Here is a 41587-nt window from a genome sequence, read left to right on the forward strand (position 1 = left end):
GAGTACTGCGGGGTCAGCCCGTGGGAGGCCAGGGCGCCGCTGACCGGTGGACGGCACCGAGCCGTACGCTTGAACTGCGGAAGGGGGAGGCCTCGCGGCCCCCCCCCTTTTTTGCGTTTTATAGAGAGCTGTAATACAAGAACTCGCCTTCTTTTAGCTTGTCTTACTGTTTGGCTGTATTTTGAGTCCTTCTTTTGTATTTGCGCGATAATAACTCCCATTGGCGTTAGGGAGGACTTGATGTTTACCGTTTTTGTCTTGGGCAATATTGCTTCGGGTAAGTCGACTGCCTGCCGCTATCTCGAATCTCATGGCGCCATGCTTATCGATCTGGACGAGCTTGCCAAATCGCTGTATGTGCCAGGCTCCGATATCGTCAATGCCCTCGCTGAAGAATTTGGCTGGGATATTTTGGACGAGGAGGGTGGCGTTCGCCGTAACATCCTCGCTTCTCGAGCTTTTGTTTCTCCTGATGCGGTCGCGAGGCTCAATAGCATTGTGCACCCCGTTCTCATTGAGCAGCTGTCACTGAGGATTCTTGATCCGGTTTGCTGCACGGTTTCGTCCCCCCGTTATCCCTTTGCGGTTGTCGAGGTTTCTGCCCCGACTGGTTTTGAGGATGCATTTGGCTTGGCTGATGAAATTCTGGTCATCAGCGCCCCTTTAGCAGTTCGTCGCGAGCGTGCCATTCAGCGTGGCATGGAGCCATCTGATTTCGATGCCCGTTCTGCTTGCCAGCCCGATGAGTCTGCGCTGTGCAATCTCGCTACAACGGTGATTGATAATACCGCAGGCGATAATTCGCTCTTTGAGCAGCTTGACTCATGGCTTGCATGCCATGGGTTTATAGGCACTGCGAATAAGGAGGATGCCGATGCCTAAGACACGTTTCTTTGCGTGGTATCGCCTTATACCGCTGGCTGCCGTTTTTGCCTTCGGCCTTATCTCATTCGTTTACTCGTGTGCTCCTGCCGCTTTCTTTAAGCCGCTGTATCCGATTGACTACGAGGCATATGTAAAGCAATCCAGTATTTCGCATAATCTGGATCCGTATCTGGTGTGCGCTGTCATTAAGTCTGAATCGAATTGGGATCCCAAGGCCGAATCGAATCAGGGTGCTCAGGGATTGATGCAGCTGATGCCCGTGACTGCTCAGGATATGATCGCCAAGGGCCTTGTCGACGGTGACGAGTATTCGGCCGACAACCTTAACGATCCGGCTACGAATATCGAGTTTGGCTGTGCGTATCTTTCGTATCTTCTAGCGTATTTTAACGGGTCGACTGACAGTGCCATTGCCGCCTATAACGCCGGTATGGGCAATGTCGACGGATGGGCGCAGCAGAACACGTCACTCCATAATGCGATTACCTTCCCTGAAACTCAGGCTTATCTGATTCGTGTCAATAATGCCTGGGTTCGCTACAAGACCCTCTATCCCGATCAGTTCGTATAGGACTATGCCTGCCGCCTGCGTATACTGCAGATATATGAGTTAGGAGTATCCATGGCGGAATTTGAAGTTGAGCGTGTTGGAGGAGAGCTCAAACGTTTTGGCGTTGAGGGCTCTGAGGCGCCATTTAAGGTTGTATCTCCTTATGAGCCTGCAGGTTCTCAGCCTAAGGCCATTGAGTCGCTTGTGCAGGGTGTGAGGGACGGAGATCGCTATCAGGTTTTGCTGGGCGTGACTGGTTCGGGCAAGACCTTCACGATGGCTAAGACTATTGAGGCCCTGGGGAAGCCGACGCTGGTCATGGCTCCCAATAAAACGCTCGCCGCTCAGCTTGCGAGCGAGCTCAAAGAGTTCTTTCCCAACAACGCTGTGGTCTACTTTGTCTCGTACTACGACTACTATCAGCCCGAGGCGTATGTGCCGCAAAGCGATACATATATCGAGAAAGACTCCTCGATTAACGAAGAGGTCGAGATGCTGCGCCATCAGGCGACCGCGTCACTGCTCTCTCGACGCGATGTGATCGTTGTCGCATCGGTCTCGTGTATCTATGGCATTGGCTCTCCTGAGGACTATGCGGGTCTGGCTCCAAACGTCGACAAGAAGGTGCCGCTCGAGCGCGATGACTTTATCCATGCACTTATCGACATTCAATATGATCGCAATGACTATGACCTGGCACGCGGCACGTTCCGCGTGCGCGGCGATGTTGTCGACGTGTATCCGCCTTATGCCGAGCATCCGTTGCGGTTTGAGTTCTTTGGCGACGAGGTCGAGCTGATTGCCGAGATCGATGAGGTCACCGGAGAGATGCTTCGTGAGTACGAGGCCATCCCCGTATGGCCGGCATCGCACTACGTGACCGAGAAGCCGAAGGTCAAGGCGGCTCTGAAATCGATCAGCGAAGAGTGCGAGAAGCGCGTGGCGGAGCTCAAGGCGACCGACAAGTTGCTTGAGGCGCAGCGTCTGCAGCAGCGCACCGATTATGATCTTGAGATGCTCGAGACGATGGGCTTTTGCAACGGCATCGAGAACTACTCGCGTCATCTGGACGGTCGCAAGCCGGGTGAGCCGCCGTTTACCCTGATCGATTACTTTCCTAAGGACATGCTCTGTATCATCGACGAGAGCCATGTGACGGTGCCGCAGATCCGCGGCATGCATGAAGGCGACCGCTCGCGTAAGGTAACGCTGGTGGAACACGGTTTTCGCCTGCCCTCGGCACTCGATAATCGCCCGCTTCGTTTCGATGAGTTTGAGGCAAGGATACCCCAGTTTATCTATGTTTCGGCCACGCCGGGCGACTACGAGCTGCGGGTGAGCCAAAACGACGTGGAGCAGATTATTCGTCCGACCGGTCTGCTCGACCCCAAGATCGATGTGCGTCCGGTTCGTGGGCAGATTGACGATCTTGAGGACGAGATTCGCGAGCGCGTTGCCCGCAAGGAGCGCGTGCTGGTGACCACGCTCACCAAGCGCATGGCCGAGGACCTGACCGACCATCTGCTTGATGCCGGCATTAAGGTCAATTACATGCACTCCGATACAGCGACGATGGACCGTGTCGAGATCCTGCGAACGCTGCGCGAGGGCAAGATCGATGTTCTCGTTGGCATCAACCTGCTTCGCGAGGGCCTAGACCTTCCCGAGGTCTCACTGGTGGCAATTCTCGATGCCGATAAGGAAGGCTTCTTGCGCAACCGCCGTTCGCTGATTCAGACGATTGGCCGCGCGGCCCGTAACGCCGATGGCGAAGTCATCATGTATGCGGACGTTGTGACCGATTCGATGAAAGAGGCCATCGAGGAGACGCAGCGCCGTCGCGAGATTCAGATGGCATATAACGAAGAGCATGGCATTGTGCCCAAGACGGTGCGCAAGGCCATCAACGACATCTCAAGTTTTATTGCCGAGGCCGAAAAAACCGTGGGTTCCAAGGGGCGCTCGAAGGGCGACTCTCTTGGCCATGGCGCATTCTATACGCCCGATGAGTCGGGCGAGGGTGGCGTGCCGGAAACGGTGGCGTCCGAGCAGACACTTGCGGGGCAGTTGGAAGAACTGCCGCATGACGAGCTTGTGCGGATCGTCGAAACCATGGAAGAGGATATGCGTAACGCTTCTGCCGCCATGGACTTTGAGGAGGCGGCGCGCCTGCGCGATGCCGTCGTTCAGATTCGGGCGATGCTCGAGGGTGCGTCTGAGGACGAGACGATTGAGCGCTTACGTTCGCAGGCCCGCAAGGGTTCCATGTTCGCATCGGGCAGAAAACGCCAGGGTGCACGGTTTAAGAAATAGCGAACAGGCCCCGAGTTCCCTGTGGAGCTCGGGGCATGCGTCTTTTGCGCGCTGGAATTCGTGCGTTAGAGGTCTGCGATCAGGGCTTCGGCACAACGGATGCCGTCGGTGGCGGCGCTCATGATGCCGCCGGCATATCCAGCTCCCTCACCACAAGGGTAGAGGCCCGGGGTCGACACGGCATGGCACGTTCGGTCTCGGGTGACGGTGACCGGTGAGCTCGAACGAGTCTCCACGCCGGTAAGAACGGCGTCGGGGCGGTCGTAGCCGCGTAGCTTTTTTCCGAGTAGGGGAAGTCCCAGGCGGAGCGACTCGACGATATGCTGCGGCAGGGCTTCGTCAATTGCCGTCCAGGTCACACCGAGCGGATAGGTGGGCTTTACCTTTCCGGGCGCCTTGCTGGCACGTCTTGCGAGGAAATCTCCGACGAGCTGTGCCGGTGCGTTCCAGTTGGAACCGCCCAGGCGATAGGCGGCCGCCTCACAGGCACGCTGGAGCTCGATGCCGGCGAGCGGGTCATCGTTGGGAAGGTCCTCGGGTGTGACGTTAACGAGCAGGGCGGCATTTGCGTTGCGTCCGTCGCGGGCATTGAGGCTGGCCCCGTTGACGCACAGGTGGCCCTGCTCGGAAGAGGCGGCGACAACCTGCCCGCCGGGACACATACAAAACGAGAACACGCTGCGGCCGTTGGAAAGATGGGCAACAAGTTTGTAGGGGGCTGCTCCGAGGGCAGGATGTCCCGCCGAGGCTCCATATTGGGCTCGGTCGATGTCGCGCTGCGGATGCTCGATGCGAACGCCCATGGCAAAGGTCTTTTGTGCGAGGGCCACGTTGTGGTCCTTAAGGAGCTCAAAAATATCGCGAGCAGAATGCCCGCAGGCGAGGATGAGGTGCTTTGTCTCGATTGACTCGTAAGCGGCGTCTTGGGACGATTGGACATCAATACCAGTGATGGCGCCAGACACGTCGATGCGAATGTCGACGAGCTTCGTTCGATAACGGACGACACCTCCGAGCAGCTCGATGCGCTGGGATATAGCGGTGACAACCGTGGGAAGGATGTCGGAGCCAATGTGCGGCTTGGCATCCCACAGAATATCGCGGGGCGCACCCGCCTCGACGAAGGTTTCGAGGATAAGGCGATGGGCGGGATTTTTTGTTCCCGTATTGAGCTTGCCGTCCGAGAAGGTCCCCGCGCCGCCCAGACCAAACTGGATATTGCTCTCGGGGTCGAGGATGCGCTCCTTTAGAAAGAGGTCGATCGCCCGCGAGCAGCGAAATGCCGGGTCGCCGCGCTCGATGAGCAAGGGCTTAAGACCTGCTTCGGCGAGCGTAAGCGCAGCGAAAAGGCCGGCGCATCCGGCGCCGACAACGACAGGGCGTTCTTGAGGTGCGTCGGAGGCGGGGGAGGGGAATGAAGGCTCATCGTCTTCTATCGCGCGTACGCGCGAGCGGTCACGCTCGGCAACGCTGTCGACCGCTTCTCGCTCGAGGTGGGGACTAGTCAGCTCAACACGAAAGCTCAGGATAAAATGGACGTCTCGTTTTTTGCGAGCGTCGATTGACTTGCGGTGGAGCTCGATGGACTTGATCTCTGAGTCCTTGCAACGTAGGATGCGCTTGGCGACTCGCTTGCCAACAATGAGACAGGCATTTTCATCGCCGGCTTCATCGAGCGACGCGTTGACTTGGGTGATTTCAATCATCGAGGTCTCCTTAGAGGCAAGAAAGAGGCCGTCCGGTATCCCAGACGGCCCGAATGCGTTTTTGATTATAGACTGCGCGGCTACAGGCTGCTTGCAGCGCGAATGCCCGAGAGCCAGGCCCACGCAAGGTTAAAGCCTCCGCAATCGGCGTCGATGTCGAGCGCTTCGCCGCAGACGTAAAGCGGGGCGTCGACAACGCTGCGCGCGCGTAGACTGGGTGTTGAGATGCTCTCGACAGATACGCCACCACGCGTGACCTGCGCCGAGCGCTCATCGGTCGTCCCCTCGGCAAACAGCTTAAAGTGCTTGAGGATCGAGACCAGATGGATGACATCGTTGGAGCCTGGATGGCACTGCTCGAACGCTGTGCAGACGACGCGGGAGAGTTGCGGGGCGAGCATGCCGTCGAGCCAACGGGGATCGCGGGGTGAAAAGCGGCCGAGCAGTTCAACGCGTCGGTTGAGCGTATCGAGCAGCTCGTCTTTGGAGAGGTCGGGGAAAACGTCGAGCAGGATCGTATCGCCGTGCTGGATACGACGAGAGAGGTTGAAGACAGCGACGCCCGAGATACCGAAGGTTCGAAACAGCACTTCACCGTCTTCGTGCCAGAGCTCATTATGATTGCGGGCGAGCGTCAAGCAGGCGCGGACGCGCAGGCCATCCAACGTCTCGAGTGCCGCCCGATCGCCAACGACCGTTGCCGATACGGGGCAGAGGATGGGGCGCAGCGAAGTGAGGGGGAGGCGAAACGTATCGGCGATACCGGTGGGGTTGCCGCCCGTAGCGATAATTACGGCATGTGCCTGCAGGGCTTCGTTCTTGCGAGGGACATCGGCGAGCGCTTTCCGAAGCGAGCGGAGCTCCGATTTTCGGCCATCGTGCTTTTTTGCCTTGAGCGCCCGCGCTGGACGGTCTATTTGGAGTGCCCAGCCTTCAGAAGCTTTGTGCGCTGAGGCAACGTTGGCTCCACAGATTAAGGTGATACCTAGGCGGTCGCAAACGTTGAGAAGCGCGTCGCGCACCGATTCGGCGCGAAGGGAGCGCGGGTACAGCCGGCCTTCCTCGGAGGTTGTCATGATGCCCAGCGAGGAGAAGAAACCCATAAGCTCTTGTTCGGGCTGGGGGCCCATAACGGATTCGACGAATGCGGGGTGGTTATACCGCTGAGGATCAATCGATTCGTTGGAGAGGTTGCAACGGCCGTTACCGGTCGCAAGGAGCTTGAGGCCGCAGGCGACATCGCGCTCAACGATGCAGACGCTTTTGCCAGCGCGTGCGGCCGTAATGGCGGCGGCGAGGCCTGAAGCCCCGCCGCCGATTACCAAGACGTCATAGAGGGCGCTCGCGTTCACTTAGGCCTCGTCGGTCTCGTGCGGGGTAATAGCCTCGACGGCAGAGACTGCCTTGGGCAACATGCCATCGGGCAGCGCGGTCTCGACCTCGCCCTTATCGCAGGCCTCGGCGAGTGCCGGATTAATGGGAAGCTGGCCCAAGATGTCGAGGTTATAGCGCTCTGCGACCTCGGGGAGCTTGCTCTTGCCAAAGACCCCGATCTTCTTGCCGCAGTCGGGGCACTCAATATAGCTCATGTTCTCGACAATGCCCAGAATGGGGACGTTCATCTTCTCGGCCATGTTGACCGCCTTGGCGACGATCATCGAGACCAGATCCTGCGGGCTCGTGACGATGACGATGCCGTCGACCGGCAGCGACTGGAAGACGGTGAGCGCGACGTCGCCTGTTCCCGGAGGCATGTCGACCAGCAGGTAGTCGATGGGGCCCCACGAGGTCTCGCTCCAGAACTGCCTAATGGCGCCTGCGATGACCGGACCGCGCCAAAGGACGGGGTCGGTCTCGTTTTGGAGCAGCAGGTTGGAGCTCATGACCTTGACGCCGTGCTCGGAGATTTCGGGCAGCATAAGGTTGCCAAGGGCATGGACGTGGCGTCCACTCATACCGAACATCTTGGGGATAGAGGGACCGGTGATGTCGGCATCGAGGACGCCGACCTTGTGGCCGTGACGGGCAAGCTCGGTGGCGATGGCACCGGTGACAAATGACTTGCCGACACCGCCCTTGCCGGAAAGCACGGCGATGACGCGCTTGACCTCGGACAGCGTGTTCTCCTCAAATTGCGACGGCGACGTTTGTCCGCCGGCGGCCTGTGCGTGTTCGCAACCCATGTATGACTCCTTTGTATATGCTGGGGCCGGGGCCCCGCGATGTGACACGAGCGTCATTGTACCCTCGTTTGCGAGCGGGAGTCATTTGCGATGCGTTTGGGCCGAGCGTGCTTGCAATACGATGGGCCCAAGCGAATGGGCGGGCTTACTGAACTTTGCTGGCGAACTCGAGGTATTGCATGCGCTGCAGCTTGTCGATCGTCGAGGCGTAGGGGCTGTCTTCCGATTCCAAGTCGTAGCGCAGCCCGTCGGCACCGAGATAGCCGGCGACATTGATGGTGGGCACATCTGACCTTGTCGCAAGCAGGGCCTTTTGGTAATTGGTGAGCGGGGCGCCGATCTTATTAAGGGTAATGGCTGCAATCTCGTTTGCCCCGACGGTGTCGTAGACGTTGAGCTCGGTATTGCCGGCGATCTCATAGTTAGCCCAGACGAGATATGTCGACTGATAGATACGGAAAGCGTGGCTTGCCGTATCTTCCTGAGGGTACAGCTCGTCGTTGAGAGTCGTTGCGGCGCTCGGCTGATGGTCGCCAAAAAAGACAAGAACAACCGGTCTGCCGATGTTGCGGAGCTCGTTGATAAAGTACTCGAGGTCCCGGTCGGATGCGTTGATGCAGGTGAGATAGGTGTTGAGCGCGCTGTTGGCGCCTTCGCTGGCTCCCTCGACCCAATAGTTTGTCAGACCCTCGGCGGGAACGGTGCCATAGTCGTAGCCGCCGTGATTTTGCATCGTGACGTCAAAGATGAACTGCGGGGCTTCGTCGGTTCTAAGCAGGTCGAGTATCTTGTCGTAGGTGGCGTAGTCGCATACGCCGGCATGGTAACAGGGCGCACCTTCGAAATCGCCGATTGAAAGAAAGTCTCCAAAGCCCAGCTGCTGATAGATTTTATCTCGATGGTAGTTGACGGGGTTTTGCGGGTGCATAGCGGTAGCGGTATACCCAAGCTCCTTAAGGTCCTTTGCCAGGCTGTTGACGCCATTCATCTGATACAGCTGATAGGGGATTTTGCCTAATCCGACAAAGGCCGTTGTCGCTCCGGTCAAAAATTCGAATTCGGAGTTCGCCGTTCCGCCACCGGCGACCGAAGCGAGCATGGTGCCGCGAACAAGTGTGTCGGGAAGCGAGTTGTAGAATGCGGGGCCGGTGTACCCGGCCGCCTGGAGCTGCTCAAAGCACGAAAGGTCGCTAAAACTCTCGTTCATGACGGCAACAATCGTCGGCTTGATTTCATTGAACTGGGCAACGGCCGCCGCGCGCTGCTCGCTCGAGCCATACGTGCTGTCGTAGGTGGCGGCGAGCTCCTGCTCGATGCTCTGCGCCTCATCGGGCGTATAGTCTTCGGGCTTCTCAATGGGCAACTCGTTGACCATTTCGGTGAACGAAGTGATAAAACCCTGAGACGCATACGTGGTGATGGGCTGCCAACGGTCAAATCCAAAATTCAGCGCCTGCTCCAAGTCGATGCTGGAAAAGCCCGAGAGCCCCACAACGGTCACTAGCAGAAAAGCGCAGAGGTTAGCGGCGATTGCGGGGAACACATGGGTGGGCGTACGGAGCTTTCGCGGACGGATAAGCGAAAGAAGCCCCAGGGAAATCTCCAGCAGGGCTAGAGAGGTTACGATTCCGGCGGTAAAGGTAAACTCGTATCCCTCGCTCACTTCCATTGCGGTGCCAAGGGCCAAGATATCGCTTGGCAGGATGGCCTCACCTTTAAACGTTATGACGAAGTGCTCGGCAATGCCAAGGATGCAACAGGCGACGGGCACGAGGGCCATGACGCCTCCATGACGCTGTCCCAGCAAATAAAGGGAGAGCAGAACCGTCGCGAGCAGCCCGACGGAAAACCCGAATGAGTTGGCGGGAATGCGATAGAACGTTTCGTTACAGGCAATTTCGAGTGAAACGAACGAGAGCGCTGAAACAGCGGCGATGACAAGGATGTCACGGCAAATACAGGCAACCGTTCCCGTCGCAAGATCGGTTTGGTCGATAAGTCCCGAAACCAAGGGTTCGACAAGAAGTATGACGGCGGCAGCACCGAGCGCCGAATAAGAAAGGAGCCATAGGGAACTGTCCTCATTTACGAGCAATTGATTCGTAATCCATGCAGCTACCACGCCGAGCGGGATGAGGAGCGTCGCGCACCAAAAGACGCGGGCAATGGGCGGCTTTTCATTGTGTTTGATTGAAAAATACACGCGCACGACGACGGCGGCCACGATAAGGACGGCGATGAATATGGGCAGATTGGCCATGTCGCTCGAAGTGATTTCAAGGGGGATATCTTCGGTCATGGACGTTCCTCTGTTACGGCAAATTAAGTTCAGTATTAGATTACTGTAACCTCTCCACGGTATTTCGAGAAACAAAGCACCCGATACGCAAAGCTAAAGGTCTGCGAATCTTGTATTACGAACATCTGTGCGCGTCGAGTGCGCTAAACTCATCGGCAGTATGATTCGATGCAATAGGAGGCAAGGAGCTTCCATGTCTGATTCTTCTATCGTTATTCGCGGCGCTCGTGAGCACAACCTCCGCGATATCGATGTTTCCATTCCGCGTGACCAACTCGTGGTCATTACCGGTCTTTCTGGCTCGGGCAAGAGCTCGCTGGCATTTGACACTATCTATGCCGAGGGCCAGCGTCGATACGTCGAGAGCCTTTCGAGCTATGCGCGCCAGTTCTTGGGCCAGATGGACAAACCCGACCTGGATTCAATCGACGGCCTTTCGCCGGCGGTGTCGATCGACCAAAAGACGACGTCTAAAAACCCTCGCTCGACGGTTGGCACCGTAACCGAGATTTATGACTATCTGCGCCTGCTGTTCGCCCGTGTGGGCACCCCGCACTGTCCCGAATGCGGCCGCGTCATTGAGCGCCAGACGACCGACCAGGTTGCCGACAAAGTCTTGGCGGCGGGGGAGGGTCGCCGCGCGTTTGTGCTGGCACCGGTGGTGCGCGGGCGAAAAGGCGAGTACACCAAACTGTTTGAGGACCTTCGCGCCGAGGGCTTTAGCCGCGTGCGTGTCGACGGCGAAGTGCGCTCGCTCGACGATCCAATCGATCTGGACAAGAAGTTCAAGCACGATATCGAGGTCGTGGTCGATCGCATCGTGATCCGTGAGAACTCTCTGGGCCGTATCGCCGAGTCTGTTGAGCAGGCGACCGCGCTGGCTCACGGCAATGTAAACGTGTACATGCTGCCCGATCGTGATGCTCCCGAGGGGGCCGAGGGCGAGCTGCTGGAGTATTCGTTGGCCTTGGCGTGCCCGGAGCATGGTCACTCCATTGACGATCTTCAGCCGCGTGATTTTTCGTTCAACGCGCCCTATGGCGCGTGCCCAGAGTGCGATGGCCTGGGCTTTAAGAAGACGGTCGATGCCGAGGCCCTAATCGAAGACCCCTCGAAGTCGATCGCCGACGGGGTTTTTGGCAGCCTGTTTGGCAACTCTAACTACTATCCGCAGATTTTCGCTGCGGTCTGCAAACACTTTAAGGTGAGCGTCGATACGCCGTGGGAGGATCTGCCTCCGCGGGTGCGTCGCGCGTTTTTAGACGGCATGGGCGACCAGAAGATTTCGGTCGACTATCAAAAGCTCGATGGGCGCCGCAGCCAGTGGGACACCAAGTTCTCGGGTGTGCGCAATATCCTGTACGAGCGCTATACCGAGACGACGAATGAGAACACCAAGGCGCGCTTGGAGAAGTACATCCGCGAGGAGCCGTGCTCGAGTTGCCATGGTGCTCGTCTGCGCCCCGAGATGCTCGCCGTTACCGTAGGCGGTAAGTCCATTTACGAGGTCTGCTGCCTATCGTGCCGCGAGTCGCTCGAGTTTTTTGAGGGCCTGGAACTCACCGAGCGCCAACAGTTTATCGGCGGCCGTATCGTCAAGGAAATCCTGGAGCGCCTGCGTTTTCTGGTCGATGTCGGACTCGACTATCTGACGCTCGATCGTGCCTCGGCGACGCTTTCCGGAGGCGAGGCCCAGCGTATTCGACTGGCAACGCAGATCGGCGCGGGTCTCATGGGCGTGCTCTATATTCTGGACGAGCCCTCGATCGGTCTTCATCAGCGCGATAACGAGCGCCTGATCAAGACGCTTGAGCGCCTACGCGATATCGGCAATACCGTTATCGTCGTCGAACACGACGAGGATACGATTCGTGCTGCCGACTATGTGATCGACATGGGCCCCGGCGCGGGCGTGAACGGCGGACACGTGGTCGCCGCGGGAACGCCTGCCGATATCATGGCGTGCCCCGATTCGATGACGGGTGCCTACCTGACCGGCAAGCGAATGATTCGGGTTCCCGATGAACGCCGCAAGCCCGGTCGCGGCTGCCTTAAGATCACGGGCGCCCGCGCCAACAATCTCAAAAACGTTACCGCCAAGATCGAGTTTGGTACGCTTACGGTTGTTACTGGCGTGTCGGGATCGGGCAAGAGCTCCCTGGTTACCGACACCATTGCGCCTGCCCTTACGAATGCCATTCACCGTTCGACGCGCCCTGTGGGTCCGTATAAGAAAATCGAGGGCATCGAGTGTATCGATAAGGTTATCGATATCGACCAGTCGCCAATTGGGCGCACGCCGCGTTCCAACCCTGCTACGTACATTGGCCTGTGGGATGATCTTCGCGCGCTGTTTGCGAGTACGCCGGAGTCGAAGGCGCGCGGCTACTCGCCGGGACGTTTCTCCTTTAACGTGAGCGGCGGTCGCTGCGAAGCATGCAAGGGCGACGGACAAATTAAGATCGAGATGCACTTCCTTCCCGATATCTATGTCCCCTGTGAGGTCTGCGGCGGCAAACGCTATAACCGCGAGACGCTTGAGGTCACCTACCGTGGTAAGACTATCTCTGACGTGCTCGACATGAGCGTCACCGAGGCGCTGGCCTTCTTTGGGAATATCCCGCAGATTAAGCGCAAGCTCCAGACGCTGTACGATGTAGGTTTGGGCTACGTGAGCCTGGGCCAGCCCGCCACGACGCTCTCGGGCGGCGAGGCGCAGCGTGTGAAGCTCGCCAAGGAGCTTCATCGACGCCAGACGGGCAAGACGTTCTATATTTTGGACGAGCCGACGACCGGCCTTCATTTTGAGGACGTCCGCCAGCTGCTCGATGTGCTGCAGCGCTTGGTCGATGCGGGCAACACGGTGCTGGTGATTGAACACAACCTTGATGTCATCAAGGTTGCCGACCGCCTGATCGATATGGGCCCCGAGGGCGGTAACGGCGGCGGAACCGTCGTGGTTTCGGGCACACCGGAGCAGGTTGCGGACTGTCCGCAGAGTTATACGGGCAAGTTTTTGGCGCCGTTGCTCAGGCGTGACCGGGAGCGTCAGGCTCAACTTAATGCTCAATAAATAGGCGATTCAGTTTATGGGCGCCATCGACTCCTTGTGATTCGATGGCGCTTGCTGTGTCGAAGTGACGTATGCAGCCGAATTGGACATATACTTAATCCTTGCGTCCGAATGCGAGGGAAAGGATATGCCATGGCAAAGGCTGTAAAGACGCCAAAAACCAATGCGATGCGCGAGCTGGAAAGCGCCGGCATTTCCTATGTTCTACATACGTACGAAGACGATGGTGATGAGTCGGCGGGCCTGGGGGTCGCGATTTCGGAGCAGCTTGGCGAGGAGCCCGGTCAAGGATTTAAGACCTTGGTCTGTGTGACGCCGTCCAACGACCATGTTGTGTGCTGCATCCCTGTTGCCGACGAGCTCGATCTAAAGTCCGCCGCGCGTGCCGCGGGGGAGAAGTCCTTGGCCATGATGCATGTGAAGGATTTGCTTGCGGCGACTGGCTACGTTCGCGGCGGCTGCAGTCCGGTCGGTATGAAAAAACGCTACCGGACGCTCATTGATGAAACATGTGTCCTTTGGGATACCATTTTTATTTCGGGAGGCAAGCGTGGTTATCAGCTCGAGCTTGCACCTGATGATTTAATTGCATTTTGCGGGGCGACAGTTGCCGCGATTACGAGAGAGGACTGAGCGATGCCGCAGGAAGAATTGAAGCGCGGAGCTCATTTTGCAGAAGAATCTGCGCCTCAGACACCCTCATCCGAAGCTTCTTCGTCGCGAGATGACACTGACGACATGGGCTCGTCGGACTACTCCACGGTTGGTCGTTCCGCCGGGCTTATGACCATCCTGACCATCGTGTCTCGCGTCACCGGTTTTATCCGCACGTGGGCAATGGCGGCCGCTATCGGCATGTCGCTACTCTCGTCCTCCTATCAGGTCGCCAACAACCTGCCGAATATGCTCTACGAACTCGTGATGGGCGGCATGCTCGTGACGGCGTTTTTGCCCGTGTACATGGGCGTGAGGCGTGAGCAGGGTCGCGAGGCCTCGAACGAGTACGTGGGCAACCTGCTTGGCATTCTGCTTTTGGTGCTGGGTGGCATTTCGTTGTTGGGGACCGTGTTCGCCCCGGGCTTTATCTGGACGCAATCGTTCCTTTCGGGTGACGGCGGCAGCATGGATACCGCTGCGTTCATGTTCCGTTTCTTTGCCATCCAGATTCTGTTTTATGGTTTGGGCTCGGTGTTTTCGGGCGTTCTCAACGCGCACCGCGACTACTTCTGGTCGACGTTTGCCCCGGTCCTCAACAATGTGATCGTCATTGCGAGCTTTATGGGTTTTGCGCCCGTGTCCGCACAGTTTGGCGAACGTGCCGGCATCATCTTGATTGCGGCCGGTACGACCCTCGGTGTTTTTGTTCAGATGGCATGTCAGATCCCCGCGCTTGGCAAGCACGGCGTGCATCCCCATATCCATATCGACTTTAAGGACCCCGCACTGCGCCAGACGATTGCGCTCGGTATCCCGACGCTGCTCGCCACGGTGTGCATGTTTGTCTCGACTTCTATCACCAACGCTGCCGCGCTGGTGGTCCAGCCCGAGACTGGTCCTTCCGTCATCGCCTATGCGCGCCTGTGGTACACGCTGCCCTACGCGCTGATTGCCGCCTCGCTTTCGACGGCGCTCTATACCGAGCTCTCTCACGACGCACAGGAGAAGGATTACGACAGCGTTCGCACGGGCATTTCGCGTGGCGTCGCCCAGATGCTGTTCTTCCTGATTCCGTTCGCGCTGTACCTGATTGTCTTCGCGCGTCCGCTCAACATGATTTACTGTGCCGGCAAGTTTGATGAGTCCGGCGTGGCGCTGGTGTCCGAGTTCCTTGTCTACCTGGCGTTCTCGCTGCCGCTCTACGGCGTGGTCGTGCTGATGCAGAAGAGCTTCTCTGCCTTGCTCGACATGAAGCCCTATAGCCGCTATTGTCTGTATTCCGCCATCGGCCAGGCCGGTTCGGTTCTGCTGTTTGGCGTTGTGCTGGGCTTCGGTATGCCGGCAATCGCGCTTTCGTATGTCGTCGACTACGTGATCTTGGTCGGTTGCTCGCTGTGGTGGCTGCGTCGTCGTCTGCGTGGTCTTCAGGTTAAATCTATCCTGCATGGCGGTTTCTTTGGCCTTTTGCTCGGTGGCCTGGGTGCTGCCGCAGGCGCCGGCGTCATGCGGGCGCTTGAGCACTTTGTCGGGGCACTTGGCGGCTCGATTCTGATTACTCTTGGCTACGTTTGCGTTGCGGGTGTCGTCTCGCTTGCTGTTACCTTTGGCCTTGCCGTCGTCCTTAAGATGCCCGAGGTCTCGGCGCTGATTCGTCGCAAGTAGGTGCGCGTGGCCGGTCACGACAACATTCCAACGCTTGCCGAGCAGGTTTCGCGCGTTCCCACGCAGCCCGGCTGCTACCTTTGGAAAGACGCCAAGGGCGATGTCATCTACGTGGGCAAGGCGAAAAACCTGCGCGCCCGTATGCGTCAGTACGTGACGCTGCAGGACGAGCGCCAGAAGATCCCGCTGATGATGCAGCTGGTGGCGAGCTTTGACTATATCGTGGTGGAGACCGAGCACGAGGCGTTGGTGCTCGAGCGCAATTTGATTGGTCAGTACCATCCGTACTTTAATGTCGACCTCAAGGATGACAAGAGCTACCCCTTTATCGCCATTACAAAGGGCGACCTGTATCCCGCTATCAAATACACGCGTGAGCGTCATAAGCCGGGAACGCGCTATTTTGGACCTTATACCGATAGCCGCGCGGCACGTGAGACGATAGATACGCTGCGCAAGGTTATCCCCATCTGCTCCGCATCCTGTGCGGAGTGGCGTCGTTGTCGCCGTATCGTCGAGTCCCACAAGGGCGAGGAAGACATCGTCAATATGATTTGCGCGCAAAACGGGCGCCCCTGCTTCGACTATCATGTCGGGCGCGGCCCGGGTGCGTGTGTCGGCGCGATTTCCCCGGCAGACTATGCCAAGAACGTCAAACGTGTCGAACGTTTTTTGTCGGGCCATCGCAAGGACGTCGTCGACGAGCTGACATCCGAGATGACGGAGGCCGCCGAGGCGCTCGATTTTGAGCGTGCCGCCCGCGTCAAACGTCGTTTGGAGGTCATCAGGGGTCTGGACGACCGTCAGCAAGTCGTTTTTCCCTCCAGTGTCGATATCGATGTCATCGGTTTCTATCGCGAGGAGACCATCTCCGCCGCTTGCGTCTTCGTCGTTCGCGAGGGCCGAACAGTTCGCACCTGCGAGTTCATTCTCGACAAGGGTCTTGATGTTGACGAGGAAGAGCTCCAGTCGGGCTTTCTTAAGCGCTATTACGACGAGACGGCTGATATTCCAGCTGAGGTCAACCTTTCCGTCGAGCTTGAGGATGCGGAGGCGCTGGGGGAGTGGCTTGCGGGCAAGCGTGAGCGTTCCTGCCATCTCCATAGGCCGCAGCGTGGCGAAAAGCACCGTCTACTCGATATGGCATCCAAAAATGCGCGCCATGCCCTCATGCGCTACATGATGCGAACGGGGTACGCTGACGACCGCACCAATCAAGCGCTCATGGAGCTCGAAAGTGCGTTGGCGCTGCCATCGCCGCCGTTGCGTATCGAGTGCTTCGATATCTCTACACTGCATGGCACCTTTACGGTCGCTTCGATGGTGGTATTTACCAACGGACGCGCCGACAAGAGTCAGTACCGTCGTTTTAAAATTCAGGCCGAATTGGACGAGGCAAACGACTTCGTGTCGATGTCCGAGGTTTTGGGACGACGCTATGCTCCCGAGCGCATGGCTGACGAGCGCTTTGGCTCGCGCCCCGATTTGCTCGTTGTCGATGGCGGTAAGCCGCAATTGACCGCTGCGATCAAGCAACTTGAGGCTCTTGGGCTCGATATACCAGTTTGTGGCTTGGCAAAGGCCGATGAGGAGGTTTTCGTGCCTTGGGACGAGACTCCCGTCGTGCTGCCGACCGGGTCCGCGTCGCTCTATCTAATTAAACAGGTGCGCGATGAATCGCACCGTTTTGCCATCACGTTCCATCGCGAATTGCGCGACAAGGCCATGACGGTTTCGGTACTCGATGACGTTCCAGGCGTGGGACCCACCAGAAAACGTGCCCTTATGCGCCATTTTGGCTCGATGAAGCGTTTGCGCGCGGCGAGCGAGCAAGAGATCGCGGAAGTTCGCGGCATACCTGCCGATGTTGCCAAGGCGGTCCACGAGGCGCTCGTTGCATGGAATGCCGAGCGCGCCGAGGCGGCGGTTGGCCATTCCGATAGCTAAACACGAGCCTAAACAACTGATATACATGATTGCGCGATTTTCAACCATTTATTTCGCCATGATTGCCCGCTGGTTTCGGGTTTTATTAACGCTAAAACGTTTGACTAACCCAAGCGAAACCCCTGCTATCCTGCGGGTTGACGAAGACTGATATCTCACCTCGCCGATACATACTGTCTGGCGAATCGTTTGTCAACGAATTCGGTGAACGGTAGTAAATACCGTTCAAGCGTATGTATGTATCGGTCGCCGAGCGCGGCACCTCAGTTGGGCTCGTCGGTAGGTAAGGTATATATCGTCCGCAAGTTGCGCGGGGGCACGTCTAGGTGCTCCCGGGTAAGATTCTCTATTGATAGGAGAAGACATGGCCATCATCAACAAGGGTATGTCCAGGCGTTCGTTCCTCGGCCTCACCGGCAGCGTCGCTGCTGTCGCAGGGCTTGGTCTCACCGGCTGCGGTGGCAACTCCAGCGACGAGGGTTCCGCTTCCGGTTCCACCGATTCCGCCAACCGTGGCGGCGGCGTGATCACCGCTGGTTCCGCTTACGCTCCGTCCAGCTTCGATCCCGCCAGCACCGGCTCCGCTGTGGGCCTGGGTGCTAACTGGCACGTCGTCGAGGGCCTCTACGGCATCGATTACCACGACTACAGCACCTTCAACGAGCTCGCCACCGACGATCCCAAGTCTGTGGACGACACCACTTTCGAGGTCACCATCCGCAAGGGCGCCAAGTTCTCCGATGGCACCGAGGTCACCGCTGACGATGTCGTTGCCTCCTACACCGCTTGCGCCGCTTCCGCTACCTATGCTCCGTTCTTCCAGCCCTTCGAGTCCATCGAGGCCAAGGACGCCAGCACCGTGACGGTCAAGACCAAGGTCCCCAACTTCTCCCTGCTCAAGGATCGTCTGGCCATCGTCCGCGTTACCCCGGCCACCCAGACCGAGGAGGATCGCGCCAAGCAGCCGATCGGCTCCGGCCCCTGGATGTACGACTCTATCTCCGATACCGAGATCACCCTGGTTCCCAACCCCGAGTACAACGGTGAGTATGCTGCCGAGGATAAGAAGATCCAGTACAGCATCCTGACCGACCCCACCGCTCGCGTTACCGCTCAGCAGGAGGGCTCCACGCTCGTTATGGAGCTCGTTACCGCTGACGCCGTCGACCAGCTCGAGAGCGCCGGCTGCAAGATCGATAACGTTCAGGGTTTCGGCACCCGCTTCATCATGTTCAACGTCGCCAAGGAGCCTTGGAACAACGTCAAGGTCCGTCAGGCTGTCATGTATGCGCTCGACACCGAGAAGATGGTCAGCAACACCTTCGCCGGCCTTGCCACCGCTGCCAGCTGCTACCTGCCCAAGAGCTTCACCAACTATCATGAGGCTTCCACGGTGTACAAGACCGACGCCAAGAAGGCTAAGAAGCTCATCGAGGAGTCCGGCATCACCCCGGGTGCCATCACCCTGCGCACCACCGACAACGAGCAGATTAAGGGCATGGCCGCCCAGGTCAAGAACGACCTCGACGCTCTCGGCTTCGATGTGACCATCCAGACCGATACCTCGCCGGCCACCTACGCTGCCATCGACGGCGGCGAGGCCTACGATATCCTCCTTGCCCCTGGCGATCCGTCCTGCTTCGGCGCCGACCCCGACCTGCTGCTCAACTGGTGGTACGGCGACAACGTCTGGATGCAGACCCGTTGCCCGTGGAAGGAGTCCGCTGAGTGGCAGAAGCTCCACAGTCTCATGGACGAGGCTCTTGCCGCCGAGGGCGACGAGCAGCAGAAGAAGTGGAACGAGTGCTTCGACATCATTGCCGACAACGCCGTTCTGTACCCTGTTGTCCACGTCAAGACCGTCTCCGCTTCCTGGGACGATCCGTCCACTGCGCCCAACGGCGAGGCCCTCGATGGCTTCAAGGGCATCGGCACGACGAGCATGTCCTTCAGGGGCGTTGCGACCGTCAAGGCGTAAGACTCGCTTGAGTCTGTATGCAGGATGTCGGTCGTTGGGACCGTATCCTCATAGTTGAAACAAAGACCCGGGCGACAACGATGTCGCTCGGGTCTTGTAATGAGTATCCGTACTCATATACCAGTTGGTCCTACCGACAAAAGAAAGGGGAGAGAACGTGAACAACTTGCTACGTTTGATTGGAAGGCGTCTTGTGGCGCTGCCGATCATGGCATTGGGCGTCACCGTCCTGGTGTTCTTCCTTATGTCGTTCTCCAAGACCGACCCCGCCTACACGGCGTTGGGTGACGGTGCCTCGCCCGAGGCGGTTGCCGAGTACCATGAGAAGTATGGTCTGGACGACCCCTGGCCCGTGCGCTACGTGCGCTATATGGGCGATTTGATTCATGGCGACATGGGCACCTATGGTGCTGCTCGCAACTCCGTTGCCAAGCGCATCTCCACGGCCCTGCCCGTCACGATGCAGCTGACCTTCATCGGTCTTGCCATCGGTGCGGTCGTTTCGTTTTTGCTCGGCGTCATCGCGGCACTGTATCGCGACAAATGGCCGGACCAAGTGATCCGCGTCTTTTCCATCGCCGGCTTGGCAACCCCGTCGTTCTGGCTTGCCGTTCTGTTGATCCTGCTGTTCTCTTCCTACCTTAAGGTGCTCCCGGCATCGGGTGCTCTGCCTCACTTCACCACGAATCCGGTTGGCTATCTGGGACGTATGATCATGCCCGCTATCGCCTTGGCATTTCCGCTGACGGGCCAGATGACTCGTATCGTGCGTACCGCCATGGTCGAGGAGCTCGACAAGGACTATGTCCGTATGGCTCGCGGCGCCGGCGTTCCCGAGAAGGTTGTCGTCGGCATCAACGTTCTTCGCAATGCGCTGATCACCCCGGTCACCACCCTCGGTCTTAAGATCGGTTACCTCATGGGCGGCGCCGTCGTCATCGAGGTTATCTTCAACCTCCCCGGCATGGGCACCGCGATTCTGCAGGGCGTTCAGGGCAACGAGGCGAACCTGGTTCAGGGCGTCGTTATCGTCGTTGCTCTTGCCTTCATCATCATCAACATCGTGGTTGACATGCTCTACCTGCTCATCAACCCGCGCATCAGGACGGTGTAGATTATGGTAAAGATTCGAGAGAAGCAAACCGAGCAGCTCGAGAAGGCTGCCTCCAAGGGGCTCAAGCTCGGTGGCTGGAAGAAGATGACGCTGTCTTCTAAGATTGCCGCCGTCGTGCTGGTGCTGGTCGCCCTGACTGCGATTCTGGCGCCCCTTCTTGCCCCCTATAGCCCGGTCGAGATTTTTACGGCTCGCCAGGCTCCCGGCAACGGATTTATCTTCGGTACCGACGATAAGGGTCGCGACATTCTGTCGCGTATGCTCTACGGTGGTCGTTACTCGCTGATTATCGGCTTTGGCGCCACTGCCATGGCTCTGGTCTGCGGCTCGGTCGTGGGCGCCCTTGCGGCGGTTTCGCGTAAGGCCGTCTCCGAGACGATCATGCGTATCCTGGACATCATCATGTCCATCCCGGGCATCGCCCTCGCTGCCGTCTTCGTCTCCATCCTGGGCAACTCCGTGCCGTCGATCATCTTCGCCATCGGCTTTATGTACACTCCGCAGATTGCCCGTATCGTGCGCGCCAACATCGTGTCCGAGTACGGCGAGGACTATGTCCGCGCGGTCATCGTTTCCGGCGCCAAGGCTCCGTGGATTTTGATCAAGCATGTTCTGCGTAACTGCATCGCCCCGATCATGGTCTTCACCGTTACCCTGGTCGCCGACGCCATCATCTTCGAGGCCTCGCTGACCTTCATCGGCGCTGGTATCCAGGAGCCCACCGCTACCTGGGGCAACATCCTCGCCGACGCCCGCGGCGGTGTGCTCGCCGGCCGTTGGTGGCAGGCGCTGTTCCCGGGCCTGGCCATCATGATCACCTGCCTGGCGCTCAACATCCTCTCCGAGGGCATTACCGACGCCATGGCCGCTGCTCCCTCCGCCGCCCTGGATCCCACCGATTCCTCCAGGCGCCGCGAGGCCGACCTGCTGGTCTCCGACCCCGTTCGCGCCTACAAGGAGCAGGCCCAGTCCCTCTCCGCTCGCCTTGGCGCCCTGCGCGATGTCGAGCTCAAGCGTGAAGATCGCCATGTGCCCGACGAGTCTGTCGAACCGATTCTCTCGGTCCGTGACTTCTGCATTCAGTTTGAGCATCACGGTGATATCAACGTCGTCGACCATGTCAACTTTGACGTCCGCCCTGGTCAGACTATGGGCCTGGTGGGCGAGTCCGGTTGCGGTAAGTCCATCACCACGCTGGCCATCATGGGCCTGACCGACGATGACGAGCACCTTTCCGGCGAGGTCCTCTGGGAGGGCCGTGACCTGCTCAAGATGAGCAAGAAGGAGTGGTTCGGCCTCCGCGGTACCGATATCGCTATGGTCTATCAGGATGCCCTGTCCTCGCTCAACCCCTCCATGCTCATCTCTGCCCAGATGAAGCAGCTCACCAAGCGCGGCGGAACCCGCAGCGCCGAGGAGCTCCTGGAGCTCGTCGGCCTCGACCCCAAGCGTACGCTCGAGAGCTACCCGCACGAGCTTTCCGGTGGCCAGCGTCAGCGTGTTCTGATTGCTATGGCCCTTACCCGCGACCCCAAGCTGGTCATCTGCGACGAGCCCACGACCGCTCTGGACGTTACCGTCCAGAAGCAGGTCATCAAGCTGCTCAACGACCTTCAGGCCAAGCTCGGCTTTGCCATGATCTTCGTCTCGCATGACCTGGCGCTGGTCGCCGAGGTCGCCCATAACATCACGGTGATGTACGCCGGTCAGGTTATCGAGCAGGCGCCCACCAAGGAGCTGCTCACCAACCCGATCCACGAGTACACCCGCGGTCTTCTGGGTTCCGTTCTGTCCATCGAGAGCGGTTCGGGCCGCCTGCACCAGGTGCCCGGCGCCGTTCCGAGCCCGCGCGATTTCCCCAAGGGCGATCGCTTCGCGCCCCGCTCGAGCCATCCGCGTATTGGCCTGGACACCCGTCCGGTCTTCAAGCGCGTGCCCGGCACCGAGCACTTCTATTCCGAGCTCCCCGACGAGGTGCTCAAGGCAAATGGTTTGACCCCTCACGCGGAGGTGATGTAGATGAGCGAGACCGCAGTCAACGGCGTCGAGCCGATCATCTTCCTTGATGACGTCCACGTCACCTTTAGGACCCGTACCGGCTCGATTCTGCACCCTAACCTGGTTCACGCCGTCCAGGGTGTAACGATTAGGCTCATGCCCGGTCAGACGATCGGCATCGTCGGCGAGTCCGGTTGCGGTAAGTCCACCACCGCCAACGTCATGTGCGGCCTGCAGGCCCCCACGAGCGGCAAGGTCTACTTTAAGGGCAAGGACGTTACCAAACGTACCGCCGAGGACCGTCGCCACATGGGTCGCGTCATCTCGGTCGTGTTCCAGAACCCGGCCACGGCACTCAACCCCCGCATGGTCGTTCGCGAGCAACTGCTCGACCCCATGCGCGTCCACAACCTGGGTACCGAGGCCGAGCAGGAGAAGCGCGTCAAGGAGCTCTTGGAGCTCACCGGTCTGCCCAGCTCCGCCGCCGAGGTTCTTCCCGGCCAGCTTTCGGGCGGCCAGCGCCAGCGCGTCGCAATTGCCCGTGCCCTGTCGCTGAACCCCGATGCCATCATCGCCGACGAGCCCACCTCGGCTCTGGACGTTTCGGTCCGCGCGCAAATTCTGAACCTGCTGACCGACCTTAAGAAGGAGCTCGGCCTGGCCATGGTGTTCATCAGCCATGACATCCAGACGGTCCGCTATATCTCTGACGACATCATCGTTATGAATGGCGGCAAGATCGTCGAGCAGGGCGAGGCCAAGCAGGTCTTCCAGCACCCCCAGGACCCCTACACCAAGATGCTGCTCGGCGCTGCGCCGTCGCTGCTGCATCCCAAGCTCGGCGAGTAGTCTCGCTTTCCCTCCCGTGCGCCCGGTTCCCTTGCCGGGCGCACCTCCGTTGCGATTTCGAAAGGTTGGGTTCACGAGCCATGCCAAGTGCTCAGGAGCTGCAACAGCAATTTGGTGGGTATCGGGGTGCCATGCCCCGTCCATCAGATTTCGATCTCTTTTGGAAGGACCGCATGGCCGAGGCCGACGCCGTCGGGCTTGACTATGCGATCGAGACGGCATCGGTCACCGATGCCGTGACCTGCCAGCTTTTCGACCTCTGGTATACCGGCATGTGTGGCGCTCGCCTGCATGCCAAGTACCTTAAACCCGTCTCGGACGAGCCCGTGCCATTGGTACTTCAGTTCCATGGGTATCCGGGTGCAAGCCGCAGCTGGTTTGAGCAGGCGTCGTTTGCGGGCATGGGCATGGCGCTCATCGCGCTTGACTGTCCTGGTCAGGGCGGTCCCTCCGAGGATATTGGCGGATTTGAGGGTACGACGGTCGCGGGCCATATCGTCGCCGGTATCGACGGCGATCCGGCCAACCTCTACTATGTCCGTCTGCACCAGGACATTCGCATCCTGTGCCGTATCGTCCGCGAGCTCGAGGGCATCGATCTTGCCCGTGTGTTTGTGAACGGCGCGTCGCAGGGCGGCGGTTTGGGCATTGCGACCTGTGCACTTAACAGCGAGCTTATCAATCGCGCCGCCATCCTCTATCCCTTCCTGTCGGATTTTCGCCTGGTCTGGGATTTGGATGCCGACGACATTGCCTACGAGGGCCTGCGCTATTGGTCTCGCTGGTTTGACGAGGACTCGACTCGTATCGACGAAGCCTATGCCAAACTGGCGTACTTCGATTCCAAGAACTTTGCCCCTATGGTCAAATGCCCCGTGCTGTTTGGCACCGGCACAGCCGATACCGTCTGTCCGCCAGCGACGCAGTTTGCGGTCTATAACAACCTGACCTGTGAAAAGCGTCATGAGTTCTTTGAAGGCTTTGGCCACGAGGAGATTCAGGATTTTGACGATCTGATCATTCCGTTTTTCTGCAAGGGAGGGGAGGCTCATGTCTAAGTGCGAGAGCAATGTCAATGAGCTGATTGTCTCCGACCTTGTGGGGATTCCCGGAACGGTCTCGTTAAGGCTCGCTGATTTCCGGGATTGGCGCGGTGATGCTTCTGCGGATGTTTCCGAATTAGAGATAGCCGCTTCGGACCTTGAGGTTTGCGGGCCGAGTATTACGGCGATCGATTTCGCCAATCCGTATGCCCGCTACTCCGAGGTTTCCTTTGAGCTTGGTGGCGATGTGGTCCACGCACGTTTGATCGAGCCTGCCGGTCGCGCCCGAGCATCCGAGCTCGTGCCGCTATGTCTGATGTTTCACGACATCGACCGACCCGTGCGGGGATGGCATCACATGACGAGGTTTGCGGCCATGGGATATGCCGTGCTTGCGCTGGACGATGAGGCGATTGGACCCAGCGATCTGCGGCAGGGGATTACCTCGCCTGCTTTTGTCAGGCGCGTCCGTTGGGGCTGCGCGTTGGCGGAGGTCGCGCGCAATCTTGATGGCATGGACCCCGACCGCATCTTCGCATGGGGCGAGGGCCTTGGCGGCGGTGTCGTTTTGGCGGTCTCCGCCTTGGATAAGTGCGGCCTTGCCTGCACGGCGGTTGCCAATCCGCTTCCTGGCGGCCTCGAGGCGCTGTCGTCTCGGGTGCGCGGATCGGTGCTCATGGGCACATCGCTCATGGATACCGTGAGCGATCCCAAGGATCAGTTTGCCGTATTCAACGGTCTTGAGTGTGACCGGAGACATATCATCTATGCCAAATACGCTCACGAGCGCATCAATGCGTTCGAAAACGAAGTCGTCGACTTTTTTAACCAAACGTTCTACTCGTGTTCTTTGGCCTAGACGGCCTGGACACTGCCAACAAGAGTGGGCGGCATAGGGCTGCCCACCAGACAACTAAGGAGATTCTTGTGGCAACTCAGAAATTCACCGGCGTTATCCCTCCCGTCGTTGTTCCCGATACCGAAGATCACCAGCTCGACGTTGCCTCCTTTGAGCGCAGCATCAACCGCATGATCGATGCCGGCGTCGATGGCCTGTTCTTCTTGGGATCCTCGGGCGAGGTCGTCTTCTCCACCGACGAGCGCCGTCGCCAGATTATCGCCGAGGCCGTTCGTATCGTCGACCACCGTGTGCCTGTTCTGGTCGGCATCATCGATACCGAGACCGAGCGCATGATTGAGCACGGCAAGGTCGCCCAGGAGCTGGGCGCCGATGCCCTCGTCGCCACCTGCCCGTTCTATGCCCTGCAGGGCATGACCGAGGTCGAGGAGCACTTCCGTATCCTGCACGAGGAGCTTGACCTGCCCATCTTCGCCTATGACATTCCCGTCTGCGTTCACACCAAGCTCCCCTGGAAGCTCCTTGCCAAGCTCGGCGCCGAGGGCGTCCTTGCTGGCGTCAAGGATTCCTCGGGTGATGACATCTCGTTCCGCTACCTCGTTCAGGAGAACGAGAAGAACGGCCATCCGATGAGCATTCTCACCGGTCACGAGGTTGTTGTCGACGGCGCCTACCTCGGTGGCGCCGACGGTTCCGTCCCGGGTCTCGCCAACGTTGAGCCCGAGGGCTACGTGCGTCAGTGGAAGGCCGCTCAGGCTGGTGACTGGGCTACCGTCAAGGCCGAGCAGGATCGCCTCAATGAGATTTCGCACATCTGGGATGTCACCTCGGGCGTCCAGGGCTATGCCGGTGGCGTCGGCGCCTTCAAGACCGCTATGAACCTCATGGGCATCTTCGACAGCCCGACCATGCCGCGCCCGGTGAAGGCCATGACCGGCGAGAACGTCGAGGCGATTAAGAAGGTCCTCCAGGACAACGGTCTCCTGTAAAGCTTCCCCGGGCACCCGATCTTGGGGCTCAAGCGGTCGAGCGTGACCCATTAGGTCAACGCCCGACCGCTTTCACCCCAACCTCGGGCACCCGGGAAACCTTTACCAAGCTGCGGCGATAACGCAGCCTTCATTTCCTGTAGTTGTTTTTTATCTCCTAAGGAGAGCGACATGGAGAACAAGTACGTCTGCTCTGTCGATATCGGCGGAACTAAGATCGCGACTGCCATCATGGAGTACCCGGCTGACGGCAGCGTGCCTCATCCCGTTTTTGAGGCCGAGGTTCCCACTGAGGCCCAAGAGGGCGGCGAGGCCGTCTTCCAGCGTATCGAGGCGTCCATCAAGGCTGCTCTCGAGGCGAATCCCGATGTCGAGGTCCTTGGCGTCGGCATCGGTGCCGCCGGCGTCGTCGATCCCAAGACGGGCGCCATCGCGTATGCCAACGAGATCATGCCCGGCTGGTCCGGCGTTCAGTTGGGGCCGCGCCTGCGCGAGGACCTCGGTCTTCCCGTTGCCGTCGTAGGCGACGTGCAGGCTCATGCTCTGGGTGAGGCCCACTGGGGCGTCGGCAAGGGCAAGTTCTCCGTCTTGTGTCTTGGCATCGGTACGGGCATCGGCGGCGCATATGTCGAGAACGGCCGCGTGATGCAGGGCTTCCATGGTGCTGCCGGTCATATGGGCCACATCGAGTGCTCGGCTGCCGCCGGCATTCCCTGCGCCTGCGGGCGTTCCGGCCATCTGGAGTCGGTTGCTTCGGGCACTTCCATTGGTCGTATGTACGATGAGCGCTTTGGCCGCGTCGACCCCAGCCGTCCTTCGGTCGGTCGCGATGTAAACGACCTGTGCCGCGCGGGCGACGCAAAGGCGACTGAGGTCATCCATGATGCCGGCTTTGCACTGGGCGCCAGCTTAGGCTCGCTCGCCAACATCTTGGACCCCGAGGTCATCGTGCTTTCGGGCGGCGTGATTCACCAGGGTCCCGATTGGCGTTCGCAGACGTGGAAGGATTCGGTGCACGAGGGCTATGCCAGCCAGGCGCTCGACCCGCTTCAGGACACACCGATCCTCATCGGGTCTCTGGAGGGCGACGCGCCGCTTATCGGTGCCGCTGAGCATCTTCTTGCCTCGTTGAAGTAAACGTATCTGCTGTAGGAGCCTCCCGAGACAACACGCCTCGGGAGGCTGTTCTGAGAAAGGTTACAGCCTTATGACCGTCGATCCTTTGATTCAATCCCTGAAGGGTAAGCTCGTCGTGAGCGTTCAGGCGTATATGGGCGAGCCACTTCGTACGCCCGAGACCATGGCTCAAATGTCTCGCGCTTGCGAGCTTGGCGGCGCCGCCGCCATTCGCTGTCAGGGCCTTGCCGACATTGCCGCCATTAAGGGTCGCTGTGAGATCCCCGTCATCGGCCTGTGGAAGGATGGACACGAGGGCGTTTACATCACGCCGACGCTGCGTCACGCTCGCGCCTGCGTTGCCGCGGGTGCCGATATCGTGGCGATCGATGCCACCGATCGTCCGCGTCCCGATGGCAAGACCGTCGAGGACACCTTCCGTCCGCTGCACGAGGAGGGTGTGCTCCTGATGGCGGATTGTGCCACCATCGAGGACATTCGCCGTGCTGTCGACATGGGCTTCGACCTGGTGTCCACCACGCTTTCTCATGGTGTCGCCGCCATCGACTGCACCATGGCCGACGGTCCCGATCTGCCGCTCCTGCGTCAGGCGACCGAGGAATTCCCCGGTCTTCCCATCATCTGCGAGGGCCGCGTGCACACGCCCGAGGAGGCTCGCGCCGCGATCGATGCTGGAGCTTGGGCCGTTGTCGTCGGCACCGCCATCACGCACCCCACGAGTATTACGAGTTGGTTCAAGGCTGCGCTTGAGGCGTAAGACAGGCCTCGTATCCGCTTGGGGCGGTATACTCAATATAGGCAATTGACCGCGCGGGATCCGGGTTGCTGGGTCCCGCGCTTGTTTTTGGGAGGCAGCACATGCAAAAGGGAGATGCCATGGATGCGGCGGAGCGCTCGGAGCGCATCCCTGATATCGTCATCATCACCGGAATGTCCGGATCGGGCCGCACACAGGCCATGCACGTGTTCGAGGACATGGGCTATTTTTGCATTGATAACCTGCCTCCGCGTCTCATCGCCCAGCTTGCCGAGCTCGTCGGCATCAATACGGGCGTGGGCAGGCATCTCGCCGTCACCTGCGATTTGCGTAGCCAGGGACTGTTTGACGAGTTGCTCGATGCGGTCGCCGCGCTCGAAGAACGCGAGATGAGCTGCGACATCGTGTTCCTGGAGGCTTCTGACGAGGTGCTGATTCGTCGCTACAGCGAAAATCGCCGCCGTCATCCCATTGCCAAGCCGGGGGAGACTACGGCCGATGCCATTCAGCGCGAGCGCCTTCAGCTGCAGGGCGTGCGCGATCGAGCCGATATGATTATCGACACGAGCCGTCTGCGCACCTCTGCGCTGCGCAACAAGCTACGTATGGCATTTTCCGAACTGTCCGACCAACAGCTCATGGACGTCCATGTGTTCTCGTTTGGCTTTAAGCACGGCATGCCCGTCGAGGCGGACATTATGATCGACGTTCGCTTCCTGCCCAATCCGTTCTACGATCCCGAGATGCGCACCATGACCGGCCTCGATAAGAAGGTCTCCGATTTTGTCTTAGACCATCCCAAGACCCAGGAGTTTTGGAAGGCTTGGACGCAGCTGCTCGATACGGTCATGCCGGGATATATCGCAGAGGGTAAGCCGCAGCTTTCCATTGCCATCGGCTGCACGGGTGGACAGCACCGAAGCGTTGCCATTGCCGAGGCTACGGCCCGCTACCTGGAGGGTGCTCAGTACCACGTGAGCATTTCCCATCGCGACCTGTCGCGCGCGAACACGAAAGCATAGGCCTGCATGTCGTTTACCGCCGAGGTGCGTGACGAGCTCGCGCGCTGCGAACCCGAATGTGAATACTGCGATTTGTCGACGCTTGCCGCCCTGACGCGTGTGAGCGGTACACTTTCGCTGGCCGGCTCCGGGCGGTATCGTTTGACGGTCGCGACCGAGACGGGAGCCGTCGCGCGCACGATGATCACGCTGACGCATCGCATTCTTAAGCTCAAAACGGAATTCACCGTTCGTAAATCGGTCTTGCATAAGGTCCGTAACTATCTCATTACCCTGCCCGATCAACCCGACCTGGACAAGGCTCTGGTGCTGCTGGGCATTCTAGACCGCAGGGGAGGGCTCGTTGCTGGTGTTCCCCGACACATCGTTGCCCGTCCCTGCTGCAGGCTTGCCTACATCCGCGGCGCGCTCATCGCGGGCGGCTTCGTGGCCGATCCACGCGGCGATTTTCATTTGGAGATCGCGGTGCAGGGCGAGCAATATGCTAAGGGGCTTTGCGACCTGTTGGGGCAGATTGGGGTCCATGCTCGTGTTAATGCACGGCGGGGGTCATATGCCGTGTACATTAAGAGCGCCGAGGAAATCGAGCATCTATTAAAGCTGATTGGTGCCAAGCGCAGCGTTGCCGAGATTGAGGAGGCGCGCGCGGTCAAGTTGGTTAAGAACGATGTGAACCGTCGCGTGAACGCCGAGCTCGCCAACCAGACCAGAAGCGCCGGTGCTGCCCAACATCAGCTTGCGCTTATCGATGAGCTCGAGCAGCGCGGCCTTCGCGATGCGCTTCCGGATGCCTTGGCGGTCTTTTGCGACCTGCGCGAGCGCTATCCCGATCTGTCGCTGCGTGATTTAGGGGAGATGGCTGACCCTCCCTTGTCGAAGTCGGCCCTCTACCATCGTGTTTTACGGCTTGAAAAGCTCATTGAAGCAAACGGGTAGTTTAAAGTATCGACTTATATACGGATTTAGCTGCTATTTTACTCTTTAAAACGTTTTAACGTAAATTTGATTTTCAATTTCGACTATTCTCGTGAAATTCAAGTCCAAAAAAAGGTATATTAGGCGAGTGGTTAGTTTGTGGGCCTCAACGGCGGGCGCTGTAGCTTGCGGGGGCCTTACGAAAGGAGACACAATGGCAGTAAAGGTTGCTATTAACGGCTTCGGTCGCATCGGTCGTCTGGCTTTCCGTCAGATGTTCGGTCATGAGGGCTCCGAGATTGTCGCTATCAACGACCTCACCTCTCCCGATATGCTCGCTTACCTGCTGAAGTACGACTCCACGCAGGGCAACTACGCTCGCGATCACGAGGTCGTTGCTGGCGAGGATTCCATCACCGTTGACGGCAAGGAGATCAAGATCTACAAGGAGGCCGACGCCAACAACCTGCCTTGGGGCGACCTCGACGTCGACGTCGTTCTCGAGTGCACCGGCTTCTACACCAGCAAGGCTAAGGCTCAGGCCCACATCAACGCTGGCGCCAAGAAGGTCGTCATCTCCGCTCCGGCCGGCAGCGATCTGCCCACCATCGTGTACAACGTCAACCACGAGACGCTGACCGCTGAGGACAACATCATCTCCGCTGCTTCCTGCACCACCAACTGCCTCGCCCCGATGGCCAAGGGTCTGAACGACTTCGCTCCCATCGTGTCCGGCATCATGACCACCATTCACGCCTGGACTGGCGACCAGATGCCGCTCGACGGCCCGCAGCGCAAGGGCAACAAGCGTCGTAGCCGCGCCTGCGCCGTCAACATCGTCCCCAACACCACCGGTGCTGCCAAGGCTATCGGCCTGGTTCTCCCCGAGCTCAACGGTAAGCTCATCGGTGCCGCCCAGCGCGTCCCGACGCCGACCGGCTCCATCACCAACCTCTACGCTGTCGTTGACAAGAAGGTCACCGTCGACGAGGTCAACGCCGCTATGAAGGCCTACGCTTCCACCATCTCCGAGACCTTCGGTTACAACGAGGACGACATCGTCTCCACCGACATCATCGGCGAGACCCACGGCTCCATCTTCGACGCCACTCAGACCATGTGCTCTGACCTCGGCAACGGCCAGACCCTCGTTCAGGTCACCTCTTGGTACGACAACGAGAACTCCTACACCTCTCAGATGGTCCGCACCATCAAGTACTTCGAGAAGTTCGTTGCTTAATTTAGCTTTTAGCGAATAGCTCGTTGAGCGTCTAAAGAAGGGCGCGGCCTCATAGGGCTTACACCCTAGGGTCGCGCCCTTTTTATAGGAAATCGTCTGCCGTAATGGGAGGCAGACACGTACGAAAGGTAGAAGCAAACATGGCCTTTACCAAGAAGACCGTCCGCGACATCGATGTCGACGGCAAGCGCGTTCTCGTCCGCGTTGACTTCAACGTGCCTATCAAGGATGGCGTCGTTGGCGACACCACCCGCATCAAGGCTGCCCTGCCCACCATCAACTACCTCGTTGAGCACAACGCTCGCGTCATCCTCATGAGCCACCTCGGCCGTCCCGAGGGCACCGGCTTCCAGCCTGAGCTCTCCCTTGAGCCTGTCGCCAAGAAGCTCGCTGAGCTCTCTGGTCTCGATGTTGCCTTTGTCGCCGACACCTACGGCGAGAAGGCTGCTGAGGCTGTTGCCGCCGTCGAGCCGGGCAAGGTCCTGGTTCTCGAGAACGTCCGTTTCGACAAGCGTGAGAAGAAGAACGATCCCGAGATCGCCAAGACCCTCGCTTCCTATGGTGACGTCTTCGTTCTCGATGCCTTCGGCACCGCTCACCGCGCCCAGGGTTCCGTCGTGGGCCCCGCCGCTTACCTGCCTGCCGTCGCCGGCTTCCTGCTCGAGAAGGAGGTCGACACGCTGACCGGCATCTTCGCCGAGCCCGAGCGCCCCTTCGTCGCTATCGTCGGCGGTTCCAAGGTTTCCTCCAAGATCGGCGTTCTCGATCACCTCATCGACTCCGCTGACACCCTGATCATCGGTGGCGGCATGGCCTACACCTTCTTCCTGGCTCAGGGCCTGACCGTCGGTCAGTCCCTCAAGGAAGAGGACTGGGTCGAGCGCGCCGGCGAGATGCTCAAGAAGGCCGAGGAGAAGGGCGTCAAGATCCTGCTCCCCATCGACAACCGCGTTGCCGATCACTTTGGCGAGGACGCTGTCCCCGAGGTTGTCGCTTCCGACGCTATCCCCGACGATCGTGAGGGCATGGACATCGGTCCCAAGACCGAGGAGCTCTACGCCGAGGCCGTCAAGGGCGCCAAGACCGTGTTCTGGAACGGCCCCATGGGCGTCTTCGAGTTCGACAACTTCGCTCACGGCACCCAGGCTATCGCCGAGGCCGTCGCCGAGGCCGACTGCACCTCGATCATCGGCGGTGGTGACTCTGTCGCGGCTGTCAACAAGTTCAACCTGGCCGACAAGATGAGCTGGATCTCCACCGGTGGTGGCGCTTCCATGGAGCTCGTCGAGGGTAAGGCCCTGCCCGGAGTGGAGGCGCTTCTCGATGCCTAATCGCACCCTTCTTATCGCTGGTAACTGGAAGATGAACAACGACGTCGCCGAGGCCGCCAAGCTCGCCGACGAGCTGGCTCAGGCTCTGCCCGAGGTTCCGGCTGGCGTCGAGGTGCTCGTCTGCCCTCCGACCATCGACATCACCACGGTTCATGACCGCATTCAGGCTGCCCCCATCGCCCTCGGTGCACAGAACGTGTACTGGGAGGCCAAGGGTGCCTTCACCGGTGAGTCCTCTTGCGACATGCTCAAGTCCGCTGGCTGCACCTACTGCATCATCGGTCACTCCGAGCGTCGCGACTACTTCCACGAGACCGACGAGGATCAGAACAAGAAGGCCAAGGCCCTCGTTGCCGCCGGTCTTGTTCCCGTCTTCTGCTGCGGCGAGTCCCTTGAGGTCCGCGAGGCCGACACCTATGTCGAGCACGTCGTGAACCAGGTCAAGGCTGGCCTTGCTGGTCTTGAGATCACCTGCCCCAAGCAGGTCGTCGTCGCCTACGAGCCCATCTGGGCCATTGGCACCGGCAAGACCGCTACCGCCGAGGATGCTCAGGAGGTCTGCGGCGCTATCCGTGAGACCCTCAAGGAGATGTTCGGCGAGGAGCTCGCCGACGGCATCCGCGTTCTCTATGGTGGCTCTGCCAAGCCCGGCAACATCGCTGAGCTCGTCGCCAAGCCCGACGTTGACGGCGCCCTCGTGGGCGGCGCTTCGCTCAAGGCTGCCGACTTCGCCTCTATGGTCGTCAAGGCAGGCGAGTAGGACATATGGCACAGCGTCATCTTCCTGCACTCCTGATCATCATGGACGGCTGCGGCCTGGCTCCGGCCGATGGCGAGAACGCCGTCGCCGCTGCCAAGACGCCCTTCCTTGATAGCCTGTACGAGAAGTACCCCCACACCACGCTCGGCGCTTCGGGCGAGGACGTGGGTCTTCCCGATGGCCAGATGGGTAACTCCGAGGTGGGTCACCTCAACATCGGTGCCGGCCGCATCGTGTTCCAGGAGCTTTCGCGCATCAACAACGCCATCAAGGATGGCTCCATCGCTAAGAACGAAGTCTTCGTCAAGGCTATGGACGACGTCAAGGCTGACGGCAAGACCCTCCACCTTATGGGCCTTATGAGCCCTGGCGGTGTTCATTCCCATATGAACCACGTCGAGGCTCTGGTCAAGATGGCTGCCCGGCATGGCGTCAAGACCGTTCGTGTCCACGCCTTTATGGACGGCCGCGACGTCGACCCGCAGTCCGGTGCTGGCTACATGAGCGAGTTCTGCGCCTTCCTGGCTAAGATCTCCGAGGAGACCGGTTGCGACGCTCGCGTCGCCACCGTCTCGGGCCGCTATTGGGCCATGGACCGCGACAACCGTTGGGAGCGCATCCAGCGTGCCTACGACGTCATGGTCAATGCGTCCGATGCCGATACCGACCCCGTTGCCGGCATCAAGGCCTACTACGAGAAGGATCCGCGCGGCGACGAGTTCGTCGAGCCCTTCGCTGCCCACAATGAGGGCATCCACGAGGGCGACGCGGCCATCTTCTTCAACTTCCGTCCCGACCGCGCCCGTCAGATGACCCGCGTGTTCACGGACAAGGAGTTCGACGGCTTTGAGCGCGAGCAGATCAAGCTCTCGCACTTTGTGACGATGACCGAGTACGATCCGACGTTTGACGTCGAGGTCGCCTTCCCCAAGACGTTCCCCGAGAACGTCCTGGCCGACGTTATCGCCGCCAATGGCCTGAAGCAGCTGCACACTGCCGAGACCGAGAAGTACGCCCACGTGACGTTCTTCCTCAACGGCGGCATCGAGGAGCCCAAGGAGGGCGAGGAGCGCGTGCTCGTCGCTTCCCCCAAGGTCGCTACCTACGATCTGCAGCCCGAGATGAGCGCTCCCGAGGTTACCGAGAAGCTTGTCGCCGCCATCAACGAGGATCGCGCTGATTTCTACATCGTGAACTTCGCGAACTGCGACATGGTTGGTCACACCGGTGTCTTCGACGCTGCCGTTAAGGCCGTCGAGGCTGTTGACGATGCCCTGTCCAAGGTTGTCCCGGCGATTCTCGCTAAGGGCGGCTTTGCGCTGATTACCGCCGATCACGGCAACGCCGATCACATGTTTGACGTTGTTTCCGACGGTTCCAAGCATCCGTTTACGGCTCACACCACCAACCGTGTGCCGTTCATCATCGTTGATGAGAAGGCGCAGCTCACCGGTATTGAGGACGGCCGTCTTTCCGATATCGCTCCGACCATGCTCACCATGGCTGGCATTGAGCCTTCCGCCGAGATGACGGGTCGCGTACTCGCCACCGAGGCCTAATAGAAAACAAATACCGTTTTCTAGTAAGGGGGTTGTCCACAACCGGACAACCCCCTTTTGGTGTTTCTGCCATTTCTGCCCCGTCCCCAAATGGCGGGTGGGGGAGCGTTGGGGGTTGTGGTACAGTACTGGAGTTTGAATTGTTCTATTAAGGAGCTTATCTATGGGTCCGTTCCAGATTCTTCTGTTTGTCGTTTGGGCTGTCTCTGCCGTGGCGCTGACGATTCTCGTCCTGATGCACTCCGGTAAGGGTACCGGCGTTTCGGATATGATCGCTAGCTCGCTGTATAACTCCAGCTCTGCCACGGGCGTCATGGAGCAGAACCTCGATCGCCTGACCGTCATCATGGCTGTCGTATTTGCCGTGTGTGTCGTTCTGTGCATGTTCTTCTTCCCGCAGGGCATCGTCGGCTACTAAGCATCGGCGTATATACGTTTGTAAAGGGTCCTGCATGTGCGGGGCCCTTTTTGTTTACAGACTTGTAACAGAGTCAAAATATCCCCACATACTTCGCCCAACTAAAGAAATTCTCGACCGTTAACCGGAATTAGCCCCAAATCGTGCATAAAATGCGCTACTGTATTGCAAAACGTTGGCCTGTTGTGCATAACCAGCCATAGCAGCGGGCGGCGTTTTGATGGTTCGGATCGGATTGTCTCGACATATGTCCGACTGAACATTTCTTTGTCCTATCTCATAAGGAGGATGGCATGGCTGATTCTATGTTCCACCAGCCCGTTATGGGTCGTCGCGCCTTTGTCGGCGGTACCCTTGCTGCGAGCTCCATGGCTTTTCTTGCCGCATGCGGCAAGAAGGGCGGCGACGCTTCCGGTTCTGAGTCCGGTTCGACGCTGAACTTCTACATCAACAACCCGGTCTGCATCGACCCCTACAACGTCCAGGAGGATCAGGGCACTCAGGTCGAGTACCAGCTGTTCGATGCTCTGACCTCTTACGACGCCGAGAAGGGCAAGATCGTCCCGCTGGCTTGCGAGTCCTTCGAGGCCAACGACGACGCCACCGAGTTCACCTTCAAGATCAAGAAGGCCAAGTTCCACAACGGTGACGACGTTACCTCCAAGTCCTTCAAGCTCGCTTGGGAGCGTCTGGTCAACACCAAGTCGGCCATCGCTACCGAGTACGGTCCTTCCGAGGTCTCCTATCACCTTTCCATGGTCGAGGGCTATGATGACCTGCTTGCCGGTAACGCTACCGAGCTCAGCGGTGTTACTTGCCCCGACGATGAGACCCTCGTCGTTAAGCTGTCTTCCGCTTACGCCGACTTCCCCTTCGTCGCCTCTCACCCGGCTCTGTCCCCGGTTCCCGAGTGCGCCGAGTCCGATGTTAAGAGCTTCTACCTTGCCCCGATCGGTAACGGCCCGTTCATGATGGACGGCAAGTGGGAGGATGGTCAGGAGATCAACCTCAAGAAGTTCGACGATTACTATGGCGACAAGGCCAAGATCGATGGCATCCACTTCCAGGTCATCAAGGACATGGAGACCGCCTACAAGGAGTTCCAGGCCGGTAACCTCGATATCTGCGACGTTCCCGTTGCTCAGATCGACGCTGCCAAGAAGGATCGCGGCGTGTCCAAGGACGGCTACACCATGGGCGACGGCGAGCGCATGCTGCTCGGCGCCGAGCCTTCCACCTACTACCTGACCTGCAACACCACGGCTGAGCCGTTCAACAACGCCGACCTGCGCAGGGGTATCTCCCTGGCCATTAACCGTGAGGCCATCTGCAAGACCATCTTCAAGGGTACCCGTACCCCCGCCGACGGCATTGTTCCTCCGGGCATCGATGGCTACAAGGAGGGCGCATGGGAGTTCTGCGCCTACGACGTCGACAAGGCTAACGAGTACCTCGACAAGGTTGCTCCTGCCGGTGCCAACGGCGACCGTGGCATTAGCGTGACCCTTTCCTACAACCAGGACGGTGGCCACAAGGAGATCATGGAGTCCATCATCGGCGACCTCGCCAAGGTCGGCGTTACCGCCGTCTCCGATACCCCTGAGTGGTCTGCGCTGCTCGAGCAGTACCAGAACTTCAACTATCAGTTCGGTCGTCTGGGCTGGATTGCCGACTACCCGATCATGGACAACTTCCTGTATCCGCTGTTCCACTCCGACTCCCTCGGTGGCGACAACCGCTCTGGTTACAACAACCCCGAGTTCGACGCCAAGGTCGACGAGGCTCGCACCACGGTTGACGACGAAGAGCGCGTCGCTAAGATGCAGGAGGCCGACGCAATGGTCGCTGCCGACTGCCCGGTCATCCCGGTGATGTTCTACACGCACACCATCGCCGGCTCCGATCGCATCAAGCACCTCTATGTCGATCCGCAGAAACACGCCGAGCTGGGTACCGCTGAGCTCGCCTAAGAGTTTGCAGCTTCCGTGAGGGTCAAGTATTTACGTAGACCTCATGGGAAACATACAGTTCTCCCTAACCTGGGGTAAACTGGCTGATGGTAATTTTGGGATGCCGGTCTGGCGATCGGCATCCCATTTAGGTTAATCCCTAGATAGGGGAGTGGTATGGGTAAGTACATCGTTAAACGTGTGCTTCAGTTCATCCCGGTGTTTTTGGGCGTTACGCTGATTCTGTTCGCCCTCCAGAATATCGTGCCGGGAGATCCGATCAAGCTGATCGGTGGAGACAAGGCTCTGTCCCCCGAGGTGGAGCTTCAGCTTCGCGTTCGCTATCACCTGGTCCAGACGGACGAGGACGGCAATGCGATCCTTGACGAGAACGGCGACCCCGTTCAAACGTCGCTCGTGGACCGTTACTTGTATTACATGAACGGCCTGCTTCATGGCGATCTGGGCAATTCGTACCAGCGCAAGCTGCCGGTTACGGAGATCTTTGCCCAGAAGTATCCGTATACGGTCAAACTTGCCGCGTGCGCCATCGTGCTCGAGGCAATCATGGGCATCGGTGCGGGTATCATTTCGGCGGTTAAGCGTTATTCCTTCTGGGATATTTTGGTAACGCTCACCACGTCGATTCTCGTTGCCGTCCCGGCCTTCTGGCTCGGTATGTTGCTGCAGCTGTTCTTTGGCGTCATTCTCAAGGACGCCACCGGCGGTGCATTCTCCATGCCGATCTCGGGTGCCGGCGGTTCCAGCTCTCAGTATCAGGATTGGATGCACTATGTGCTTCCGACCATTACGCTGGCTTCGGTATCGACCGCTTATGCCGCCCGCATTATGCGCTCGCAGCTGCTTGACGTCATGAACCAGGATTACATCCGTACGGCAAAGGCCAAGGGTCTCTCCAATCGCGCGATCATCATCAAGCATGCGCTTAAGAATGCACTCATCCCCGTCGTTACCTATATTGGTGTCGACTTTGGTGGCATGCTTTCGGGCGCCATCCTGACCGAGACGGTCTTTAACTGGCCCGGTATCGGCTATGAGGTCTATCGCGCCATTAGCATGCGTGACTGGCCCATCGTTATGGGCGGCGTTACGCTCATTGTCGTCGTCGTTATGGTGATCAACCTGCTCGTCGACATTAGCTATGCATTCCTCGACCCGCGCATCCGCCTTGGCGGTCCGTCGGATAAGGCCTAAGGGAGGTACGTCTCATGCAGGAAACTGATTCTCAGTCTCAGGAGCAGGCTACCGCCACCAAGGCCGCATCTGCTCCCGCCAAGTCCCGCACGCTGTGGGGCGACGCTTTTAAGCGTCTTCGTAAGAACAAGCTCGCCGTTATCGGTGTCTGCTGGATCATCATCGTCGTTGTGGTTGCCCTGACTGCAGATCTGTGGGCTAAGCCCTGGCTCGGTTCCCCGACGGCTTCCGACTCGACCACTATGGCCGAGACGTCGCTGTTGGCTCCGTGTGCAGAGCACCCGTTTGGCACCGACGCCCTTGGTCGCGACATTCTCGTCCGCGTTATCTACGGTGCGCGCGTTTCGCTGTCCGTCGGAATTATGGCCACCGCGATCTCCACGCTAATTGGTCTGGTCATGGGTGCTCTGGCCGGTTTCTACGGCGGCATCTGGGATACGATCATCATGCGCTGTGCGGACATCTTCCTGGCGTTCCCGTACGTGCTGTTCGTTGTCGCCATGATCGCCGTTATCGGCCGTGGCCTTCAGAACGTCTTTATCGCCATCGGTATTCTCGGCTGGCCTTCGATTGCGCGCGTCTTCCGATCCGCGATCCTGACGGTCAAGGAAAACGACTATGTTGACGCTGCGCGTGCGATGGGTGCATCTGATGCTCGTATCGTCGTGCGTCACATCTTCCCGAACTCCGTCGCCTCCATCGTGGTCTACGCGACCATGAACATTGGTGGTGCCATTTTGACCGAGTCCGCTCTGTCCTTCCTCGGCATGGGCGTTATTCCGCCTACGCCTTCGTGGGGCTCCATGATTCAGGACGGTCAGCAGTATCTTCTGACTGCTCCCTGGATGATGATCATGCCCGGTCTGGCAATTCTCTCGACGGTGCTCGCCTTCACCCTGCTGGGTGACGGTCTGCGCGACGCCCTCGACGTCAAGATGAAGGACGCATAAGGATGAAGAAGAACAAGAACTATGTGGACCTGAAGGACCAGCCGGTTCCCGAGGGCCAGCATCTGCTCGAGGTCGATGACCTTAAGATGTATTTCCACACCGAGGACGGCGTTGTTCGCGCTGTCGACGGTGTCTCCTACACGCTCGATCGCGGCGAGACCCTGGGTGTCGTCGGTGAGTCCGGCTCCGGCAAGTCCGTGACCGCCATGACCATCATGGGCCTTATCTCGATGCCTCCGGGAAAGATTGAGGGCGGCGACGTTCGCTACCGCGGCCGTTCTATCCTCGAGATGACCGAGGAAGAGATGCAGCACATTCGCGGTAACGATATCGCGATGATCTTCCAGGATCCTATGACCTCCCTGAACCCGGTCTACAAGATCGGCAAGCAGGTGGGCGAGGGCCTTCGTCTGCACCGTGGTTACTCCAAGCAGGAGGCGCTCAAGCGCGCCACCGAGCTTTTGGATCTCGTCGGTATTCCCGAGCCCGAGAAGCGCGTTAACGAGTATCCGCACCAGTTCTCCGGCGGTATGCGTCAGCGCGTCATGATCGCCATGGCTCTTGCCTGCGACCCCGATATTCTGATTGCCGACGAGCCCACGACTGCTCTGGACGTTACCATCCAGGCTCAGATTATTGAGCTTATGCAGGAGATGCAGGAGAAGAACGGCAACGCCATCATCATGATCACCCACGACCTGGGTGTTGTCGCCGATATGGCCGATAAGATCATGGTTATGTACGCCGGCCGTCCCGTCGAGTTCGGTACTGCTGAGGAAATCTTCTACGAGAGCCGCCATCCTTACACTTGGGGTCTTATTCGTTCCATTCCGGAGCAGGCTATCGAGGAGAAGAAGCCGCTGACGCCGATTCACGGCAACCCGCCTTCGCTCATGAACCTGCCTGAGGGCTGCGTCTTCTCTCCTCGCTGCCCCTATGCGACGGACAAGTGCCGCAAGCAGCGCCCCGAGCGCGTTGTCACCGAGTCTGGTCACTACTCTGCGTGCCACTACTCCGGTGACCCCGAGTTCCTCAAGAACGCTCCTGAGACGTCCCGTACGCGCAAGGATTCCAAGAAGGGAGGCGAGGCGTAAATGGCAGACAATAACGAGCGTACTCCGCTGCTGAAGGTCGAGCACCTCTCTAAGGAGTTCCCCGCAGAGTCCGGCATGTTCGCCAAGCGTTTTTCCAAGCGCGTCGTCTCTGCTGTAAACGACATCTCTTTTGAGATTTATCCGGGCGAGACCTTTGGTCTGGTCGGCGAGTCTGGTTGCGGTAAGTCCACCACGGGCCGCACCATCATGCGTCTGACCAAGCCGACTGCCGGTAAGGTATTCTTCCAGGGCAAAGATGTTGCCGAGATGAGCAAGCATGAGATCAAGGACATGCGTCGCGAGATGCAGTTTATCTTCCAGGATCCTTACGCTTCGCTCAATCCTCGTATGACCATCGGCGAGATCGTCTCCGAGCCCATGACCATTCACGGCGTGGGCACCAAGGAGGAGCGCATTGAGCGTGTCCGCGAGCTTCTCGACGTTGTCGGTCTGAACCCTGAGCACATTAACCGTTATCCGCACGAGTTCTCTGGCGGTCAGCGCCAGCGTGTCGGCATTGCCCGCGCATTTGCGTTGAAGCCCAAGCTGATTATCTGCGACGAGCCGGTTTCCGCTCTGGATGTGTCCATTCAGGCCCAGGTTCTGAACCTGCTCAAGGAACTTCAGGACAAGTTCGGTACGGCGTATCTGTTTATCGCCCACGACCTGTCCGTCGTGCAGCACATCTCCGATCGCGTCGCCGTTATGTATCTGGGTAAGATGGTCGAGGTTTCGGACTGGAAGACGCTTTACAGTGAGCCGCACCACCCGTACACGCAGTCGCTGCTGTCTGCTGTGCCGGTGCCCGATCCTGATATCCAGAAGACCCGTAAGCGCATCATCCTTGCCGGCGACCCGCCGTCACCGCTGGATCCGCCGACCGGTTGCCGTTTCCACACCCGCTGCCCGATCGCGCAGGGCATCTGCTCCGAGAAGCTTCCTGAGTTTAAGGAAGTCGCTCCGGGCCACTGCTGCGCGTGCCACTTCGCGGAGCCGTTCCCGATCAAGGAATCGCACATCGACCTGTAGTCGGTTGTTTGTCCGGGCCCGTGCTGGACTTAGTTTTCAGAACGTCCTCGACCATGGAAACCCCCTTATCCTGCTCCTTCGGAGCTGCGGATAAGGGGGTTTCCTG

32 protein-coding genes are annotated in these 41587 nt (G+C 59.0%); 28 read left to right on the plus strand and 4 right to left on the minus strand.

Going from position 1 to position 41587, the window contains the following annotated elements; genetic code table 11:
- The first annotated feature begins 240 nt into the window (after positions 1-240).
- Genes coaE through uvrB form a run of 3 tightly spaced genes read left to right on the plus strand, consistent with a single transcriptional unit; the run spans position 241 to position 3748 of the window.
- Positions 241-882: a dephospho-CoA kinase gene (coaE, locus tag I2D57_RS05305; RefSeq protein WP_195361742.1), complete on the plus strand. Its 642-nt coding sequence runs from the start codon at positions 241-243 to the stop codon at positions 880-882.
- Positions 875-1456 (plus strand): lytic transglycosylase domain-containing protein, encoded by a 582-nt coding sequence (locus I2D57_RS05310; protein WP_195361743.1) that lies wholly within the window; start codon positions 875-877, stop codon positions 1454-1456. The genes coaE and I2D57_RS05310 overlap by 8 nt, the downstream gene beginning before the upstream one ends.
- 51 nt (positions 1457-1507) lie before the next feature.
- A complete protein-coding gene (gene uvrB, locus I2D57_RS05315; RefSeq protein WP_195361744.1) occupies positions 1508-3748 on the plus strand; it encodes an excinuclease ABC subunit UvrB in 2241 nt (746 codons plus the stop codon).
- Positions 3749-3813: 65 nt separating this feature from the next.
- Here the strand turns inward: uvrB and I2D57_RS05320 are convergent, their stop codons facing one another.
- The 4 genes from I2D57_RS05320 to I2D57_RS05335 form a co-directional block, all read right to left on the minus strand.
- A complete protein-coding gene (locus I2D57_RS05320) occupies positions 3814-5454 on the minus strand; it encodes an NAD(P)/FAD-dependent oxidoreductase (protein WP_195361745.1) in 1641 nt (546 codons plus the stop codon).
- An 80-nt stretch (positions 5455-5534) separates the two neighbouring features.
- Positions 5535-6806, minus strand: coding sequence for an NAD(P)/FAD-dependent oxidoreductase (locus I2D57_RS05325; protein ID WP_195361746.1), 1272 nt, complete (start codon positions 6804-6806; stop codon positions 5535-5537).
- Entirely contained in the window at positions 6807-7637 is an 831-nt protein-coding gene (locus I2D57_RS05330; RefSeq protein ID WP_195361747.1) for an Mrp/NBP35 family ATP-binding protein, read from the minus strand. It abuts the gene before it with no gap.
- 145 nt (positions 7638-7782) lie between these two features.
- Positions 7783-9936 carry an LTA synthase family protein gene (locus tag I2D57_RS05335; protein WP_195361748.1) on the minus strand — a complete coding sequence of 718 codons (2154 nt, stop codon included), beginning with the start codon at positions 9934-9936 and terminating at the stop codon, positions 7783-7785.
- Between the two features lie 193 nt (positions 9937-10129).
- On the opposite strand from I2D57_RS05335, the gene uvrA reads away from it, so the two are divergent.
- The 25 genes from uvrA to I2D57_RS05460 all read left to right on the plus strand — a co-directional run bounded on the left by uvrA (position 10130) and on the right by I2D57_RS05460 (position 41481).
- Positions 10130-13009, plus strand: coding sequence for an excinuclease ABC subunit UvrA (gene uvrA / locus I2D57_RS05340; protein WP_195361749.1), 2880 nt, complete (start codon positions 10130-10132; stop codon positions 13007-13009).
- Positions 13010-13141: 132 nt separating this feature from the next.
- Positions 13142-13642, plus strand: coding sequence for a Cys-tRNA(Pro) deacylase (gene ybaK / locus I2D57_RS05345; RefSeq protein ID WP_117746693.1), 501 nt, complete (start codon positions 13142-13144; stop codon positions 13640-13642).
- Between the two features lie 105 nt (positions 13643-13747).
- Positions 13748-15328, plus strand: coding sequence for a murein biosynthesis integral membrane protein MurJ (gene murJ, locus I2D57_RS05350; protein ID WP_195361750.1), 1581 nt, complete (start codon positions 13748-13750; stop codon positions 15326-15328).
- Between the two features lie 6 nt (positions 15329-15334).
- A complete protein-coding gene (uvrC, locus tag I2D57_RS05355; protein ID WP_324249206.1) occupies positions 15335-17275 on the plus strand; it encodes an excinuclease ABC subunit UvrC in 1941 nt (646 codons plus the stop codon).
- A 364-nt stretch (positions 17276-17639) separates the two neighbouring features.
- A complete protein-coding gene (locus tag I2D57_RS05360; protein ID WP_099431431.1) occupies positions 17640-19253 on the plus strand; it encodes an ABC transporter substrate-binding protein in 1614 nt (537 codons plus the stop codon).
- A gap of 157 nt (positions 19254-19410) precedes the next feature.
- Positions 19411-20367, plus strand: a complete 957-nt coding sequence (locus tag I2D57_RS05365; protein WP_035138896.1) for an ABC transporter permease — start codon at positions 19411-19413, stop codon at positions 20365-20367.
- Positions 20368-20370: 3 nt separating this feature from the next.
- Positions 20371-22386, plus strand: a complete 2016-nt coding sequence (locus tag I2D57_RS05370; protein WP_195361752.1) for a dipeptide/oligopeptide/nickel ABC transporter permease/ATP-binding protein — start codon at positions 20371-20373, stop codon at positions 22384-22386.
- A complete protein-coding gene (locus I2D57_RS05375; RefSeq protein ID WP_089573612.1) occupies positions 22387-23214 on the plus strand; it encodes an ABC transporter ATP-binding protein in 828 nt (275 codons plus the stop codon). It abuts the gene before it with no gap.
- An 80-nt stretch (positions 23215-23294) separates the two neighbouring features.
- Complete coding sequence (locus I2D57_RS05380; RefSeq protein WP_117647499.1) at positions 23295-24272, plus strand: acetylxylan esterase; 978 nt, start codon at positions 23295-23297, stop codon at positions 24270-24272.
- Entirely contained in the window at positions 24265-25116 is an 852-nt protein-coding gene (locus I2D57_RS05385) for an acetylxylan esterase (RefSeq protein ID WP_195361753.1), read from the plus strand. Before I2D57_RS05380 ends, I2D57_RS05385 begins: the two co-directional genes overlap by 8 nt.
- 68 nt (positions 25117-25184) lie before the next feature.
- Positions 25185-26105: a dihydrodipicolinate synthase family protein gene (locus I2D57_RS05390; RefSeq protein ID WP_035138887.1), complete on the plus strand. Its 921-nt coding sequence runs from the start codon at positions 25185-25187 to the stop codon at positions 26103-26105.
- Positions 26106-26276: 171 nt separating this feature from the next.
- On the plus strand, positions 26277-27242 hold the full coding sequence (locus I2D57_RS05395; RefSeq protein ID WP_022094876.1) for an ROK family protein: 966 nt from the start codon (positions 26277-26279) through the stop codon (positions 27240-27242).
- 70 nt (positions 27243-27312) lie between these two features.
- The gene (locus I2D57_RS05400) at positions 27313-27999 is read left to right on the plus strand and encodes an N-acetylmannosamine-6-phosphate 2-epimerase (RefSeq protein ID WP_195361754.1); all 687 of its coding nucleotides are present in this window, start codon (positions 27313-27315) and stop codon (positions 27997-27999) included.
- 101 nt (positions 28000-28100) lie between these two features.
- The gene (rapZ, locus tag I2D57_RS05405; RefSeq protein ID WP_022094878.1) at positions 28101-29021 is read left to right on the plus strand and encodes an RNase adapter RapZ; all 921 of its coding nucleotides are present in this window, start codon (positions 28101-28103) and stop codon (positions 29019-29021) included.
- A 6-nt stretch (positions 29022-29027) separates the two neighbouring features.
- On the plus strand, positions 29028-29957 hold the full coding sequence (whiA, locus tag I2D57_RS05410) for a DNA-binding protein WhiA (RefSeq protein WP_117759549.1): 930 nt from the start codon (positions 29028-29030) through the stop codon (positions 29955-29957).
- 193 nt (positions 29958-30150) lie between these two features.
- Positions 30151-31176, plus strand: coding sequence for a type I glyceraldehyde-3-phosphate dehydrogenase (gap, locus tag I2D57_RS05415; RefSeq protein ID WP_099431436.1), 1026 nt, complete (start codon positions 30151-30153; stop codon positions 31174-31176).
- 140 nt (positions 31177-31316) lie between these two features.
- Positions 31317-32507 carry a phosphoglycerate kinase gene (locus I2D57_RS05420; RefSeq protein WP_195361755.1) on the plus strand — a complete coding sequence of 397 codons (1191 nt, stop codon included), beginning with the start codon at positions 31317-31319 and terminating at the stop codon, positions 32505-32507.
- Positions 32500-33267, plus strand: coding sequence for a triose-phosphate isomerase (gene tpiA, locus I2D57_RS05425; protein ID WP_195361756.1), 768 nt, complete (start codon positions 32500-32502; stop codon positions 33265-33267). Before I2D57_RS05420 ends, tpiA begins: the two co-directional genes overlap by 8 nt.
- Positions 33268-33272: 5 nt before the next feature.
- On the plus strand, positions 33273-34826 hold the full coding sequence (gene gpmI / locus I2D57_RS05430; protein WP_195361757.1) for a 2,3-bisphosphoglycerate-independent phosphoglycerate mutase: 1554 nt from the start codon (positions 33273-33275) through the stop codon (positions 34824-34826).
- Between the two features lie 163 nt (positions 34827-34989).
- Positions 34990-35244, plus strand: coding sequence for a preprotein translocase subunit SecG (gene secG, locus I2D57_RS05435; RefSeq protein ID WP_006236144.1), 255 nt, complete (start codon positions 34990-34992; stop codon positions 35242-35244).
- A gap of 293 nt (positions 35245-35537) precedes the next feature.
- A complete protein-coding gene (locus I2D57_RS05440; protein ID WP_192934623.1) occupies positions 35538-37214 on the plus strand; it encodes a peptide ABC transporter substrate-binding protein in 1677 nt (558 codons plus the stop codon).
- 156 nt (positions 37215-37370) lie between these two features.
- Positions 37371-38408: an ABC transporter permease gene (locus tag I2D57_RS05445; protein WP_117637996.1), complete on the plus strand. Its 1038-nt coding sequence runs from the start codon at positions 37371-37373 to the stop codon at positions 38406-38408.
- 14 nt (positions 38409-38422) lie between these two features.
- The gene (locus tag I2D57_RS05450) at positions 38423-39358 is read left to right on the plus strand and encodes an ABC transporter permease (RefSeq protein ID WP_035138881.1); all 936 of its coding nucleotides are present in this window, start codon (positions 38423-38425) and stop codon (positions 39356-39358) included.
- A 2-nt stretch (positions 39359-39360) separates the two neighbouring features.
- Complete coding sequence (locus I2D57_RS05455; RefSeq protein WP_022094887.1) at positions 39361-40452, plus strand: ABC transporter ATP-binding protein; 1092 nt, start codon at positions 39361-39363, stop codon at positions 40450-40452.
- Entirely contained in the window at positions 40453-41481 is a 1029-nt protein-coding gene (locus I2D57_RS05460; RefSeq protein WP_006236139.1) for an ABC transporter ATP-binding protein, read from the plus strand.
- Positions 41482-41587 lie beyond the last annotated feature (106 nt).

Source organism: Collinsella aerofaciens, assembly GCF_015553355.1.
GTDB classification, from domain to species: Bacteria; Actinomycetota; Coriobacteriia; order Coriobacteriales; family Coriobacteriaceae; genus Collinsella; species Collinsella aerofaciens_V.

Bases quoted from the DNA above. Each gene is read 5' to 3' on its own strand.
- I2D57_RS05380 (WP_117647499.1), top strand. From the start codon at position 23,295: ATGCCAAGTGCTCAGGAGCTGCAACAGCAATTTGGTGGGTATCGGGGT.
- I2D57_RS05455 (WP_022094887.1), top strand. From the start codon at position 39,361: ATGAAGAAGAACAAGAACTATGTGGACCTGAAGGACCAGCCGGTTCCC.
- I2D57_RS05330 (WP_195361747.1), bottom strand. From the start codon at position 7,637: ATGGGTTGCGAACACGCACAGGCCGCCGGCGGACAAACGTCGCCGTCG.
- I2D57_RS05450 (WP_035138881.1), top strand. From the start codon at position 38,423: ATGCAGGAAACTGATTCTCAGTCTCAGGAGCAGGCTACCGCCACCAAG.
- I2D57_RS05385 (WP_195361753.1), top strand. From the start codon at position 24,265: ATGTCTAAGTGCGAGAGCAATGTCAATGAGCTGATTGTCTCCGACCTT.
- I2D57_RS05395 (WP_022094876.1), top strand. From the start codon at position 26,277: ATGGAGAACAAGTACGTCTGCTCTGTCGATATCGGCGGAACTAAGATC.
- gpmI (WP_195361757.1), top strand. From the start codon at position 33,273: ATGGCACAGCGTCATCTTCCTGCACTCCTGATCATCATGGACGGCTGC.
- uvrB (WP_195361744.1), top strand. From the start codon at position 1,508: ATGGCGGAATTTGAAGTTGAGCGTGTTGGAGGAGAGCTCAAACGTTTT.
- tpiA (WP_195361756.1), top strand. From the start codon at position 32,500: ATGCCTAATCGCACCCTTCTTATCGCTGGTAACTGGAAGATGAACAAC.
- I2D57_RS05400 (WP_195361754.1), top strand. From the start codon at position 27,313: ATGACCGTCGATCCTTTGATTCAATCCCTGAAGGGTAAGCTCGTCGTG.
- I2D57_RS05370 (WP_195361752.1), top strand. From the start codon at position 20,371: ATGGTAAAGATTCGAGAGAAGCAAACCGAGCAGCTCGAGAAGGCTGCC.
- whiA (WP_117759549.1), top strand. From the start codon at position 29,028: ATGTCGTTTACCGCCGAGGTGCGTGACGAGCTCGCGCGCTGCGAACCC.
- I2D57_RS05445 (WP_117637996.1), top strand. From the start codon at position 37,371: ATGGGTAAGTACATCGTTAAACGTGTGCTTCAGTTCATCCCGGTGTTT.
- I2D57_RS05420 (WP_195361755.1), top strand. From the start codon at position 31,317: ATGGCCTTTACCAAGAAGACCGTCCGCGACATCGATGTCGACGGCAAG.
- I2D57_RS05360 (WP_099431431.1), top strand. From the start codon at position 17,640: ATGGCCATCATCAACAAGGGTATGTCCAGGCGTTCGTTCCTCGGCCTC.
- ybaK (WP_117746693.1), top strand. From the start codon at position 13,142: ATGGCAAAGGCTGTAAAGACGCCAAAAACCAATGCGATGCGCGAGCTG.
- uvrA (WP_195361749.1), top strand. From the start codon at position 10,130: ATGTCTGATTCTTCTATCGTTATTCGCGGCGCTCGTGAGCACAACCTC.
- I2D57_RS05335 (WP_195361748.1), bottom strand. From the start codon at position 9,936: ATGACCGAAGATATCCCCCTTGAAATCACTTCGAGCGACATGGCCAAT.
- I2D57_RS05460 (WP_006236139.1), top strand. From the start codon at position 40,453: ATGGCAGACAATAACGAGCGTACTCCGCTGCTGAAGGTCGAGCACCTC.
- secG (WP_006236144.1), top strand. From the start codon at position 34,990: ATGGGTCCGTTCCAGATTCTTCTGTTTGTCGTTTGGGCTGTCTCTGCC.
- murJ (WP_195361750.1), top strand. From the start codon at position 13,748: ATGGGCTCGTCGGACTACTCCACGGTTGGTCGTTCCGCCGGGCTTATG.
- I2D57_RS05320 (WP_195361745.1), bottom strand. From the start codon at position 5,454: ATGATTGAAATCACCCAAGTCAACGCGTCGCTCGATGAAGCCGGCGAT.
- gap (WP_099431436.1), top strand. From the start codon at position 30,151: ATGGCAGTAAAGGTTGCTATTAACGGCTTCGGTCGCATCGGTCGTCTG.
- I2D57_RS05310 (WP_195361743.1), top strand. From the start codon at position 875: ATGCCTAAGACACGTTTCTTTGCGTGGTATCGCCTTATACCGCTGGCT.
- coaE (WP_195361742.1), top strand. From the start codon at position 241: ATGTTTACCGTTTTTGTCTTGGGCAATATTGCTTCGGGTAAGTCGACT.
- I2D57_RS05375 (WP_089573612.1), top strand. From the start codon at position 22,387: ATGAGCGAGACCGCAGTCAACGGCGTCGAGCCGATCATCTTCCTTGAT.
- rapZ (WP_022094878.1), top strand. From the start codon at position 28,101: ATGCAAAAGGGAGATGCCATGGATGCGGCGGAGCGCTCGGAGCGCATC.
- I2D57_RS05440 (WP_192934623.1), top strand. From the start codon at position 35,538: ATGGCTGATTCTATGTTCCACCAGCCCGTTATGGGTCGTCGCGCCTTT.